The sequence below is a fragment of the Oerskovia jenensis genome (assembly GCF_016907235.1).
Lineage (GTDB): Bacteria > Actinomycetota > Actinomycetes > Actinomycetales > Cellulomonadaceae > Oerskovia > Oerskovia jenensis.
Genome location: NZ_JAFBBO010000001.1, coordinates 2,180,611 through 2,235,925, shown reverse-complemented (window position 1 = coordinate 2,235,925; position 55,315 = coordinate 2,180,611). Strand labels below are relative to the sequence as shown.

The window sequence follows — 55,315 nt, the reverse complement described above, 5'->3', positions numbered from 1 at the left end:
GCCCGCGGGGAGCGTGACGGCGGCGACCACGATCGCCTTCGCACCGAGCAGCCGTCCGCGCAGCGGCACCGCCTGGAAGGTGGGGTGGATCGTTCCGGCGGAGTACTCGTCGGTGATGGCAAGGATGGCGAGGATGGCCACCACGAACTGGACCACGGTCGCGCCCAGTCCGACGACCTCACCCACCGGGATCGCCGGCGGTCCGCCAGGTTGCGACGTGTTGTTCGCCAGGGTGAAGCCGACGACGGGCACCATCACTGCTGCAAGTGCGGCGGCGCCGACGAGCGCCCACCAGGTGGAGCGAACCGAGCGGAGCTTCGTCCATTCGGAGGCGACGGCGCCGGCGAGCCGACCACCACCTGAGGGGGCCTGCATCGCCGCGGGGACGGTGGTGCTCACGCGGGGGTCTCCGTTCGATCGTTGTGTCGGCCGGGCGTGGGACCACCCGCGTCGTACTCGGAGCTCGACGCCGTGAGTCGCAGGTAGGCGTCCTCGAGCGATCCGTCGGTCCGGCTGAGCTCGTGGATTCGGAGCCGACCCGCGTAGGTGAGATCTGCGACCAGCTCGATGGGCGCGGCGATGATCTCGAGGTGGTGCGCGCTCATGCGGGTGGTTTCGAACCGGCGCCCTTCAAGATCGCCCTGGAGGGAGCTGAGGCCTGCTTCGTCGGGGCTGCGCACCGTCACGACGCCGCCCGCGGCGCCGATGAGGTCGTCTGCCGGGCCGTCAGCGACGAGCCGGCCGCGTCCGATCACGATGAGGTGATCGGCGGTCAGCTGCATCTCGCTGACCACGTGGCTCGAGAAGAAGACCGTCCGTCCTTCGTCCGCGAGCGTTCGCACCAGGCCGCGCAGCCATCGGATCCCGTCCGGGTCGAGGCCGTTGATGGGCTCGTCGAAGATGAGGATGGGCGGGTCTCCGAGCAGCGCGGCGGCGATGCCCAACCGTTGGCCCATGCCGAGCGAGAAGGTGCCGGCCTTCTTGCCCGCGACCGTGGTCAGACCGACGATGCTCAGCACCTCATCGACCCTCCGGGCGGGGATGCCGTTGGTGCGCGCCAGCGCGAGCAAGTGGTTGCGGGCGCTTCGTGCGGGGTGGACCGCCTTCGCGTTCAGCATCGCGCCGACCTCGCGCAGGGGGTGCGGCAGAGCCGCGTACGGGCGGCCCTGGATGAGCGCTCTTCCGACGTCGGGTCTGTCGAGTCCGACGATGGCGCGCAACGTCGTCGACTTGCCTGCGCCGTTGGGTCCCAGAAATCCTGTCACCTGCCCGGGGACCACCTGGAAGGTCAGGTTGTCGACGGCTGGCTTTCCGTCGTATCTCTTGGTGAGTTCTTGCACCGTGATCATCGCGCCTCCATCGATCCGAATGACCAGACCCTATGAAGCGGCTCGGGTCGGCCGGACCCATCGAAGGTCAGCAACCTGGCCCCTCTTTAGTGCCGTCTTCCGCTGAGAAGTCCCACGTGGGTATCTCGCCGTAGCCCGGGAGGTCGGTGCCAGGTTCGTGGCGCGCGGGGCGAGGAGTCGGGCCGTGGGCAGGAGGTACGAGAGGGAGATCGTGGACGATCGGCTCGGCGCCCAGGCCGTCGTCGCTGCGACGGTAGAACACGGAGCGCCCCTCGACCTCCACGGTGCTCTCGGTCCGACCGGCGATGTTCGCGGCCATGGAACCGGTCGTCGGCGAGCGGAGCGGGTGGGCTCCCCTTCCTGACCCGTTGACACCCGCCCCCTCGCGGGTGTGCGCTGGAATCTCGCGCCAGGGAGCACCGGGAGTCTCGGGGAGAACCCATGTCTCGCATCGCCGGCTGGATCACGCACCGCTACGCCAAGTGGGTCGTCATCGCCTTCTGGGCGGTCGTCCTGGCCCTGACCGCGCCGCTGGCCGGCAAGCTCACGGGCGCGCAGGACAACGACGCCACGTCGTGGCTCCCGGCCGACGCCGAGTCGACGCAGGTGCTCGACGTCGCGAGCAGCTTCACGTCGCCCAACACGATCCCCGCGGTCCTGGTCTACGTCCGCGAGTCGGGCCTGACCCCCGAGGACCTCGCCAAGGTCTCCCAGGACGTCGCGACCTTCGGTGAGCTCGACACCCTGGACGGGGACGTCGTCGGGCCGATCCCGTCCGAGGACGGGCAGGCCGCCCAGGTGATCGTGCCGCTCGACCTGGGCAGCGAGGGGTGGAACCTCGCGGCCGACGCGGTCTCGGACCTGCGCGCCACGGCCGAGGACGGCGCGAACGGCATGGACGTCTACGTGACGGGCCCGGCGGGCGCGGCCGCGGACTCGTCCAAGGCGTTCGAGGGCATCGACTCGACGCTTCTCTACGCAGCGGCGGGCGTCGTGATCGTGATCCTGCTGCTGACCTACCGCAGCCCCACGCTGTGGCTCCTGCCCGTGGTCTCGGCAGGCGTCGCGCTGACCGTGTCGCAGGCCGTGGTCTACGTCCTGGCGGACACCACCGGCCTGACCGTGAACGCGCAGAGCGCGGGCATCCTCACGGTCCTGGTCTTCGGCGCGGGGACGGACTACGCCCTGCTGCTCGTCGCGCGCTACCGGGAAGAGCTCCGCCGCCACGAGGACCGGCACGAGGCCATGTCGCTCGCGCTGCACCGCGCGGGCCCGGCGATCGTCGCGAGCGGCGCGACGGTCGCGATCGGCATGCTGTGCCTGCTGTTCGCGCAGATGAGCTCGACGGCCGGGCTGGGGCCGGTCGCGGCGGTCGGGATCGTGGTCGCGCTGCTCGTCATGCTGACGTTGCTGCCCGCGCTGCTCGTCGCGACGGGCCGGTGGGTCTTCTGGCCGCGCGTGCCGCACCTGGGCGACGACGAGCCCACCGAGCACGGCGTGTGGGCGCAGTTGGGCGGCCGGATCGCGAAGCGGCCACGGCGCGTGTGGGTCGTGACCTCGATCGTCCTGGCCGTGCTGGGACTGGGCATCACGCAGCTCGACGCGAACGGGCTCTCGAGCGCCGAGTCGTTCCGTGGCGAGCAGCCCTCGATCGTGGGCGAGCAGGTCCTCTCCGAGCACTTCCCGGCGGGGTCGGGGTCGCCCGTGGTGGTCGTCGCGGACGACTCGTCGCCCGCCGCGGTCGCCGCGGTGCACGACGCGTTCGCGGGCACCGAGGGGATCGACGCCTCGACCGTGACCGAGCCCGTGTCCGCGGGCGGGTACGCCTACATGGAGGGCACGCTCACGTCCGAGCCGGACTCTCAGGCGGCCTACGACACGGTCGACCGGGTCCGGGACGCGGTCCACGCCGTCCCGGACGCCGACGCCCAGGTGGGCGGGGCGAGCGCCGTCACGCTCGACGTCCAGCGCGCCTCGGCCGCGGACAACATGCTCATCATCCCGATCATCCTGCTGACCGTGCTCGTCATCCTGGCACTGCTCCTGCGCGCGATCACGGCCCCGCTCATCCTCGTCGCGACGGTCGTGCTGTCGTTCACGGCGGCCCTCGGCGTGAGCGCGCTCGTGTTCAGGTACGTGTTCGGGTTCGAGGGCGCCGACACGTCGCTGCCCCTGTTCGTGTTCGTGTTCCTCGTCGCGCTCGGGATCGACTACAACATCTTCCTCATGACCCGGGTGCGCGAGGAGTCGCTGCGCGTCGGGACGCGGCGCGGCGCGCTGATCGGGCTGGCCGCGACGGGGGCGGTCATCACGTCGGCCGGGCTCGTGCTCGCGGGGACGTTCGCGGTGCTGGGCACGCTGCCCGTGGTCGCGTTCGCGGAGATCGGGTTCGCGGTCGCGTTCGGCGTCCTGCTCGACACGCTCGTCGTCCGGTCGGTGCTCGTCACGGCCCTCAACCTCGACGTGGGACGGCACATGTGGTGGCCGAGCGCCCTGGGCCGCAAGGAGGACGTGCCGGTCGAGGCGAACCCGGTGGTCCCGACGGGCGCACCGGTCCGCGAGTAGCGCGTCGCCCGGAAGGCCCACGCCCGACGGCGGAACGCGCCTCCCGGGGGGCAGCGCCGTCGGGCAGGGGTCAGACCACGTCCTCGCGCTGCAGCCGGCGCAGGGTGATCCAGCCCAGCAGGACCGGGATCCAGCACGAGATCAGGCGGTAGAGCAGGACCGCCGGCAGGGCGATCGCGGACGCGATCCCGAAGCTCACGAGCCCGCCCGTGAGCGCGGCCTCGACCACGCCCACGCCGCCCGGCGTCGGGGCTGCGGACGCGAGCGTCTGTCCGACCATGGTCGAGAAGGCCGCGGCGATCGGGTCGCTGCCGCCGCCGAGCGCCAGGAGGCAGGCCCACAGGGTCGCGGCCGAGGACACCGTGGTGCCCATCGCGCCCAGGACCGCGAAGGAGAGCCGGCGCGGGTCCTTCGCGAGACCGCCGAGCTGGCGGAAGGCGGGCAGCACGTCGTCGCGCGCGTACGTGCGGACGGCGTGCCGGAACCGTGGCACCGCGAGCACCACGACCCCGGTGACGACGACCGCGACCGCCGCGGCGAGCAGCGCCCACCTGGCCCAACCCGGCACGTGGTGGTCGATGCTGCGCCCCGCGACGAGCGCGAGCACCGTCAGGAGCACGAGATGGACCAGGACCTGCACGATGCTCTGGAGCGCGACCGTGCCCGTCGCGAGCGCCGTGCTCATCCCGGACTTCGACAGGTAGCGGACGTTGAGCGCGAGCGACCCGACGCTCGCCGGGGTCGCGGTGCCCGCGAACGCGTTCGCGAGCTGGACGCGGGTGGTCCGCAGGAACGGCAGGTGCCTCGGGGAGCACGCGGCGAGCGACGCCGCGGCGGCGAAGAACCCCGTCGCGGCGAAGAACACGGCCAGGAGCGCCCACGCCGGCTGGGCGTCGCGCAGGGCCTCGCCCATGCGCGGGATCTCGCTGATCTCCGGGATGACGACGTACGTGAGGCCGCCGATGAGCACGAACCACACGAGCACGCGCAGGGCGTGGCTCGTGGGGGACCGGGTGGGCTTCGGGGGCGGGCCCGGGGCCTGGGGCTCGGGGTCGGGTGCGTGCGTGATGACGTGCTCCTTGCCGAGATGTGCGGGCCGTCCCGTGACCCTACCGACGCGCAGGGTCCGGCGCACCGGACCGTCCGTCGAGTGTGCAGTTCGGGTCGTCCCGGGCGTTCGGAGGCGACCCGAACTGCACGCTCGGCGTCAGGTGACAGTGGCTCAGTCGTTCGGCGTGACCTCGGGCAGCGGCGCGGGGCCGTCCGCGGGCACCCAGCCCTTGGGGGGCCGGACCGTCGGGACGTCGCCCACGATCGGCACCGGGCGGCGGTGGAACGGGAAGCCGTAGCGGGTCACGAGCCCCGCCAGTGTCGTCAGGCGGTTGCGGGGTCCGATGAGGCTCATGATGTGCACGAAGAGCCACGCGAGCCATGCGGTCCCCCGCGTGAGCCGGAGCTTCCCGGCGATGTCCGCGACGGCCGCGCGGCGTCCGATGACGGCCATGGTGCCCTTGTCGAGGTACCTGAGCGACGTCGTCGGGCGTCCTTGGACGAGCGCGCGGATGTTGCGTCCCACGACCTTGCCCGACTGGATCGCGGGCTGGGCGAGCTGCGGCAGGCCCGCGGGCGATACCGCGACGTCTCCCGCCGCGAAGTGGTCCGGGAACCCCTCGACCTGCAGGTCGTCGCCCACGCGGATGCGCCCGCCGTCGCCCAGGGGCAGGTTCCAGCGCGAGACCTCCTCGTGCGGGGCGACGCCCGCTGCCCAGATCGTGAGGTCCGAGCGGATGAAGTCGCCGTCGGTGAGCTCGACGCCGTCGGGCAGGACCTTGGCGACGCCCGCGCCCAGGTGCAGGTCGACCCCGCGACGCTGGAGCTCGCGCGCCGCGTACGTGCGGAGCTTGGCGGGGAAGGGCTTGATGAGCTCGGTGCCGCGCTGGACGATCTTGACGCTGAACGCGTCGCCGTGGATCTCCGGGTACGCGGGCGCCAGGCCCTGCGTGCGGAGCTCGGCGAGGGCGCCCGCGACCTCGACGCCCGTCGAGCCGCCGCCCACGACGACGACGCGCAGGCCGTCGTCGGTCCCCGGTGAGGCCGCGGACTTCTCGAGGCGGACGAACAGGGTGTCGCGGATCTTCAGGGCCTGCGAGCGCGAGTACATCGCGAACGCGTGCTCCTTGGCGCCGGGCGTGCCGAAGAAGTTGGTCGTGACGCCGTTGGCGAGGACGAGGTAGTCGTAGCGGATCTCCTCGTCGTTGAGGAGCCGGAGCGTCTTGGCGTGCGGGTCGAGGCCCACGAGGTGCTCGTGGACCACGCGCACGTTGCGCTGCCCCAGCCGCAGCGCGCGCAGGAAGTACGTGACGTCGCCCGGGTTCAGGCCGCCCGTGGCCACCTGGTAGAGCAGCGGCTGGAAGGTGTTGTAGACGCGACGGTCGATCAGCGTGACGCGCACGGGCGCGCCCGCGAGCGCCTTGACGGTCGCGAGCCCGGCGAACCCGCCGCCCACGACGACGACGTGGGGGAGCGGCGCCCCGGTGGGTGCGGGGTGCGCGGCGGTGCCGTCGTTCACTGTGTGCCTCTCGATACGTCTCGTGTGCGACACGACGATGTGCCGGGTGGTCCGGGGCACGAGCGTATGTCGCGCGCGGGACGGGTGCGAGACGGGTGCTCCGGCCCGAGACGGGTGCTCCCGCCCCTGACGCGAGCACCCGTCTGGGGCGGGAGCACCCGTCTCGTGGCGGTCGCGTGACGGGGATCACGGGGCCGGGTATCTGACGTCGTGTGGACAACGAGGGTTCCCGGCGCGTAACTTCGAACTGACCGGTCAGTCTAAAAGAGTGACCGGACCCGGAACTCTCGGAGGAACCCCCATGAACCAGCCCGTCGCACGGCACGGCAGCGACGAGGCCACGTACCTCGTGCAGGCCCCGAACACCGCGCCCGTCCCCGGATCCGCGGCGAACGTCACCAGGCCCGACGCCGTCGCGCACCTCCCGCAGGGCGAGCTCGCCGCCGCGGACATCGCCGACGACCTGACCCTGCGCGGCCCGCTCGGCGGCGAGATCGTCGAGCCCGACACCCCGCACCTCGGCGACGGCACGCCCCAGCACGCCGTCAGCGCCTACGACCTCCAGCTCCACGGCCCGCGCGGCCTGGTCTACGGCCCCGTCGACCTCGAGATCCCGGCCGGCGAGGTCGTCGTCCTCCAAGGTCCGCAGGGTGCCGGTCGGTCGAGCCTGCTCCTGACCCTCGCGGGCCGCATGGCCCCCGACCACACCCCCGACGGCTGGCTCGTCGTGCTCGGCGAGAACCTCACGGGCCGCCGCGCGCGCCGCACCGCGGTCCAGCGCCGCGCCGCGATCGCCGGCTTCCACGGGATCGACGAGCTCGACGACGCGGTCACGGTCGGGGACTCGGTGCGCGAACGCCTCACGTGGCTCGCGCCCTGGTACCGCCGGACCCCCAAGGTCACCCAGGAGGTCTACGAGCGCGTGGCCCGCCCCGTGTTCGGGCGCCGCGAGCTACCCGCGCTCGACGCCATGGTCTGGGACCTCGACGAGGTCGACGCCATGCTCCTGCGCATCGCGATCGCCCTGGCCCAGGACCCCGAGCTGCTCGTCGTCGACGACCTCGACCAGGTCCACGACTCGGCCCGCCGCCAGATCGTCTGGGGACGCCTCGAAGCCCTCGCGGCCACGGGCGTGACCGTGATCGGCTCGGTCGCCTCCGCGGGCGAGGTCGACGCGATGCGCTGGGGCCGTGCCCCGCACGTCGTGCGCCTCGCGACCGGCCCGCAGCTCGTCGCGGCCTGACCCTCCGGCGACTCGCACCTCCCCGCCCACGCTCCGCCGTCGGGCCTCATCCTTCGCACGAACAGAACGGAAAACACCTCTCGTGATGTCCTGGACCTCCACCGGTACGGAGCTGCGGCGCTTCCGCCGCGGCCTCCTGCCCAAGCTCGCCGTGGGCGCGATGATCTTCGTGCCCCTGCTCTACGGGGCCATGTACCTCTGGGCCTTCTGGGACCCGACCGGCAACCTCGACAAGCTGCCCGTGGCGATCGTCAACGCCGACACCGGCACCGAGGTCGACGGTGAACGCCTGGACGCAGGGGAGGAGGTCACGTCCACGCTCGTCGACTCGGGCGACCTCGAGTGGGCGCGCGTCGACGCGGCCGAGGCCGAGAAGGGCGTCAGGGACGGCACCTACTACTTCGCGCTGATCATCCCCGAGGGCTTCTCCGAGGGCATCGCGAGCGCCGCGGGCGACGACCCGCAGTCCGCGCAGCTCATGGTCACGTACAACGACGCGAACTCGTTCCTCGCGACGACCCTGGGCCGCAGCGCCATGACGCAGGTCCAGGGGGCGGTGCGCGAGGAGATCGGTGCGCAGGCCGTCGACAAGGTCCTCGTGGGCCTCGGCAGCGCACGCGACGGGTTCGCGCAGGCCTCCGACGGCGCGCTCACGCTCACCGCCGCGAGCGGTCAGCTCACCGACGGCGCGACGCAGGTCGCCGACGGCGCGACGTCCGCCGCCGACGGCGCGGGCACGCTCGCGTCGGGGATCGACCGGCTCGCCGACGGTGCGGGATCCGCCGTGACCGGTGCCGGGCAGCTCGCGACCGGTGCGGGTGCGCTGTCGGACGGCGCGTCCTCCGCGAGCGCGGGCGCCTCGAAGCTCGCCGCGGGCGCCTCGTCCGCGGCCGACGGCGCCTCGGCCCTCGCGGCCGGTGCGGCCACGACGCAGTCGGGCCTGGTCCAGCTCGCCGACGGCTCGCAGAAGCTCGTCGCGGGCTTCACGGCCCCAGACGGCCTCGTGGCAGGGGCCGACAAGGCCGCCGCGGGCGCCCAGCAGGTGTCCGACGGCGTCGCGCAGGTCCAAGGACAGGTCACCTCGCTCACCGGCAGTGTCCCCACGCTCCGCGCGCTGCTCCAGCAGAACGCCGCGACGCTCGGCGCCTCGGCCGACCCCCGGGCGCAGGCGCTCGCGGCCGCGAACCAGCAGGCCCTCGGCCAGCTCCCCTCGGACGCCGAGCTCGCCCAGAGCGCGGCCGGGCTCCAGGCCCTCGCCGACGGCTCGAAGCAGGTCGCGGCCGGGCTGCCCGCCCTCTCGACCGGCCTCAAGACGGCCTCTGCCGGGGCCGCGCAGATCGACGCGCAGCTCCACCCGGGCTCGGGCACGCAGACCGTCCGCGACGGCGTCGACGGCGTGGCCGCCGGGGCCGCGAACCTGAGCGACGGCCTCACGACCCTGCGCGGCGGTGCCTCCGACCTCGCGGCCGGGAACGCCTCGCTCGCGTCGGGAGCGGGCACGCTCGCCGCCGGCACCTCGTCCCTCTACTCGGGCGCCCAGCAGCTCGCGACGGGTGCGCAGTCCGCCGCGGCCGGCGCCGGGGCGCTCGCCGACGGCACCAGCACGCTGGCCGACGGCGCCACCCAGGTCGCCGACGGCGGGGCGCAGCTCACCGACGGTGCGCAGACCCTGACCGACAAGCTCGCCGAAGGGTCCGAGGCCATCCCCGACGACGGCACCGCCCTGCGCGAGCAGCGCGCCGACGTCATCGCGGCCCCCGTGACCGTCGCCGACCACGACCTCGCCGAGGCCGAGGGCTTCGGCGAGGGGTTCGCGCCGTTCTTCATCCCGCTCGCCCTGTTCGTGGGCGCGCTCATCACCTGGCTGCTCATGCGCCCGCTGCCCTCGCGGGCCCTCGCGACGCCCGCCTCGGGCCTGCGGACCACGCTCGCCGGGTTCCTGCCCGCGCTGTGCATCGGGTTCGCGCAGGTCGCCGTGATGCTCGCGGTCATCCACTGGGGCGTGGGCCTCGACATGACCCACGCGCTCGGGACGCTCGCGTTCACGACGCTCGTCGCCGCGACGTTCCTCGCGCTCCAGCAGGCCCTCATGGCGCTGCTCGGCCCGGCCGCGGGCAAGGTCGCGATCCTGGCGCTGCTCATGCTCCAGCTCGCGTCCTCGGGCGGCACCTACCCCGTGCAGACCACGCCCGCGTTCTTCCAGGCCATCCACCCGCTGCTGCCCATGAGCTACGCGGTCGACGGGCTGCGCCAGACCATCACGGGAGGTGTCGACGGACGGCTCTGGTTCGCGGTGGTCTACCTCGGCGTGCTGCTGCTAGCGTCGCTGGCGATCAGCGCCTGGCGGGCGGGTCGCATGCGCACCTGGACCCTCGACCGCCTGCACCCCGCGCTCGAGATCTGACGCCGGCCCCGCAGGAGCCCACGGCGACCGCACGACCACGCACCACGCACCACGACGAAGAGGCTGGACGAACGATGACGACGACCAAGGTGGACCCGACGGCGGACGGACCGGGCGCCGTCGGGCCCCTTGAGCCGGGTGTCACCGGTGAGCCCGCGACCCCGGGCGAACCGGCCGGGACCCGGCGCGAGCAGGCCTTCGCGGCCCGCCGTGCCGGGACCCGGCAGCAGATCATCGACGCGGCCGTGAGCCTCATCGCCGACCAGGGCTTCACGGCCACGTCCGTCGAGGACATCGCGGCCGCCGCGGGCGTGGCCAAGGGCAGCGTCTACTACAACTTCGGGTCCAAGTCGGACGTGTTCGAGGCCGCGCTCACGGGCGGGCTCGAACGCCTCACCCTCACGCTCTCCGAGGCCCGCGGGGGCCTGCAGGGCAAGGAGGCGCTCGCCGCGCTCATCGCGTCGCTCCTCGAGCAGATCCGCGCCCACCCCGACTTCGCCAAGCTCCTCGCGGCCGAGGTCTTCCGGGTCGGGCGCGAGTGGCAGGAGACGGTCGGGCACATCCGTGCGCGCGTCATCGAGTTCTACGCGGCCGCGCTGCGCGAGGAACGGCCCGGGGACGACGTGTCGCTCCTCGCGGCGTCGGTGTTCGGGGCCACGCTCGTCGCGGGCCTCGAATGGCTCGTGTTCCAGCCCGAGCGCGGGTTCGGCGAGGTGCTGGCCGCGGTGCTGGAGCTGGTCGCGGGCCTCTGAGCGCGGCCCCGCCGGCCGCGGGCGACGTACGCGCCCGCCGAGGGTCACGCGACAGCGGGACGCTCGTTCCGCCGTCGGGCCGCTGCACGGCTCAGCCCAGCAGCAGCTTCCAGCAGCCCACCCCGATGAGCCCCGCGAGCAGCGGCGCGACGACGGGCACCCACGCGTAGCCCCAGTCGGAGGGGCCCTTGTGCTTGAGGGGCAGGAGTGCGTGCACGATGCGCGGTCCGAGGTCACGGGCCGGGTTGAGCGCCGGGCCGGTCGGTCCGCCGAGCCCCGCGACGAGCGCCCACACGAGGAAGCCGAGGGCCATGTGCGCGAGCCCGGGCTCGGTCGTGGTCAGGGGCGAGTTGACGATCGCCAGGGCGCACGAGAACAGGATGACCGAGCCCAGCAGCTCGTTCGCGAACCCGTTCACGCGGCTGTGCGCGGCGTTGACGGTCGAGAAGGTCGCGAGGACGTCGTCGGTGTTCGTGGTGCGGTCGTAGTACGGCTTGTGGGTCGCGACGATCGCGAGCTGCCCCGCGATGGCGCCCAGCATCTGCGCGACGACGTACGGCGCGACGTCGGCCCACGGGAACAGGCCCCACGTCGCGAGCCCGATCGTGAACGCCGGGTTGATGTGGTTGCCGCTGATCCCGCCGAACATCAGGGCCGGGATCATGACGCCGAACCCGTAGCCCATCGCGATGAGGCTCCAGCCGCCGCCGTACCCCTTGGACCCCTTGAGGTGCACGTTCGCGACCGTGCCGTTGCCGATGATGATGAGAATCGCCGTGCCGATGAACTCGCACGCGGCACGCACCGCCAGGGAGTAGTCCGGATCCATGCGCACACCCTGCCAGGGGTGGGGTGCGGGCGGGCGGCGCGACACCCCGCGAGACGGGGCCTCGCGCGATCCCCGGGGATCGGGGACACTGCCGGTCATGGAGCATGAGGCTCAGGCAGGTCCCGGGGTACGGCAGGCCCGACGGCGTCGCTCGCCGCGGTCTGTCGTCGCACCACCGGTCGTGGTGGCCGCGGCGGGGGTGCTGACCCTGCTGCTCGCTGCCTGCGTGGCCGGGACCGGGAGCGAGACGTGCGTGAGCTGGGCGTCCTTCCCGGACGACGCGGCCCGGACCGAGCAGGCTGAGCTCGTGGTCGACGCGACCGTCGTCGAGCAGGCCGGGACCCGCTCGATGTTCGGTGCCGAGGCGAACGTGTGGTCGGTCGACGTCGGGTCGGTCGCGAAGGGAGATGCGGAGCCGGGCGAACGTCTGGAGGTCGTCTCGACGCCCCCGACGTGCTCGGGCGAGGGGTACCCCGAGGGCGACCCGCTCGACGTCGACGGCGAGGTGCGCCTGTACCTCAAGGACGCCGAGTCGTTCCAGCTCCCCGGGTCCGGCGAGGGGTGGGCGCTCATCACCCCGCTGGACGGGGTCGGGACGGTCCCGTAGTCCTGGGCGGGTGTCGCCGTCGCCCTCGACGGGTTCCCGTTCCTGTGTCGCGTCTCGCACCTTGCCCGTACGCTCGCGACAACCGAACTCCCCGCAGCGTCGCGTCGAGTGTGCGGTCTGCTGCTGGGAGACCAGTGGAGGAGAACGAGTGTGAGAACACGTCCGATCGTCCCGTCCGTCGCCGCGCTGAGCCTGGGGCTCGCCGCGGTGTTCGTCCCGCCGGCCGCCGCCGCGCCGCCGGCACCACCTGCCCCGCTCGAGGACCACGTCTCGGGCGCGGCCGTCATGGAGCACCTCGAGCAGTTCCAGGCCATCGCGGACGCCAACGGCGGCAACCGCGCGCTGGAGACCCCGGGGTACGAGGCCAGCGCCGCGTACGTCGAGCAGGTCCTGACCGACGCCGGGTACACGCCCGTGCGCCAGTACTTCACCTTCGAGGACCAGAACACCGACGAGCTGTCGCTCACGGCCGGCGGGGTCGCGGTCACGCAGAGCGTCTTCCCCGCGGAGTTCGCGCCCGACACCCCGCCGGAAGGTGTCACGGGACCGGTCGTCCAGCCGGCCGACGCCCTCAAGCAGGGCTGCACGGCCGACGCGTGGGCCGGGGTCGCGGCCACGGGCGGTGTCGCCCTGGTCAGCCGAGGGTCCTGCAACTTCTCGCTCAAGGTCGAGCACGCTGCCGCCGCGGGGGCTGCGGCCGTCATCATCTACAACAACACGGCGGGCCCCATCAGCCCGACGCTCGGTGGGCCCAGCGACGCGTGGGTGCCCACGGTCGGCATCACGCAGGCCGACGGGCAGGCCATCATCGCGGGGGTCGCGGGCGGGCAGACGAGCGCGACCTACGTGCTCCAGACCTCGATCGTCCAGCACGAGACGTTCAACGTCATCGCGGAGACGAGCACGGGCCGGTCGGACAACGTCGTCATGATCGGTGCGCACCTCGACGGGGTGCCCGAGGGGCCGGGCATCAACGACAACGGGTCGGGCTCGGCCGCGATCCTCGAGACCGCGGTCCAGCTCGCCGAGCACGGCGGCCCGCTCGACAACCAGGTGCGCTTCGCCTGGTGGGGGGCCGAGGAGGTGGGGCTGCTGGGGTCGACGCACTACGTCGACGACCTCGTCGCGAACGACCCGGCCGCGCTCGACCAGATCGCGACGTACCTGAACTTCGACATGGTGGGCTCACCCAACTACGTGATCGGGGTCTACGACGCCGACGAGTCGACGTACCCGGCTCCGGTCGAGGTGCCGCCGGGCTCGCCCGAGACCGAGGACGTCTTCACGGACTACTTCGACTCGATCGGGCAGGCGTGGGTCGACTCGGAGTTCTCGGGCCGCTCGGACTACCAGGCGTTCATCGCGAACGGCGTCCCGGCGTCGGGTCTGTTCACGGGCGCCGACGACGTCAAGACCGAGGCCGAGGTCGCGCTGTTCGGCGGCACCGCGGGGATCTGGCAGGACCCCAACTACCACTCGGTGAACGACGACATCGCCAACATCGACCCCGTCGCGCTCGACATCACGTCCAAGGCGATCGCACACGCCACGGCGTCGCTCGCGGCGGACACGTCGGCGATCAACGGCGTGGTCTCGCCCGTCGATCCGGAGCTGACCGACCTCGCCGCGACGGCGCGGTGCACGGGCGACGTCGTCCAGCTCTCGGTCGTCACGACCAACGGCGAGGACCGCCCGCTCGACGTGCGCATCACGACGCCGTTCGGGGAGAAGACGTTCAACCACGTCAACCCGGGCAAGATCGCGCAGCAGAAGTTCAACACCCGGTCCGGTGCGCTCGCCGCGGGCAGCGTGACCGTCAGGGCGTGGGACGACACGGGGTCGCAGGAGTCGTACACGCTCGACTACGCGGCGCTCACCTGCTGACCCGCCCGTGAGACCGAGGTCGCCGAGGTAGAGGCCGACCGTCGAGGTAGAGGGTTCGGGCCCTCTACCTCGACGGGAACCCTCTACCTCGGCGGCTGCGCCCGGCGGCGAGGTCAGGCCGGTGGGGCCGGGGCGTCCGGGGAACCCGGCGAACCCGGTGGGCCGGCCGCTGCGGCCGCCTCCGCCTCGCGCGCCGCCACGTTGCGCTTCGAGAGCAGGCTGTGCCGGTACCCGAACGACGCGTAGATCACGAGCCCGATCACGACCCACACGAGGAACCGCAGCCAGGTGAGCGTCGTCAGGTTCGTCATGAGCCACAGGCACGCGACGCCCGAGAAGATGGGCAGCACGGGCGACCAGGGGACGCGGAACCCGCGCTCGATGTCGGGGCGCGAGCGGCGCAGGATCGGGATGCCGAAGCTCACGAGCACGAACGCCGACAGCGTCCCGATGTTGATCATCTCCTCGAGCAGCTCGACCTGCGCGAGCCCCGCGATGAGCGCGACCACGATGCCCGCGCCCACCTGGAGGCGGACCGGGGTGTGGAAGCGGTGCGAGGTCTTGGAGACGCCGCGCGGCAGCAGTCCGTCGCGGCTCATCGAGAACATGACGCGCGTGAGGCCCAGGAGGAGCACCATGATGACGGTCGTCAGCCCGATGAGGATGCCGACCGAGATGACGCGCCCGGCCCAGTCCGCGCCCACCAGGATGAAGGCCGTGGTGAGCGACGGGTCGTCGGAGGCCGCGAGGTCGGTGTAGGAGACCATGCCCGTGACGACGAGCGTCACCAGGATGTAGAGGACCGTGACGACCGCGAGGCCGCTCAGGATGCCCTTGGGGATGGTCTTCTGCGGGTCCTTGGCCTCCTCGGCGGTGGTCGCGACCACGTCGAACCCGATGAACGCGAAGAACACGAGCGCCGCTCCCGCGAGCAGGCCCATGACGCCGTACGTCGTGGGCTCGAGGCCCGTGAGGAAGCCGAACAGGGGCTGCTCGAGCGCCGACTTCTCGGGCGCTGGCTGCGACGGCGGGATGAACGGCGTGTAGTTCTCGGCCTTGACGTAGAAGAAGCCGACGACGATCACGAACAGCGTGATCGCGACCTTGATGATCGTGAACACGCTGTTGATGCGGCTGCTGAGCTTGGTCCCGATCGCGAGGAGCGTCGTGAAGACCGCGACGATGAACACGGGCCCCCACTCGAGGTCCACGGGACCGATCGGGATGGTCAGCGGCAGGTCCACCCCGAACAGCGAGAACGCGTCCGCGAGGTAGATGCCCCAGAACTTCGCGATCACCGACGCCGCGAGCAGCATCTCCAGGATGAGGTCCCAGCCGATGATCCACGCGACGAGCTCGCCCATGGTCGCGTAGGAGAACGTGTAGGCCGAGCCCGCGATGGGCAGCGCCGAGGCGAACTCGGCGTAGCACATGACCGCGAGCGCGCACACGATCGAGGCGATGACGAACGAGATGATGACCGACGGCCCGGCGAAGTTCGCGGCGGCCGTCGCGCCGACCGAGAAGATGCCCGCCCCGACCGCGACCGCGACCCCCATGACCGCGAGGTCCCAGGCGTTGAGGTCCCGCTTGAGCGACCGTTCGGGGTCCTCGAAGGCTGCGAGGGACTCCTCGACGGACTTGAGTCGTAGAACACCTGTGGCCATCGCTCCAGTCTATCCGGCGGGTCGCCATCACGCGCGGTGGAGTGCCCGACGGCGCAGCCCGCCTCCGCACGTCGTGGTCACCCCGGGGGCCGTCCCGGGGAGGGCGACGCCCATGCCGACCGAGGACGGCCGAGCCGGGGCGACCCTCCCCCCGCGCAGGCCGACGGGACGGACGTGCCGGTGCGCCGCCGTCGGGCCGGAGCGGCGGCACGACCTGGGAGAATCCTCCGATGACCTTCTCGACCCCGGCCCCTGCCCGTCCCGGTGCGCCGCTCGGCGCGACCGGTGAGCTCCTCGCGGTGTGCCGCGTGCACGTCCTGCTGCCCGACGCGGGCGCCGTCGGCGTGACCGCGATCGACAAGCGGCCCGTCGAGGGACCCGTCAAGGTCCGCCCGCTGGGGTTGTACGCCGACGTGCAGGCCGACCGCGCGCACCACGGCGGCGAGGAGCAGGCCGTGTACGCGTACTCGCAGGAGGACGCCGACCACTGGGCGGCCGAGCTCGGCTACGAGGTCACGCCCGGGCTGTTCGGGGAGAACTTCCGCACGCGCGGCGTCGCGGCGAGCGGGGCTCTGATCGGCGAGCGCTGGCAGGTGGGGTCCGCGGTCCTGGAGGTCACGCACCCGCGCACGCCGTGCTCGACGTTCGCGCGGCGGCTCGGCGAGGACCGCTGGGTCAAGCGGTTCACCGACGCGAACCGCACGGGCGCGTACCTGCGGGTCGTGACCCCGGGCGAGGTGCGGGCCGGGGACGCGGTCGAGGTCGCGTACCGGCCCTCGCACGGCGTGAGCGTCGCGGACTGGTTCGGGGCGCGCGTCGCGGGCACGACGGTCGAGGTCTCGCAGCGCCTGCTCGCGGCCGAGGCCGAGGGTGAGGTCCGGCTGTCGGCCGAGGTGCGGGAGCGCGCCGAGCGGGCGGTCCGCTGATCCGTCGCTGAGTGCGGAGTACTTGTCGCCGGATCGCCCGTTCGACGACAAGTACTCCGCACTCAGCGCGCATCAGGCGCGCCGCGGCTCGGCCGGGGGCCACTCGCCGTCGTCCGAGCCGTCGTCGGCCGCGAACAGCAGCTCGTGCAGCCGGACCTGGACCTCCTCGACGTGCGGGACGTCGGGCAGGGTCATGCCGGGCTTGGCCGTCGCGTCCGAGATGATGAGCGTCCCGCAGCCGAACAGGCGGTCGACCAGGTCCTTCTCGTACGTGACGTCGTTGATGCGGTAGAGCGGGATGTCGCGTCCCGTGCGCGTGAGGATGCCCGTGCGCGTCGACAGGCGCTTGGTCGTCACCGTGTACTTGGTCGTCAGCCAGCGCAGGTGCGGCACGACGACCCACACGAACGCCGCGACCGCCGCCACGCCCAGCGTGCCCCACAGGATCACGGGGTGCTCGGGGGAGAACCAGAGGATCGCCGTCGCGGCGGCCACGATCAGGACCAGGACCAGGATCGGGAGGAACAGGGCCTTGGGGTGGGTCCGCAGCTCCAGGACGACGGTCTCGCCCTCGGCGAGGTTCTTGTTGACGCTCATGGGGAGCATCGTGCCATCTCGGGCGGGCGGTGCGGCACGGTGTCCCGGTCAGGCCGTCGGCAGGTTCCACCCCTCGACCGTGCGCAGCCCGTGCCCGTGGCCGAGCAGGCTGACGCTCGCGGTCCCGAGCTCGAACCGGGCGGCGGTCGCGGGCCCCAGCTCGAGCCACACCGCGGCGAGCACGCGCAGCAGGTGGCCGTGCGCGACGAGCAGGACGTCGCCGCCGTCGCGCAGCACGGGGTCGACGCGCCGTACGACGGTCCGTGCCCGGTCGGCGACGTCGTCGAGCGTCTCGCCGTGGCGGGTCCCCGGCTCGCCCGGGGGCCCGGCGGTGCGGGGCACGACGTGCACGCCGTCGCGGAAGATCAGCCAGTCGCGCCCGATCTCCCGGCTCACGTCGTCGGCCGTGCGCCCCTCGACGGGGCCGTAGTCCCACTCGGCGAGGTTCGGGTCGGCGACCGCGTCGCCGAACCCGGCGAGCTCGGCGGTCCGCCGGGCGCGCAGCAGCGGGCTGCGCAGGATGAGCGCGAACGACCGTCCCGCGAGGAACGCCCCGGCCGCCCGGGCCTGGTCCTCGCCGAGCGGGGTCAGGGGGATGTCGCTCGTGCCGGTGTGCTGGCCGGAGCGGCTCCACTCGGTCTCACCGTGCCGCAGGAGCACGAGCTGGGGGTCGGGCATGGGGTCCTCCGGGGTCGGGGTGCTGTTCCGAGCATCCCCCAGGCCCGACGGCGGAGCACCCGCAGGGCGTCCGGCGCGCCCGGGTGCGGCACGTCCGGGGCGACCCGGGAGCGTCGCGGGAGGCGTCGCCGCCGGGCGTCGGAGGAGGGGCGGGCGTGCACTGTGACCGAGTCGGGGGTCGTCCTGGAACCCTTCGTGGCCCTAGGCTCGTCCGTCATGACCACCTACTCGATCCTGACGTCGACCGCTGCGCTGCGAGGCGAGCCGTTCGAGGCCGAGACCGACGAGGCGGCGCTCGACGTCGTCCGGTCACGCAAGCGGAGCGGGAACCTGCCGCTCACCTCGTTCTCGTTGCAGACCTCCGACGACCGCACGGTGGCGTCGTGGACCGGTGCGCACGAGGTGGTCTGACCGCGTCGACTACCCGGCGCGCACAGCACCGGACGGGACGTCCTCCGGCCGGGCCACGGCCTGGGTACCGAGCCTCGTCCCCAGGGTGAGCCCGCCGTCGTCGGGAGCGGAGAGGGGCTCGAAGCCCAGCCGCGTGTAGAACGCGATCGCGCCGTGGTTCTCGCCGCCCACGCCGAGGTGCAGGCCAGGGACGCCGAGGTCCACGAGCCGGCCCTGGAGGTGCTCGATCATGCGTCGTCCCCAGCCGGTGCCCTGCGCCTCGGGCAGCAGGTCGATGTGCAGGTGCGCGGGGTGTGTCGCGGGCTCAACGAGCCAGGGACGCGACGGTCCTGCGGAGCGGTCGTGGATCTGACGGACCAGGCGCGCGTCGGGGGACCGGTCGGCAGGGTCCGGCAGCGGGTACCGATCGCGCAGGGGTGGCCACCACTCGCGCTCGCGCCACTCCTCGAAGGCCACCGTGTCGCGGCAGCCGATCACGTAGCCGACGACGCGGTCGTCGTCGGTGACGAGGACGGTCACGAGCGACGGGTCGTGGATGGCGTAGGGCGCGGCGTAGACCTCGCCGAGCAGGCGCGGGTCGGCGTAGAGGCCGGTCGCGTCGCGGCCGTTGTCGCCCGTGCGCAGGCAGATGTCGTACAGCGCGTCCAGGTCCTGGGGCGCGGAGGGCCGGATTCTCACGGTGGTGCTGTTCCTCGGGGGCGGGGGTCGCCGGGCGCTCCCGGTCGCGTCGTCTGGGCGCGGCCACGTGCGGTCGACGGAGGATGTGCTGGCAGTCAAGTTTACAGACGATCACCGTGTCGTCGGCCTCGACGGCTACTGCGCAGCCTCGGGTTTCGGGCACTCTTGAGCCCGAGCACCGCGCACGCCGGGGCCGGAGGAGGAGAACGACGCCGTGAGCACGGACAGCCCCAAGAGGGTCGGCAACGCGACGGCCCTGCGCGCCCTCAACGACGGAGCCGCGCTCGAGGCGCTGTTCCGGCACGGGCCCATGACGTCCGCAGGTCTCCAGGAGCGGCTGGGGCTGTCCAAGCCCGCGACCGCGACCCTCGTCGCGCGGCTCGAGGCCGCGGGCCTCGTCGAGCGCTCGGGGCACCGCGACGGTCGGCCCGGACCGCGAGCCGTCGTCTGGACGTTGCGGGGCGCCGCGGGGTACGCGGCCGGGGTCGACGTCACGGTCGGCAAGGTCTCCGTCCTGGTCGCCGATCTCGGCGACCAGGTGCTCGGCAGGTCGGAGCGCGCGGTCACGTGGACCGCCGACGAGCACTCCCCGGGCGCGCACCTCGACCTCGTCCGGGCCGTCGTCGACGAGACCTGTGAGCGGGCCGGGATCGCCCGCACCGACCTGCTCCAGGTCGTCGTCGGCTTCCCGGGGTCGGTCGACCCCGCGACCGGCCGTCTCGCCTACGCCCCGCACCTCGCGGTCTGGAACGACCACGACGTCGAGGCGCAGCTCACCGAGACGCTCGACGTGCGGGTCACGGTCGAGAACGACGTCAATCTCGTGGCGCTCGCCGAGCTCGCGCGCGAGGACCTGGCCGACGTCCGGGACCTGTTCGTCCTGTGGGTCGACCAGGGCGTCGGTGCCGCGACGTTGCTCGACCGCCGCATCCGCCGCGGCCGTCACGGCGGGGCGGGCGAGATCGACCGCGTCCCCGTCCTCGACCCGGCTCGCCGTGGACGCGCACCTCGAGGCCGGAGCACCGTCGCCGACCTCGTCCAGCTCGACGGCGTCGCGCGTCTCGCGCAGGCCCACGGCCTGGCTCCGTTCGACTCCGCGCCCCTCGACACGCTGCGCATCGCGCCCGCCTCGGCGCGCCGGGCGGACGACGTCGCGCGCCTCTCCGAGGTCCGTGAGGCCGCGTCGAGCGCGCTCGTGTCGGCGGCCCTCGACCCGACGGGCCGTGCCGGGGACTTCCTCGACGACCTCGCCCGCCGCCTCGCGGTCGTGCTGCGCATGGCGGTCGGAGTCCTCGACCCGGACGCCGTGGTGCTCGGAGGTGGGGTGGCCGCCGCCGGTGGTGAGGCCCTGCGGGACCGCGTCGCCGCGGCGCTGCGCACGGGGCACGGGGCGCCGGCACCGGTGCTCCTGTCCACCGCGCAGGGCGACGGCGTCGTCGAGGGGGCGCTCGCGGCAGCTCTCGACGAGGCCAGGCGCCGCGTCTTCGGGGCGGGGAGCGTCACCGCGCCCTGATCCGGGCCACGCCAGGGAGCGCCGCGGTGTCTGCGCCCGACGGGTCAGGCGACGCCGTCGAGCCCCACGATCGACAGGAAGACCACGAGGGACCCGAGCAGCACGACGGCGACCCCCACCGAGATCAGCAGGACGGTGCGGGGACGGACGGGCATGGGGCTCCTGCCGGGTCGAGGTCCCGCGCACGGACGTCCGCGCGCGGTGAAGGGAACCGGACCATCGTAGGCAGGGTTCGCGGCCTGCCGGCGCGGACCGTCAGGCGTCGTGGGCCGAACGATCGGCGAGCTCGGGCGGCCAGACCACCTGGAAGCGTTCGAGCACGATCTCCTCGTCCTCGGACCACTGCGCACCCCGGGCCGCGCACGTGCGGATCCAGTACTTCCTGTGCTCGCGTCGCCAGCTCTCGAGCGACCGGTCGTCCTCGCCCTCGTCCCACGCGAAGGCCGCGTCCACGGAGCCGAAGGTCCCGAGCCGCAGCTCGATGCTGCGCAGGATCACGCGAGGGCGCCCTGCGCCGTCGCACGCGACCCAGTGCGACCCGACGCGCGGGAGGGCGTCGCCGCGGGCGGCGAACTCGGAGGCGAGCTCCGCCGTCGCGCGCTTGGCGCCGTGCGTGACCTCGCGCAGCAGGGCGTCGGAGAGCGTCGGGGAGTCGCCGAACCGCTCGACCGTGTACTCACCGCACAGGGCGACCGCGTCCGGGTGCGCGGCGGCGTAGTCGGCCCAGAACGCGTCGCCGGCGAGGGTGTCGACGGGCGGGAGCTCGGTGGGCGGGTGGGGAGCGAGGGCGTCGGTCATGCCCGATGGTCCCATCGGGCGCCGTGCCCGGCCGAGGCATTTTCGACCGGGCGAGGAGGGTGCGGGGGTGCCCGCACCCTCCTCCCGGTCAGGCTCCGGACGCGGCGAGCTCCTCGGTGCGGGCTGCGCGCCGGGCGAGCGTCCCGTCGCGCCACGTGAGGTATCCGCCGTCGAGGTTGCGCACGTCGTACCCGAGCTGGGTGAGCAGCCGCGCGGCGGTGTGCCCGCGCTGCCCCACCTGGCAGTGCACGACGACGGGTGCCCCGGCCGGGATCTCGGCTGCGGCCCGGTCGCGCAGCTCGTCGAGCGGGACGTTGAGCGCGGGCAGCGAGCCAGGCCCGTCAGAGCCGTCAGCCGCGTCCGCGACGGCCGCTACCTCGACCGTGCCGCGCGCGTGCTCTCCCGCCGTGCGGACGTCGACGACGGTCGCACCCCGGGCGACGAGCGCGTCGAGCTCGTGCCACTGGACCGCGCGGGTCTCGCCCGTGCGGAGGTTGTCGGCCACGTAGCCCAGCATGTTGACGGGGTCCTTGGCCGAGCCGTACGCGGGCGCGTAGGCGAGCTCGAGGTCGGCGAGGTCGGAGGCCGTGAGCCCGCCCGCGACGGCGGTGGCGATGACGTCGATGCGCTTGTCGACGCCGTCGCGGCCGACTCCTTGCGCGCCGAGGATCAGGTCGGTCTCGGGGTCGACGAGCAGCTTGAGGGCCATCTGGGTCGCACCGGGGTAGTAGCCCGCGTGCTGGACGGGGTGGGTGTGGATCGCGCGGTAGGGGCGCCCCTCGGCCTGCAGGCGCTTCTCGGAGCGTCCGACGCTCGCTGCCGTGAGCCCGAACACCCCGACGACGGCCGTCCCCATCGAGGGGCGCAGGCCGCTGCGGCGCCCGAGGATCACGTCGGCGACGTGGCGCCCGTGCCGGTTGGCGAGGTTGGCGAGAGGGATGAGGATGGTCGGCTCGTCGCCCGAGGTCGAGCCGCCCGGGTCCGTCGCGGCGAGGGCGTCGCGCTTGGTCGCGGCGTCGCCCACGGCGTAGACGTCGGGCACCGAGGTGCGCAGGTCCTGGTCGACGAGGATGCCGCCGCGGGGCCCGACCTGCGCCCCGGCGAGGACCGCGAGCTCGACGTCGGGACGGACGCCGATCGCGGCGACCACGAGGTCCGCGGGGACCGTGCCGCGGGGCGAGCCGTCGGTCGAGGACAGCTCGGCGGTGTCGGGGCCGAGCGCGGCGACCTGCGTCGAGGTGCGCACGCGGACGCCGTGGGCCTCGAGCTCCTGCTGGACGCGGATCGCCATCTCGGGGTCGAGCGGGGCGAGGACCTGGTCGGCGAGCTCGACGAGCGTGACGTCGAGGCCGCGGTGGACGAGGTTCTCCGCGACCTCGACCCCGACGAACCCGCCGCCGATCACGACGGCCGAGCGGGCGGGTGTCCGGCCAGGTGACCCGACGGAGCCGGGCGTCGTCGGGGCGAGCGCGCCGTCCGACCCCGTGCCGTCCGACCCCGTGCCGTCGATCGCGGCGACGATCCGGTCGACGTCGGCCACGTCGCGCAGCACGAGGGCGCGCTCCATGCCGAGGGCGGGCGGGACGATCGGACGGGCCCCGGGGCTCAGCACGAGCCGGTCGTAGGTCTCGACGGTCTCCTCGCCCGTGGCGAGGTCGCGGACCGTGACCGTGTGCGCGGCGGCGTCGACGCCCGTGACGCGGTGGCGGACACGGACGTCGATCCGGAAGCGGGCGGCGAGCGACTCGGGGGTCTGGAGGAGGAGCGCGTCGCGGTCCTCGATGACTCCTCCGGCGTAGTAGGGCAGGCCGCAGTTGGCGAACGAGACGTGGTCGCCCGCCTCGAGGACGACGATCCGGGCGTCCTCCGACAGACGGCGAAGACGGGTCGCCGCGGACATGCCTGCCGCGACGCCTCCGACGATGACGATCTTCATGCTTTCCTCCTGGGGGTCGAGAAGCACTATACCCCTGGGGGTATATTGATCCTCAACCCGATCAGGAGGATCACCATGTGCAGAGCTGTGACCTGCAAGAAGTGCGGCAAGACGACGTGGGCCGGCTGCGGCCAGCACGTCGACCAGGTCCTGCGGGGCGTACCCCGCGCCGACCGCTGCGAGGGCCACGCCGCCGAGGCCAAGGCACCCGCCCAAGGGTCCTTCCTCTCGCGCCTCTTCAAGCGCTGACCCGCCCCCACCCCGCCACCACGACCACGAGGAGAACCACCATGTGCAGCCCCGCCCGCTGCGGAACCTGCCGCAAGATCACCTGGACCGGCTGCGGCCTGCACGCCGACGAGGTCCTCGCCGAGTTCGAGCCCTCCGAACGCTGCACCTGCCCATGAGCCCGGCGCCCCGGCACGCCGCGCCAGACGTGGCGTCGACGGTGCTGGAACCGTTGGCGGTCCCGCTGACCGTGCCCGAGCACGAGGCCGCTCCGCTGCCCGTCCAGTTGCGGCGACCGGCATGGGGCAGGCGACGGCTCGTCGTCGGCGCGCTGCTCGCTCCCGGGCTGCTGGCGCTGCTCGTGGCGGCGGGCGGGGGCTGGGCCCACGGCATCCCGCCCCTGTGGGTGGGGCTGCTCGCGGCCGTGGCCGTCGTCGGCGGCCTCACGCTCGCGAGCTACGTCCCGGCCCGGGGCGAGTCCTGGCGGGATACCCTCGGGTGCTCGCCGTGCGCCGTCGTCTCGGGCGGCACGGTGCTCGCCGCCGTGTTCCTGGTCGGTCAGGCGCCGCACCAGGTCGGGATGGCGCTGCCCGCACTGGCTGTTGTCCTGTTCGGGCTGGCGCAGCGCACGAGCAGCACGCGCGACGCGTGCGCGCGATGAGAGGAAGAGTCATGGAGCTCGACAAGGACGAGATGAAGAAGGTCTCGAACCGGCTCAAGCGCGCCCAGGGGCAGCTTGCCGCAGTCGTGCGGATGGTCGACGAGGGCGGCGACTGCGCCGACGTCGTGACGCAGCTCTCCGCGGTGTCCAAGGCGCTCGACCGCGCCGGGTTCGCGATCATCGCCTCGGGCCTCAAGCAGTGCCTCACGGACGAGGAGAACGGCCCGGCGGACGTGCAGAAGCTCGAGAAGCTCTTCCTGTCGCTGACCTAGCCTGCCCGCCCGGCGGCCCCCGCGGCCCGACGGCGCAGCGCCCGCCGCGCTCTCGCCCGCACCGGGACGGTGGCAGCCGTGCGGGCCGTCCCCTGTCGCGCGACGTGCGGTTCCCCTACTGTGACGACGAGCCGACGCGACCGCTCGGCACGACCGAGGGGGAGCCATGGCGCGGACGGAGAGCGGTGCGGAAGCTGAGCGGGCCGGTACGGGCACCGGTGCCGGGGCGCTCCACGGGCGGGTCGCGCTCGTCACGGGCGGCGCCCGCGGGATCGGCGAAGGGGCCGTCCGCGCGCTGCACGCCGCAGGAGCCGACGTCGTGGTCGCCGACATCGCGGACAAGCAGGGGGCGGCGCTCGCGGCCGAGCTCGGCGACCGGGCCCGGTTCGTCCACCTCGACGTGAGCGACGAGACCGCATGGGTTCGGGTGGTCGAGGGCGTCGTCGCGGACCTCGGCACCGTCGACGTGCTGGTCAACAACGCGGGCATCGCCAGCACGGCACCGATCGAGAAGTTCACCACCGCCAGGTGGGACGCGGTCCTGGCCGTGAACCTCACGGGCGTGTTCCTCGGCTGCCGCACGGTCGTCCCCGTCATGAAGGCGCAGGGCCGTGGCTCGATCGTCAACATCTCGTCGGTCGACGGCCTGCGGGGCAGCCCCGCGGTGCACGCCTACACGGCCGCGAAGTTCGGCGTGCGGGGACTCTCGCAGTCGCTCGCGGTCGAGCTCGGCGAGTTCGGCATCCGGGTCAACTCGGTGCACCCCGGCTACGTGCGCACCCGCATGACCTCGCGCATCGACCCCGAGCGCCTCGACATCCCCCTGGGGCGCCCGGGCCGTGCGACGGAGATCGCGCAGACCATCGTGTTCCTCGCGAGCGACGCCTCGTCGTACACGACGGGCGCCGAGCTCGTGGTCGACGGCGGCCTGATCACCGGTATCCCGCGCCGCTGACGGTCGGCCCGCCCGCGCGCGGTGCCCGCCCCGGCCCGGCACCTCCGCCGTCGCTGCCCGGGAGGCGACCGCGCACACCCCGGGGGATGATCGCGAAGGTGAGCAGGACGCCCGGGCGAGCGACGCCGTCGGGCAGGAGCGACCCCCAGGAGCCACCCATGAGCGACGACGCGACCTACGGCAGCCCCGTCTTCGACTGGTCCGTGCTGACCGTCCCGACCCCGCTCGCGATGGTGCGCGGGCAGCTCGGGTTCTCCTGGCTCGAGGTGCTGGGACGTCTCGTGACGCTCGACCAGGACGAGTTCGAGTGGGAGCCCGGACCCGACGCGCTGCGCGTCGTGCGGCGTGGGGAGGAGCGCTCGCCCCGCACGCTCGGGGTCGGTGAGTGGGTCATGGAGTGGCCCGAGGGCTCGGACTCGCCGCAGCCACGGACCATCGCGTGGCTCGTCGCGCACCTGACCGAGGCGTTCTTCGAGCGGTGGGAGTGGACGTTCGGCGACCGCATCGCCCGGCGCGACGCCGTCGCGTTCTCGGGCGAGGTGGACCCCGCGATCGAAGGGCTCACGCGCTGGGTCGACCTGTGGCGTGACGGCGTGGACGGGCTGCCCGACGACGAGGTGTTCACGGTCGGGCTCAGCCAGGCGACCGAGATCGACGCCCAGGCGCCGTTCGGGCACCTCGTGCTCCACATGAACCGCGAGCTCATCCACCACGGCGCCGAGATCATGGTGCTGCAGGACCTGTACCGGGCGCGGCACGCGGGCTGAGTCGACCCGACGACGGCGCGCCACCCCCCACGGGGCGGCGCGCCGTCGTGCTCTGCGGACGGGACCGTAGCAGTCCTCTCGGCGACGTCGCCGAGGTCGTCGGTCAGCGCCGGGCGGTGAAGCGGTACTCGCCGCCCGCGTACGTGCAGGAGCCGACGATGTACCCGCGGTTGCGCCACTCGGCGCGTCCGGCGTTGCAGCTCGCCAGCGTCGTGAAGCCACCGACGACCTGTGAGCTGAGGAGTGCGACCTGCCCGCTGAGAGGTGCGGCCTGGCCGCTGTGGGGCGCCGCGCTCGCCGGAGCCGCAGCTCCGACCAGAGCGGTGACGCCGAGTGCTGCAGAGACGAGGGCTCCGATGACCTTGTTTCGCATGTTTTCCCCTGATTCATCCGAATGCCCCGTAGTGGGCACGCCGCAATCCTCGTCACAGGGCTGGTCGGCCCGCAACCGGAGAGCCGTCGCCAGGATCACACCGCTGCGGGGAATCCACGGCCCGTCGCGGCGGTTGAGAACGGTCATGAGCGAAAAGGTGAAGGTCGACATCTGGTCCGACGTGGCGTGCCCCTGGTGCTACGTCGGCAAGCGCCGCTTCGAGACGGCGCTGGCCGGGTTCGCGGGCCGCGACGACGCCCCCGAGGTGGAGATCGAGTACCACTCGTTCGAGCTCGCGCCGGACACCCCGGTCGACTTCGAGGGGACCGAGGTCGACTTCCTGGCCAAGCACAAGGGCATGCCCGCGGGTCAGGTCGAGCAGATGCTCGGACAGATGACGACGGTCGCCGCAGCCGAGGGGCTCGCGTACGACTTCGACGCCCTCCAGCACACCAAGACCCTCAAGGCGCACGAGCTGCTGCACCTCGCGAAGTCCCGCGGCAAGCAGGTCGAGATGAAGGAGCGCCTCCTCAAGGCGTACTTCGAGCAGGGTCGTCACGTCGGCCGCATCGAGGAGCTCGCGGCGCTCGCGGCCGAGGTCGGCCTCGACGCCGACGAGGTCCGCACGGCCCTCGAGAACGGTGACTTCGAGGACGCCGTCGAGCAGGACATCGCGCAGGCCCGCGCCTACGGCATCAGCGGCGTCCCGTTCTTCGTGTTCAACGGCAAGTACGGGGTGTCGGGCGCGCAGGACCCGGCCGTCTTCACGCAGGTCCTCGACCAGGTCGTCGCGGACGCCGCGGAGTCCGTGGCCTGACACCCCGGCTCGTCCCGCTCCCGCGCTGCCTCCACCTACCGGGTGGAATGCGACCGAGATCACAGCAGGAGCGGTAGCGAATGCGACCGAGTATCAGCCAGACTGTCGGAAACCCGCAGCGTCGCTGGTCCCGGTGGCCCCGCAGGCGTCCGCCCGTCGAGACGGCCGGCCATCCCACCACCCACGAGCATCGCAGCACGTGACCTCAGGAGATCCCATGACTGACACCATGCAGGACAACCCTTTCCACTCGATCGCGAACCCGCGTCGCACGACCCTCATGACGGTCTCGGCCGCCGAGGCCGCTGCCCCGTTCACGATGATGGGCAACGACGACGCCGCAGTGTGCGTCGACGGGGTGTGCGCTCTCCCCGAGTGACCCTCCCGTGCTGACCCTCCCGTGCGCTCGAGCACGGGGTTGAGGCCGCTCTGCCCCTCGGAACGGCCCCAACCCCGTTCTGGGCAGCGCGCGCGACTCAGCCTCGGTGGTGACGGCCCATCGGCACCAGCGTCGGGGTCCCCGTGATCGGGTCGGGCACGACGAGCGAGTCCAGGCCGAACACCTCGCGCACCATCTGCGCGTCCACGACGTCGCCCGGTGCGCCCTCGGCGTGGACCCGGCCGTCGCGCATCGCGACGAGGCGGTCGGAGTAGCGGCACGCCATGTCGAGGTCGTGCAGCACCATGACGACCGTGGTCCCGCGCGACTCGTTGAGGTCCACGAGCAGGTCGAGCACGTCGATCTGGTGCGCGATGTCGAGGAACGTCGTCGGCTCGTCGAGCAGCAGCAGGTCGGTGCGCTGCGCGAGCGCCATCGCGATCCACACGCGCTGCCGCTGCCCGCCCGACAGCTCGTCCACGGACCGCTCGGCGAGGTCGAGCGTCCCGGTCGAGGCGAGCGCGTCGGCCACGGCCTCGTCGTCGTCCGCGGTCCAGCGCCGGAACCAGCCCTGGTGGGGGTAGCGGCCGCGGCCCACGAGGTCGGCGACCGTGATGCCGTCGGGGGCCACGGGGCTCTGCGGCAGCAGGCCGAGCGTGGTCGCGACCTGCTTGGTGGGCAGCGTGCGGATGTCCTCGCCGTCGAGCAGGACGGCCCCGCCCACGGGCTTGAGCAGGCGCGCGAGGCCGCGCAGCAGCGTCGACTTGCCGCACCCGTTGGAGCCGACGATCGACGTGATCCTCCCGGCCGCGACCGTGAGGCTCAGGTCCTCGACGACGCGGCGCTCGTCGTACGCGAGCGAGACGTGCTCGGCGGCGAGCGTGTGCGTCCCGGCGGTGCGCGCGGCAGCAGGTCCAGCGGCGGTCCGTGCGTCGGCAGGAGGCCCGACGGCGTCGCGCGCCTCGGGCGCGCCCCCGGCGGTCTCGGGGTGGTCGGTCATTCTCAGCCTCCGCGTCCGGAACGGTTGGTGCGCACGAGCAGCCACAGCAGGTAGGGGGCGCCGACGATGCCCGTGACGACGCCCACGGGCAGCGTCACGTCGGGGATCGCGAACTGTGCGACGAGGTCGGAGCCGAGCACGAGCAGGGCACCCACGAGCGCGGCGGGCACGAGCGCGAGCCGCCCGTCGCCCAGGGTGCGGCGAGCGATGGGGGCCGCGACGAGCGCGACGAACGCGACGGGACCCACGACCGCGACGGCCGAGCCCGCGAGGCCCACGGCCACGAGGATCAGCAGGAGCCGGGAGCGCTCGACGCGGATGCCGAGCGCGGCCGCGGCGTCGTCGCCCAGCTCGAGCGAGCGCAGCCGCGGCGCCAGGAAGGCCGTGAGCGGCACGAGCACCGCGAAGCAGACGAGCAGCGGGTTGAGCGTCGACCAGTCGGAGCGCGCGAGCGAGCCCGTGATCCACACGAGCGCGGCCTGCGCGTCGCGGACGTCGCTCGTCGTGAGGACCCACGAGACCACGCTCATGCACAGGGCCGCGACGCCGATCCCGATCAGGACGAGCCGGTACCCGGCCACGCCGCCGCGCCACGCGAGCAGGTAGATCGCGACGGCCGCGGCGAGCGACCCGGCGAGCACCAGGCCCGTGAGCGCGAGCCCGCTGATCCCCAGCACCACGACGCCCAGGACGCCGGCGGCGCTCGCGCTCTGCGTGATCCCGATGATGTCGGGACTCGCGAGCGGGTTGCGCACGATCGACTGGAAGAGCGCGCCCGACAGGCCCAGCGCGGCCCCGACGACCAGGGCCGTGAGGAGGCGCGGCAGGCGCAGCTCGACGATCACGAACTGCGTGAGGACGTCGGCTCGTCCCAGGACCGTGTCGAGGATCCCGGACAACGGCACGGACGCGTCGCCCAGCGTCATCCCGACCGCGGCGAGCACCACGAGCGCGACCGACAGGCCCGTGACCAGTCGCGCCTCGCGCACCCGCCCGCGGTGACGCGAGGCCCGGGCGACGTCGACGCCCGGGGGAGAGGCGCCGTCGGGCAGGCCGTGCGGGACGGTGGTCGGGGCGCTCACAGCGACACCGTCTTCCCACGCCGCACGAGCGCGATGAACAGGGGAGCCCCCACGACGGCCGTGACCACGCCCACCTGGAGCTCGCCCGGACGGGCCACGACGCGCCCGATCACGTCGCACCCGATGAGCAGCACGGGCGCTGCGACGGCCGCGTACGGCAGCACCCACCGGTAGTCCAGCCCGACGACGTAGCGCGCCACGTGCGGGACGACGAGCCCCACGAAGGCCACAGGTCCGACGGCCGCGGTCGCGGCCCCGCACAGCAGCACGATCGCGACGCCCGCGACCACGCGCGTGCGGGTCACGTCCTGCCCGAGACCGCGCGCGACGTCGTCGCCCAGGGCCAGGCCGTTGAGCGAGCGGCCGAGCGCGAGGGCCAGGACCAGGCCCACGACGACGAACGGCAGCACCTGCCACACCACGGTCGAGCCGCGCGCCGCGAGCGAGCCGACCTGCCAGAAGCGCATGAGGTCGAGCGCGGCACGGTCGACCAGGAGGACGGCCGTCACGACCGACGTCAGCGCGGCCGTGACGGCCGCACCGGCGAGGGCGAGCTTGACCGGGGTCGCGCCCTCGCGCCCCACGCTCGCGACGCCGTAGACGACGGCGGCCGCGACCGCGGCGCCCGCGAACGCGAACCACACGTAGCCGCCGACCTGCGAGACGCCGAAGAACGAGATCGCGCCGACCACGAAGAGCGACGCGCCCGCGCTGATGCCGAGCAGGCCCGGGTCGGCGAGCGGGTTGCGCGTCAGGCCCTGCATGAGGGTGCCCGCGGCGCCGAGCGCGGCGCCCGCGACCAGGCCCACGAGCGTGCGGGGCACGCGCTTCTCGATCACCACGAGGTGGTCGGGGTTGGTCGGGTCGTAGCTCGTGAGGGCGTCCATGACGACGCTCAGCGGCAGGGCGTTGGCCCCGACCGCGAGGCTCAGCGCGCACACCGCGGCCAGCGCGACGACCAGGACCGCGAGCCCCACGACGAGACGCCGAGCACGGGCCGGGCGACGAGAGGTCGCCCGGCCCGTGCCGGCATCCGTGCTGTGGGTCGTGCTCATGAGTGGTGTGAGACTACGACACCTTCTCGGCGGCGGCCGCGAGCTGCGGCACGTACTGGTCCAGCATCCACGGGATGGACAGGACCGTGGGCGCGCTCGACGCCATGACGAAGGACTCGCCCACGATCGGGGCGAAGCGGCCCTCGGCCACGGTGGGCATCGCGGCGATGACCGGGTCGGCCACGAACGTGTCGACGTCGGCCTGCGTCGCGAAGTACATGATGAGGACGTCGGTCTCGATCTTGGAGACGTTCTCGTAGCTCAGCGGGTACCAGAACGTCCCGGACGACGGGTCTGCGTCGAGCTCCTTCACGCTCGGGGAGAGCGTCATGCCCAGGTCCTCGACGACCTGCACGCGCGGGTCCTCGGCGCGGTAGACGTTGAGCTGGTCGGCCGTGTTGGCCGCGGCGTACAGGAAGGTCTTGTCCTTGATGACCGGGTGGGCGTCCGACTGCGCGGCGATGCCCGCGTCGGTCTCCTCGAGCAGCGCGTCGGCCTCCTCCGACAGGCCCAGGGCCTTGCCGACGATGTCGAGCTGGTCCTGCCAGGACAGCGCCCACGGCTGGTCCGGGTACGCGACGACGGGAGCGATCTTGGAGAGCTTGTCGAACTCCTCCTGCGTGACGCCCGAGTAGGGGGCCAGGATGACGTCGGGCTTGGCGGCCACGACCTCCTCGAACGGCACCTCGCTCGTGTCGCCGCCCGAGAGCAGCGTCGGCGTCTCGGCGCCCATCTCGTCGAGCTTCTCGGCGACCCAGGGGAGCACGCCGTCGGCGTTGCCGCCGTACTTGTAGGCGGGCATCGCGACGGGCACGACGTCGAGCGCGAGGACGGCGTCCTGCGTCGACCAGCCCCACGTCACGACGCGCTCGGGCTTCTCCTCGATGACGGCCTCGCCGAGCGCGCTCTCGATCGTCACGGGGAAGGCGCCCTCGGCTGCGGCGCTGCCGCCCGCGGGCGACGAGGCGTCGTCGGTGGACCCGCCGGAGCAGGCTCCCAGGGCGAACGCGGTGGCGACGGTCGCGGCGACCAGCGCTGCGGGCCGGAGCCGTCGAGAGACGGTGCGAGACATGATGCTCCTCGGTCGGTGCTGCACGGGGGTGGTGGTGCTAGAGGTAAGGCTAACCTCATGACCTGGGAGCCCTCGACGGAGGGAGCCCGTGCGACCCAGTGGGATGGTTCACAACGCGCTGTCATCTCCCGGCCGAGTCGTGTCGGAGACTGGCCGGTGGCCTTGCGGTGCCGAGCACGGGGTTGAGGCCGTTCTGACGACTCTGGCGACCTCGACCCCGTGCTCGACCGCGCGGAACCTCGTGCTCAGTTCCCTCGGTGGTCCTGGATCGAGAGCCTCGGGCCTCGCCGCGGCGCGTGCCCCAGGCCCGACAGCTCGAGCAGACGCACGACCCGGTACCGGTGCGGGGCGTAGGGCGCGAGCAGCGCCAGCATCCCGGCGTCGTCGGTCCGTTCGCCGGTCAGCGCCCACCCGACGGCCTTGGCCAGGTGGAAGTCCCCGACCGACAGCGCGTCCGCGTCGCCGAGCGCCCGTTGCGCGACCTCCGCGGCCGTCCACACCCCGACCCCGGGCACGAGCTGCAACCGCGCCTGCGCCGCGGCCGGGTCCATCGCGGCGCACTCCTCGAGCCGGCGTGCGACGCGCGCGCACTCGACGACGGTCCGCGCCCTCCGCGGGTCGACGCCCGCCCGGTGCCAGTCCCACGTGGGGATCGTGGCCCAGGTCCGGGCGTCGGGGACCACGCGCATGCCCTCGGGCGCGGGCCCCGGCGCGGGCGTCCCGTACCGCGCGAGCAGCCAGCGCCACGCGTGGTGCGCCGTCACGGTCTGCACCTTCTGCTCCAGGACTGCGGGCACCAGGGCCTCGAGCACCCGCCCGGTGCGGGGGACGCGCAGCCCGGGGTGCCTGCGGTGCGCGTCCGCGAGGCGGGCGGGAGGGGCGAAGGAGGCTGCGTCGTCGGGCTCGCCGAGGAGCGACGGGAGGGACGCGGCGAGCTCGTCCGCCCCGGGCCCCCACGCCTGCCCGACGACGTCACGCACCCCCGCCTGCACCAGCCGGTAGGTCACGGGGCCGGTGGGGAAGAGGCTCGTGCGCCAGGTCCCGGCGTGCGGGCCGCCCGGCACCACGCGGAACGTGGGGTCGTAGGGGCCGCGGGCGAGCTTCGCGAGCGTCGCGCGCAGGTCGAGCGGGCGCTCGGAGCGCAGGGCGAGGGGGAGCGGGTCGGCCGGTCCCGACCGGACGAGCGCCGGTGCGGGGAGCGGGGACGCGGTCATCGCCCCAGTGTCGCACCGCCACCTGGGCCCTCGGCCTGGCCGCCAAGCAGGTTCGCCGAGAACGGGATCGAGGTCGCCGTGATCCCCGGAACGACCGCAACCTCGTTCTCGGCGCACCGGGCGGCACGGGCGCACCGGGCGCACCGGGCGGCCCGGTCGGCTCAGCCGGCGGTCAGCTGCGCGGCCAGGCCCGCCCGGTCGATCTGCATCCAGTACTCGACGATCCGTCCGTCCTCGACCCGGTACACGCAGCTCGCGACCTGGACCACGGGTCGCCCCGTCGGGGCGTGGCCGTCGATCTCTCCCAGGTGGTTCCCCTCCTGGGTCCAGCGCACGTAGACCTTGTCGCCCGCGACGAGGACCTCGTCGATCGTGAGCCGGAACGGGCCGTAGGCCGCGATCATCTCCTCGACGTGCTCGGCGTACTGCTCGGGCGTGCGTTCGACCGTGGTGGGGTCCTCGGCCTGGACCTGGTGCGCGCGCACGAGGGGGCCATGAAGTCGCCCGCCCGGTGCGGGGCCGTGCCCGAGCGGACGACGGCGAAGAACTCACGGACCAGGGCCTCGGGTGGGGGAGTGCTCATGGGGACATCCTGCCGAGCCGCCGCCCGGTGCGGCGGTGTTCGTCCAGAACGGGTTCGAGGTCGCCACCGACGCGGTGGCGACCTCGAACCCGTTCTCGGCAGCTCGCGAGGGTCAGTCGAAGAGCGTCGACTCGGTCCAGGCGTCCGCGGCGGCCTTGGACGCGGCGCTCGCCCCGACCTTGGCGGCCGGACGGCCCGCAGCGACCGGCCGCTTGGCCGCCGGTGCAGCCACGAGGTCGTCGGTCCCCGCGAGCGTGGCCCGCTCCTCGCCGCGTCCTGCGGCCCAGTCCTGCGCCGCGAGCCCGGCGAGCTGGTCGGCCCGCTCGTTGAAGTGGTTGCCGACGTGCCCGCGCACCCACCGGAACCGTACGGGCCCGGGGCGCGCCTGGATCGCGGCCTCGATGCCCTGCACGAGCTCGAGATTCTTCACGGGGCTGCCGCCGGCTGTCCGCCAGCCCTTGCGCTTCCAGCCCTCGAGCCACTCCGACGCGCACTTGATGGCGTACTGGGAGTCGGACTCGATGAGGAGCGGTTCGGCGCTGGGGTGGGCGCGTACCGCTTCGAGCAGAGCCTGGAGCTCCGCGATCTGGTTCGTCCCGGAGGCTGCGCCACCGGAGTCGAAGGTTCCGTCGTGGTTGATCCACGCCCAACCGATCGCTCCACCCGGGTTGACCAGGCACGAGCCGTCGGTGCTGACAGTGATCACTTGTGCGTCCTCGCTCATCGGAGTCGGAAGTCCGTCGCGCCCATTGTCCCCGACTTTCCGGGGCGTCGGGACCGCGGCTCGCACACCCGCGGGTGATGTCAGAGCGAGCGTGACCCAGACCTCACGCTGGTTCTGACAACGAGCCGTGCCCGAGGCCGTCGCGCACCCGGGCGCGCGAGGCGGGCTCCGTCGTCGGGCCCTCGCGGGCGGTGTCAGAACGAGCGTGACCCAGAGCTCACGCTGGTTCTGACAGCTCGGGCCGGTACACGCACAGCGCCCCCGCCCCCACCGGTGACCGGGGGAGCGGGGGCGCCACGTGACCAGGGGTCAGCTGACGCCGAGCAGGTCGATCACGAAGACGAGCGTCTTGCCGGACAGGCGGTGGCCGCCACCGGCCGGACCGTAGGCGAGCTCCGGGGGGCAGACGAGCTTGCGGCGCCCGCCGACCTTCATCCCCGGGATGCCCTGCTGCCAGCCGGCGATGAGGCTGCGCAGCGGGAAGTTGATGGACTGGCCGCGGCTCCAGGACGAGTCGAACTCCTCGCCGGAGTCGTACTCGACGCCCAGGTAGTGGACGTTGACGGTCGAGCCGGGCTGCGCCTCGGCGCCGTCGCCGACGATCAGGTCGGTGACCTCGAGCTCGGTGGGGGCCGGGCCCTCGGGGGCGTCGACCTCAGGACGGGTGCGTTCGGTGTTCTCGGACATGTTCCGATCCAACCACGCCGCACCCCCGCGCGGGCTGTCGCAACTCCCGAGAACCGCAGAACCGTGCGGAAAAGTTGGGGATCCCGAAACCCACGGAGGGCCTTTTCTTGCCATGATGAACGCATGACTCCCCCCGCCACCCCGACCTCCGGCGTGCCCGCAGACGCAGGTGCGGACCGCCGTCGGACCCCCCAGGACATCCGCCGCTGGCGCCGCTACCTGGCCGACGAGCGTGCCGAGGCCGCGACCTACCGTGACCTGGCCTCGCGCCGCACGGGCGAGGAGAAGCAGATCCTCCTGGCGCTCGCCGACGCCGAGAAGCGGCACGAGAACCACTGGCTCGCGCTGCTCGGCGACGACGTCGGCAAGCCGCTGCGCGGCGACTGGCGCACACGGTCGCTCGGACTGTTCGCCCGGCGCTTCGGCGGGGTGTTCGTGCTCGCGCTCGCGCAACGGGCCGAGGCGCGGTCGACGTACGAGACCGACGCCGACGCGACCGCGACGATGGCCGCCGACGAGCGCATCCACGAGGAGGTCGTGCGAGGTCTCGCGACGCGGGGGCGCATGCGCATGTCGGGGACGTTCCGCGCCGCGGTGTTCGGTGCGAACGACGGCCTCGTGTCGAACCTCGCGCTGATCCTCGGGATCGGGGCGTCGGGCGCGTCGAACGCGACCGTGCTGCTGTCGGGCCTCGCGGGGCTGCTCGCGGGCGCCCTGTCGATGGGAGCGGGCGAGTACGTGTCCGTCCGCTCGCAGCGCGAACTGCTCGACGCGTCGACGCCCAGCCCCCTGGCCTCGGCCGCGCTGCCGCACCTCGACGTCGACGCGAACGAGCTCGCGCTCGTCTACCGGGCCCGGGGACTGGCGCCCGACGAGGCCGAGAAGCACGCGGGCGAGGTCCTGGCGACGTACACCGCGGCGACCGTGATCGCGCCCCCGGCCGAGGACGACGAGTTCGAGACGCACGGCTCCGCGATGGGCGCCGCGGTGTCCTCGTTCCTGTTCTTCGCGTCGGGCGCGCTCATCCCCGTGCTGCCGTACCTGTTCGGCCTCCAGGGCGGGGTCGCGATCCTCGTCGGGAGCGCGCTCGTGGGGATCGCGCTGCTCGGGACGGGCGCCACGGTCGGGCTGCTGTCGGGCGCGTCGCCCGTCAAGCGGGCGCTGCGGCAGCTCGCGATCGGGTTCGGGGCCGCAGCGGCGACGTACGCGCTGGGCCTCGTCTTCGGGGCGACGGTCGCGTAGCCGGGTCGCAGGACGAAGGCCCGACGGCGGAGGCGCGCTCCGCCGTCGGGCCCGAGGCTCGCGTGAGCTGCGCTAGACGACCAGGCCCAGCAGCAGGATCACGACCAGCGCCACGACCGAGAGCACGCACTCCATGACGGACCACGTCTTGAAGGTCTGCCCCACGGTCATGCCGAAGTACTCCTTGATGAGCCAGAACCCGGCGTCGTTCACGTGGGACAGGAAGACCGATCCCGCGCCGATCGCGAGGACCAGGAGCGCGGCGTGCGTCGGGGAGAGGCCGACCGCGAGCGGGGCCATGATCCCGGCGGCCGTGATGGTCGCGACCGTGGCGGACCCCGTCGCGACCCGGATGAGCGCCGCGACGAGCCAGCCCGCGAGGAGCGGCGAGAGGTTCGCGTCGGAGATGCCGCTCGCGATGACCTCGCCCACGCCCGAGTCGACGAGCGTCTGCTTGAAGCCGCCGCCCGCGCCGACGATGAGCAGGATGCCCGCGATCGGGGCGAAGGACTTGTCGACGAGCGTGCTGATCTCGTCGCGCGTGCGGCCCATCGCGCTGCCGAACGCGACGAGCGACACGAGCGCCGTGATGAGCAGCGCGACGAGCGGTGTCCCGATGAACTCGAGGCCCTTGCCGACGGGCGACTCGATCGTCCCCGTCATCTCGACGACGGTCCGGGCCAGCATGAGGATCACGGGCAGCAGGACCACGGTGACGGCGACCGCGAAGCTCGGACGGGGTGCGCTCTCGTCGCGCTCGCTCACGCCCAGGACGGTCGTGGGCGGGGGCAGCTTGACCCACACCGCGAGCGGCTTGGCGAGCAACGGTCCGGCGACGATCACGGTCGGCACGGCGACGAGCAGGCCGAGACCGAGCGTCAGGCCCAGGTTGGCGCCGAGCGCGTCGATCGCGAGCAGGGGGCCGGGGTGCGGGGGGACGAGACCGTGCAGGGCGGACAGGCCTGCGAGGGCCGGGATGCCGACGAGGATCGGGGAGATCTTCGAGCGGCGGGCCACCATCATGACCACGGGGATGAGCAGGACCACGCCGACCTCGAAGAACAGCGGGATGCCGATGACGAACGCGACGAGGGCCATGGCCCACGGCAGTCGCTGCACGGGGGTGCGCGCCAGGATCGTGTCGACGATCTGGTCGGCGCCGCCCGAGTCGATGAGCATCTTGCCGATGATCGCGCCGAGCGCGATGAGGACGCCGACCCCCGCGACGGTCGAGCCGAGCCCCGCCGAGAAGCTCACGAACGCGCTCACGAAGTCGATGCCCGCGACGATCGCGAGGACCGCCGAGCCGATCATGAGGGACAGGAACGGGTGGAGCTTGAGCCACACGATCAGGACGATGATGGTCGCGATCCCGACGACGGCCGCGAGGATCAGCTGGGTCGTCCCGGCGTCGGTCGTGGGGGTCTCGGTGGCTGCGCGCAGGGCGCCCGCGGTGAGCGGGTGCGAGGCGAGGGTGAGCATCATCGCTCCTCGGTGTCGGTGTCGGTGCGGGGGTCGCCCGCCAGGTGGCGGGGCGAGCGGGGGATCGTGGGGTGGGGCTGGGCGCTGCTCGCGAGGATCTGCTCGACGAGTTCCTCGGGCGGGGTGCCGACGTCGAGCGTGATCCCGTCCTCGTCGTCCGCGAGGGGTTCGAGCGTCGCGAGCTGGGACGGCAGCAGGGACGCGGGCATGAAGTGCCCGCTGCGGTGGGTCATGCGCTCCTCGAGGAGCTCGGGGCTCCCGGTGAGGTGCACGAACCGCACGCGGCCGTGGGCCGTGCGGAGCAGGTCGCGGTAGGTGCGCTTGAGCGCCGAGCAGGTCACGACCGCGGAGTCGCCCTCGGCGGCCTGCTGGTCGAGCCAGTCGCGCATGGCGCGGAGCCAGGGCCAGCGGTCCTCGTCCGTGAGCGGGGTGCCCGCGCTCATCTTGGCGATGTTGGCCTGCGGGTGGAACTCGTCGGCCTCGGCGTAGGGGCGGTGCGTGCGCTCGGCGAGCAGGGTCGCGACCGTGGTCTTGCCCGAGCCCGCGACGCCCATGATGACGAGGTGGACCTGCGGATCGAGGTCCCCCGGGCGCGGGGTGGGTGTGACGTCTGTGTCCATGAGGGGTTCCTTGGCCTGTCGACTGCTGCGTCGTGCGCGGACCTCTGCGGCCGCTGTTCGAGCATGCATGATTGGTATCACCTTTGGCAAACAATGGTGTGACCAATGATGGAAGCCGTAGGCTCGACCCATGTCCGCGACGGTGCTCCACAGCTCGGTGACCGACGTCCTCGGCCAGCGCATCACCGCAGGTCACCTCCCTGCGGGAAGCACGCTGACCCTCGACGGGATCGGGACCGAGTTCGGCGTCTCGCGCACCGTGACCCGCGAGACCATGCGTCAGCTCGAAGCCCTCGGCCTCGTGCGCTCGGGCCGGCGCATCGGCCTCGTCGTCCTCCCCGAGCAGGACTGGAACGTCTACGACCCACGCATCATCCGTTGGCGCCTCGCCGGACCCGGCCGTGACGCCCAGCTCAGGTCGCTCACGGAGCTGCGCTGCGCCGTCGAACCCCTCGCCGCCGCCGGGGCCGCGCGCCACGCGACCCCCGAGGCCCGCACCGAGCTCGTCGAGCTCGCCGCACGCATGCGAGAGCTCGGCGAGGCCGGGCGGCTCGAGGAGTTCCTCGTGCTCGACGTCCGCCTGCACGCCCTGCTCCTGACGTCGTGCGGCAACGAGATGTTCGCCGCGCTGCACGAGGTCGTCAGCGAGGTCCTCGCGGGCCGCACGCACCTGGGCCTCATGCCCCAGGCCCCGGTCGCCGAGGCCCTCGACGAGCACGAGGCCGTCGCCCGCGCCGTCGCGGCGGGCGACCCCGTCGAGGCCGAGCGCGCCATGGCCGCCCTCGTCGGAGAGGTCCGGGCCGCGCTCAGGGCGTGAGGCCCGGCCCGCCCGCAGGAGGCCCGACGGCGGCGCGCGCCACGGGTGAGCGGGCGTCGCGTCGTGAGACGGTCGCCCCGGGAGACGGTTTTCCGGCCGGTGCGAGGTAGCCTCGTCGGTCGTGCCCCGCCTCGACGGCATCCTTGCCGACACGACCCCGCTCCGCGTCTCCCCGCCGTTCCGCCGGCTGTGGTGGGGGCTCGGGATCTCCAACCTCGGCTCCCAGCTCACGGTCGTGGCCGTGGGCCTCCAGGTGTACGCGCTCACGGGCTCGACGCTCGCGGTCGGCGTGCTCGGGATCTTCGCGCTCGTGCCCCTCGTGGCGCTCGGCCTGTACGGCGGCGCGCTCGTCGACGCCTACGACCGCCGCAAGGTCGCGCTCCTCGCGTCGTGGGCGCTGTGGATCGTCACGGGGTTGCTCGCGCTCCAGGCGTGGCTCGACGTCGGCTCGGTGGGGGTCCTGTACGGGCTCGTCGCGCTCCAGTCCGCGGCGTTCGCGATCAACAACCCCGCACGCTCGGCGATCATCCCGCGACTGGTCGAGCCCCGGCTGCTGCCCGCCGCGAACGCGCTCCAGACCATCTCGTGGAGCATCGCGCTGACCGTCGGACCCCTGCTCGGTGCGTTCCTCGTGGCGCTGTGGGGGTACGGGATCGCGTACTCGATCGACGTGGTGCTGTTCGCGGCCGCGCTGTGGGCCGTGTGGCGGCTGCCGTCGATCCCACCCGTCCTTACCGGTGACGTGTCAGAACCAGCGAGCACTCCAGGTCACGCTGGTTCTGACAGCTCGGTGGTCACGATCGACGACGCACCCCGCCGCAAGGTCGTCGGCATCAGCTCCGTGATCGACGGGCTGCGCTACCTCGCGACCCGGCCCAACGTCCGCACGACCTTCCTGGTCGACCTCGCCGCGATGATCCTCGCCTTCCCGCGCGTGCTGCTGCCCGCCGTCGGCGTCCTGTTCATCGGCGGCGGCGAGACCACGACGGGCATCCTGAGCGCGGCGTTCGCGGTCGGCGCGGTGCTCGCCGGGGTGTTCTCCGGGGCGCTGTCGCGCGTGCGCTGGCAGGGGCTGGTGATCGCGTGGGCCATCACGGCGTGGGGGCTGTCGATCGCGGCGTTCGGTGCCGTGCTGCTCCTGGTCGGCTCGACGAACCCGCCCCAGATGCTCGTGGGCGGGCTCGTCGCGGCGTGCGTCGCGCTCGCCCTCGCGGGGGCCTCCGACGCCGTGAGCGCGGTCTTCCGCCAGACGATCCTGCAGACCGCGACCCCCGACGACATGCGCGGCCGCCTCCAGGGCGTCTTCATCGTGGTCGTCGCGGGCGGCCCGCGGCTGGGCGAGGTCGTGCTCGGTGCGCAGGCGAGCTGGTTCGGCGAGGCGTGGGCCGCGGTCGCGGGCGGCCTGGCCTGCATCGTCGTGGTGTGGCTCATCCTGCGGGCGCAGCCGCGCTTCCTCAAGTACGACGCGCTGCACCCCGAGCCGTAGGGCGGACCGGGCCGGGCGGGAACGCGGTCGGGAGATGTCGAAGCCGGTGGGGTGAACATCCTCAGGGGCTCGGTCGTCGGCTCTGGAGAACATGTCGCCGAAGCGGGTGCCCTCTACCAGGCCGATCCGTGGAGCATCGAGGACCTCGATGATCTCGTGGTAGGGGGCGAGGCCGCCGGGTCGAGCACAGATCGTCAGGGGCGTCTCGCATCCTCGCCGACCGCGCGCTTCCGCGCCTGCGCGATCGGTGCGGGCGCGGCGTGCACGTTGCGCGCCTGACACGTCTGTGCAGGAGGGATCTCGCCCATCGCTTGGATGTCCACGCGATGGCCATCGGCCTGGATCGTCACACGGCCGAACTCGCACCTGGGAGCGCCATGTTGCCGCTCCTGCGGCCTCGCGACCGCAGTCGCCCTCCCCACTGCGCAACCCCTCGCGAGCCGACACAAACTCTGGTTAGATGATGTTGTACATCAGTACCATCTACCTTCCCGACGACGGAGTCGCAGTTGGCCGTACGACACGCACCCCACGCCCTGACGCCTTCCATCGGCCTAGCCTTACGCCGAGCTCAGATGGAGCACTCCCTGCCTGTCCCTCCTCTGCGGCGCTAGGCGCAACAGATCGCGCGGCGGCCCCTTCCGCCGACCCGCGCCAGGAGGACAGTCCTGCAGAGACGAGATCATCGCCAGAGTCGTTCTCCGACACCGATGTCTCCCGTAGGTCAACCGTCACGCTGCACAACGTGCAAACCACCGCCCATCATTTGTCATGCCCAAAACTCTTCAAGCAAATCCGCAAACAAATCTGCAACGAAATGCTCTCCAAAAGAAAGTGATGCGGGACCTCGCGGCAGAGCCCCAAGCTCCCAAAGAATCTGTTAGATTCCAGACACGTCACCTGACGCAACGTCGCTATCAGCAGGAGGAATCTTGAAGCGCACAAGCAGGGCCCTGGCGGTCCTTTTCGTCGCAGCAGCAACCATGTTCGCCACGGCGGCCCCTTCGAGCGCCGCCGAAGGCTGCACCGCAGCGCCGGGCGGGTGGGGTGCACAGAACTGCATCTCCGTGGTCGGCAGTGGTCTCAATGTCGCGCAGGCAGAGAGCTCTTACCTTCCGGGGGTGGGATGGAATGCGAACATCTGTTCCCGTTCGCATGAGTTCAAGTACAAGAAGATTAACACCGTCAGCTACGCCTACCGACTCAGCAACCCGAGCGGATGCGTCCTGAACCCGCTGCAGGTGGACGTCATCTGGAAGGCCCCGGGCAACATGGCGAACGGCAGCGACTTCTGCGGGCGTTCGAAGAACGACGCCAGCAGCAACACCTTCTCCAACTACGCGTGCGTTCGGATCTCGGCGTAACGCAATGCTCCAAACCTCGCTCCCGACCTGCCATGTGCATCAGGTCGGGAGCGAGGCTCTGCCCGACCAGCCACGCGTGCTTACCGCGCGGTCGACAACCCCACTTGCACAGCCCAGCAAGAGACGATACTCTCTCCGAGAGAGTTCAACCCTATGGATGTTTTCAAAGATGGCGTTAAACGCGATACAGAGCCAGACTCGGGCTACCTCGATCCCGCTCCTTACGGCAGCGGCTGCAATCACCATCGGGATGCTCGTCGGGGCTGCGGTCGACCCCCCAAAGCTCACCACTTGGGTCCCCCTTCTCGCGCTAACTCCGCTTGTTATCGCCAGCCTTCTGGGTGCGAGAGGATGGAGAGTCGGAGCGATCCGGGGCCTCCGTCAGACGCTTCTGGTGCTCGCGCTGGTCGCAATTGTCCTGTTCCTCGGCGGGCGCATCCTGATGTACTTCATTCGGCCAGAACTAGCGTTCGCATTGCTGCTTGTGCTTCTCGCGATCGTTTCGAGCAATAGGCGACTGTTCGCCAGCTCTTTGATCTTGCTCGGATACGGAGCAGTGACGACAGTCCTTTCCTACATCTCAGCGATTGATGACAGCCGTCTCGTCATGCTGGCCCTCGATCTAGGATCTATTGCGCTCTTCTGGTACCTGGGTGCCAAGGAACTGAAGCGAGAACGATCCAATGACAAGTGATGGCGCACATCAGGTCGTGAAGAGCCTCGACGAGCTCGCATACCAACGAACTCGCCTATCGATACTCGCACTTCTTACCGAAGCTGAGTATGCGACGTTCCAGTACATGAAGGCTGAGCTCGGACTCACGGACGGGAACCTGGGGCGCCACCTTCGCGCACTCGAAGAAGCCGGGTACGTAAATCGGCGAAACACTCTTGGCCGTAAGAATTGGTACCAGCTCACCAAGCAGGGCGGAAAGATGATCGATCAGGAGCTGGTAAAGCTCGAAGACCTGGTGACCCGGCTAAAGCTGGCAAGAAACCAGTAGTCGAATCGCCCCACAAATTCTGGAAGGCCACAATGTTGCACCAACGGAACGCCGCCATCGGTCTCGGGGCAATCGCCATTCTGCTGATCGGGACCGCCTGCTCGTCTGCTCAAGGAGCGCCCGAGATCGATGCTCGCGCGATTGAGCTGCTATCCAGCCTCAGTTCCATCGAGCAAGATGCTCTGTCTGACAAAGTGGTGAGCCAGGACGAACTGGAGCATGGCACGCGATCATACATCGAGTGCTTGGAGTCGCAGGGCTTTGCTACCGAATCGACTGGTCTTGCGTCCGGCATCAGCGGCGTGGTAGTCGAATTTGAAGCGGGCTCAGATGAGGAAGCTGATTCGAAGTCGAAACTCGCAGAGGACTGCCGGGCGGAGGTCGACGCTATTGATGCTGTCTGGCTTCTTCAGAAGCAGCCCAGCGCTTCCGAGCTCGAGGCAGCCAAAAGCGGGTTTGTCTCGTGCGCACACGACGCAGGCTATGAGGAGATCGCCCCAGAGGATTCGTATGAACAGGCGACAAAAGTCCTCCAGGAAGCCGTCAAGGCAGACCGTACTGAACCAGATCCGCCCTTGCGGCTCGAGCTCGTCGAACAGTGCTCACTCGAACTTCAGACTGCGACCGTGACCGCCGTCCCGGGACTCAGCGATGCCCTAGAGCAGCTTGAGGCGGGCTGAACCTTGTCGTTGAGGAACTCGATCCCCCCACCAGCAGGAGTGCGTACCGCCGGTGTCCTGATGGTGACGTTTCTAGCGATCGTCGCCGCAGCCACCGTCTATCTGTATCAGACAGCGAAGAACCTGGATGTCGAGCTCGCGGCCGCCGAGGCGCCGATCTACGTAGTAGCGTCTGCCAGCGGCGAGACGCGCAGCGTCGCCACCCAGCTGGCCGTGTCTAGGACTCCCTCCGAGGTGCTGCTTGCTCCTGCTTGGGACGGAGTGGTGACAGATGTAGTGGCAGTCGCCGGATCAACGTTCGAGACCGGAACAGTCGTCTTGGAGGTGCAAGGTGTCAAGCGAATCGCGGCACATTCCGGTCCGTTCTTCCGGGAACTAGTAGAAGGCGATACAGGCGAGGACGTGCGAGCCCTGAATCGCCTGCTTCTCGACTTGGGCTACATGCGGTCGCTGCCGAAGCAACCTGAAAAGTTCGACTCCCGCACGGCATCCGCCCTGAAAAAGTTCCGGGAGTACATCGGCGTACCTCCACTCAAACCAGAGGAGGTGTCGACATTCTCTCCTAGTTGGACCATCTGGATACCGCACCCGTCTGGCGTACTCGGAAGCATCGACGTTGCAGTGGGGGAGCCAGCGCCGGGCGCAGGCGAATCGATAGCGACCCTCCAGTCGACGATAAGCAGCGCACACATTGTCTCACTAGCGAGTAGCCCAGAGGGCTCGGTGCTGACCGCTGCACTGGGCGACGCCCGAGCCGAGGTGGGTCCAACGGGCGAGATCGCTATCAATCCAGTCACGCTGCCTTTTCTTTCCAGCGTTTTCCAAGGGTCTGAGCCGGCGCAACTCACGGTCGAGGTGCCCGTACAGTTGTCGATCGTCTACCCGGAGTCTCTAGTGAAGGTCTCGTCGCACGCGATTGTCAGCACGACAGCGGGCGAGTGTCTTGTCGTGAAGGACAAGCAGGGGCACGCGGCCCAACGTGTGGATGTCCTCTCGAGCGACACCGCTTCAGGGGTTGGCCTCTTTGAACTGTCGCAGCAGTCCACCGTCGAGTATGTTGCGAATCCCGTTTCGTCGAAGCTGGACACGATCTGCTTGGGAGACTCTTGAGCCCGCATGCGGCGGTCAAGCTTGATCGGGTCGAGAAGAAGTTGGGGAACCTGACAGTCTTGCACCCCACTTCGTTCGAGGTCCCGGCAGGGTCGTCCGTCGCCATTTCGGGCCCATCGGGAAGCGGCAAGTCAACGCTGATGGCAATAGTCGGTCTACAGACGAACTGGTCGTCTGGAGAGCTCTCGTTCTACGGCGAGACGTACTCACGACTGTCGGCGCGTATGCGTACGCGCCTACGCTCGGAGGTCGGCATCGCGTGGATTCCCCAGACGCCGACGATCCTGCCTGGTAGATCCGTTCTTGACAATGTCCTGCTAGCTTCCCGTTTTGCGCCTACCAACAGCGTGAGTGCGGTGGATCTGGCGCTCCATCTCCTGGCCGAGATGGGGCTGTCGTCTGCGGTGCAGAAGAATGTTTCGGTTCTTTCCGGGGGAGAGGTGCAGCGCGTCGCCCTCGTTCGCGCTCTGGTCCGAGGTGCAAAACTCATTCTCGCCGATGAGCCGACCGCATCGCTGGATGGTGAGAACACGGCATCCGTGATTGCCGCCCTATCCTCCGTTGCGCCATCTGTGACGCTCTTGCTCGCCACGCACGATCTAGTCGTGGCTGGCGCGTGCCGGCTCCATGTAGTTCTTGGCGCAGACCGATGAGGTTGATATTCCTGTGCATTCAAGAGGCGTTCGCGAACATCCTTGCCACTCCTTGGCGATTCTTTGTGCTGGCGATAATAGCCGTCTTGTCGTTTGGTTTCTTGGGTGCACGGGAAGCCCAGTTCTACGAGAGCATGCTGCGCGAGCATCGCGAGGCGGTTGACGCGGGCGGTCGCGCCTATCTTGTGAGCGCAGCCGACGCCGGAGTCGGAGAAAGTGGTGGCGTCTCGGGGCAGGAGTGTGGCGCTCTGCGTTCTATCGGTGAGATAGTCAAGCAATCGGGAGGCATCGCGGCATCAGATTCTGTCGTCGTCGACGAGCAGCCTGCAGGAGTCTTCGCTTCATTCTTGGCAACTAGTGGCGCGTTGGAAATTCTAGGTTTCAGGCCAGTGTATGATTCGTCGCTCTATGTCGGCGCGGGCGCAGCGGATGAGTTAGGTCTTGGCCCCGACCACCGGGTGAACATCGCGGGGAGAAGCTCGAGCGTGAGCTTAGGTTCGGCAAGCCCCCGTGCCGAGTCGGCCTCGAGGGCCATTGTGTTTGTTGAAGTCGGCTCTGCCGTGCAAGGCCAGTGTCTCGTGGAGTTCTCTAGGGACATCGATCGAGCGTTGGCTTCAGTGATCCTGTCGACTGAGTTTACGGGTCCCGTGATCGTGGCGCCTCTGACCGACGTCGCGGTACCTGATCTTGAGTCCGTTCAAGCAGGACGGCCGGACCGCTTGCTGTGGCTTGCTCCAGCCGTGTTCTTTTCGCTCGTCACGGCGCTCATGCTTCGCATGCGTTCGCGCGAGTTAGCTCTTTATTCAACCTGCGGTGCGCCTCGGGTCGGCCTTGTGGTGATCGGTGCGGCCGAGGCTGCTTTGACGATTCTACCGAGCCTCGCCTCCACGCTGCTCACTATTCATCATGTGGCAGATGGATCTCTTGTCGCTCTTCAGCAAGCCCTTCTCCGTGGAGGTGCGAGCTATTTGGCGTGTCTCGCCCTGGTGGTGCTGGTGGCAAGCCTTACGGTCCCGCGAAACGGCAGGGAATTTGATCTTCTGCGAAGGAGCGAGTAACTCCGATGGATGGCCGGCGCTCGTCGCATCCAGACTACGCGCCAGCCATCCGGCAGGGGGCATGGAGGGGTCTCCCTTGGGGGGCGCCGGTTTCTGGGGCGTCAGCATGACCTCCGAGGTCATCGACAGGGTGCACGCGTCCGCCCGAGAGTGGGACCCACAACGCCCGCCCACCGGAGGTAACGATGCATCCCGCTCCCCGTCCCGCTCCCGCCCGCACCGCCGCGTCCCACCCCGGGCCCGAGGCCCCCGAGGCCGACCTCCGGCGGGCGATCCGTACCGACGCGGTCGCCGGGCTCGTGAGCGCACCGCTGCTGCTGGTCGCGGCGGTCCCGCTCGCCGGCCCCCTCGGCCTGCCCGTCCCGCTCCTGGTCGGGGCGGGCGTCGTGCTCGTGGTCCTCGCGACCTTCCTGTGGTTCACCGCGCACGCCGTTCCCCTCCATCGGGGCGCCGCGCGGGCCGTCGTCGTCGCCAACTGCGCGTGGATGGCCGCGAGCGTCGCCGTCCTGCTGGTCTGGTCGCCCACGCTCTGGGGAGTCCTCTTCGTGGCCGCCCAGGCCGTCGCCGTCCTGTGGATCACGATCACCGAAGCGGTCGCCCTGCGCCGCCTGGGCGGCCCTCGGTGACCGGGGTCCCGGCCGTTGCGGGCCCTGCGCCCCGGACGGCGATCCGCACGCCCGCCACCCCGCCGGCGCAGACCTCCGTGGGCGCGCTGCTCCGCGGGTGGCGCGAGCGCCGGCGCGTGAGCCAGCTCGCGCTCTCGATCGAGGCCGACGTCTCGACCCGGCACCTGAGCTACGTGGAGACCGGGAGGTCCCGGCCGAGCCCGGGGCTCGTGGCCCGGCTGGGAGAGGTCCTGGACGTCCCGCTGCGCGAGCGGAACCGCCTGATGCTGGCCGCCGGGTACGCGCCCGCCCACCCCGAGACCCCGGTCGACGGTGCGGCGCTGGAGTCCCTGCGGCTGTCGCTGCGGGCCGTCCTGGACGCGCACGACCCGTTCCCGGCGTTCGTCGTGGACCGGACGTGGACGCTGATCGAGGCCAACGCGTCGGTCGAGGTGCTGCTCGACGGGGTCGACGAGGACCTCCTGACCGAGCCCGTGAACGTGCTCCGCGTCGGTCTGCACCCGCGGGGCATGGCGCCGCACGTCGTCGACCTCGCCCGCTGGCGCGGGGAGCTGCTGGGCCGGTTGCGTCGCCAGGTCGAGTGGAGCGCCGACGTCGACCTCGCGGAGCTCCACCGCGAGGTCGACGCGTACCCGGTCCCGGCCGTGCCCGCAGCGGGCGCAGGGCCGGCCGACCCCGAGCGGAGCGGTCTCGCGATCCCGTTCCGGCTGCGCCACGGCGCCGACGAGCTCGCCTTCCTGGGGATGGTCACGACCTTCGGGACGCCCGTCGACGTCACGCTGTCCGAGCTCACGATCGAGACGTTCCTCCCGGCCGACGACCGCACGGCCGAAGTCCTGCGGGCGGCGGCCGACGCGCGTCGGGAGGCGGCGCGGTCCGTGGCCGGGTAGCGGTGCGGGACGGCGAGTCCTCCGGTCGAGATGGCCCGACGACGTCGCGCCGGTTCCCGAGGCCGCTCGCCGAGTGTGCAGTTCGGGTCGTCCTACGCGCCGGACGACAGCCCGAACTGCACTCTCGGCGACGGGACGCCGCGGTACCGTCCCCTGGTGGAGACCGACGAGGAGCCGCCCGCCGTCTGGTGGGGGCACGAGGTCCGGGTGCTCGCGCCCTCGGGTGCGGAGGCGGGCGTCGGCGTGGTGCGTGGGGTCGTCCGCCCGTGGCGGGGTCGCCCCTGGTCGTTCGCGGTCGAGCTCGACGGCGAGGGAGACCTCGTCGGCGTCCCTGCGGACCGGATCGTGCCGACGGGCTGGTTCCGGGCCGACGACGGGAGGCGGCTCGCTGTCGAGGAGCACGCGCCCGAGACGGCTGGACGCACCTGGCCGGGCGACCGCCTGCGCCACCGTCACGTGACGCTGCGGTCCCACGTCGAGGCGCGCGACGCGGACGAGGCCGCAGCCCGGACGCGCGAGCTCGTCGCAGCGCTCGGCCTGGAGGGCGTCGACGCCGACGAACCCGTCGAGTACTGGAAGGTCCCGGGCACGTGGGTCGTCGTGACCGGGCTCTCGTGGCCGGCGGTCGCGGGCGACGACGCCGCGGTCGCGATCGCGTACGTCACGGGAGCGACAGGTCTCGACTGGGGCGCTGTCTCGGGCGGCCCGGACGGGTGCGACGCCGTCTGGGACCCGGGCGGCGCCGTCGGCCCGACGCCGCACGTCACCTGGATGGTCCTCGACGCGGTGCCGTGAGCGGCCACGAGCAACCGTGACCTGCCGCGTGACCCTCACCACGGTCGCTCACCGCGCGACCACGCCCTCTCCTCACTATCGTCAAAGGACAACCTGACACGGAGGGGGTCGTCATGACCAGCAACGACGCGGGAGCGGCTGGGGACGCACAGGCCCAGGCCAGGGCCAAGCGGCTGAACAAGAAGGTCGTCGGGATCAGCCTGGCCGCCGCACTGGGTGGCTTCCTGTTCGGGTTCGACACGGCCGTGATCAACGGGGCCGTCGACTCGCTGTCCGAGACGTTCGAGCTGAACGCGGCGATCACCGGTTTCGCGGTGTCGTCGGCGCTCATCGGCTGTGCGGTGGGTGCCTGGTTCGCGGGGCCGGTCGCGAACAAGATCGGCCGCATCAAGGTCATGCTCATCGCGTCGGCACTGTTCTTCGTGTCGGCGTTCGGTTCGGGTCTCGCGTTCTCGGTGGTCGACCTGATCATCTGGCGCGTGGTCGGGGGTCTGGGTATCGGTGCGGCGTCGGTCATCGCGCCCGCGTACATCGCCGAGGTCTCCCCGGCGCGCATCCGCGGCCGGCTCGGCTCTCTGCAGCAGCTCGCGATCGTGACCGGTATCTTCGCCTCGCTCCTCACGGACGCTGCGCTGGCGGGGGCCGCGGGCGGCGCGTCGAACGTGCTGTGGCTGGGCCAGGAGGCGCGGCGCTGGATGTTCATGGCGGCCGCGGTCCCGGCGGTCGCGTACGGCCTGTTCGCGCTCCGCATCCCGGAGTCGCCGCGCTACCTGGTGGCGAAGGGCGAGACGAAGAAGGCGGCCGAGGTCCTGCGTGAGTTCACGGGGGTCCAGGACGTCGACCACAAGATCGCGGACATCGAGAACTCTCTCAAGTCGGACACGAAGGCGTCGATCAAGGACCTGAGGGGCAAGCGCCTGGGTCTCAAGCCGATCGTCTGGGTCGGCATCCTGCTCTCGGTCTTCCAGCAGTTCGTCGGCATCAACGTGATCTTCTACTACTCGACGACGCTGTGGCGGTCGGTCGGGTTCTCGGAGGACGACGCGCTCCTGACCTCTGTCATCACGTCGGTCACGAACATCGTCGTGACGATCGTGGCGATCCTCCTGATCGACCGGATCGGCCGCCGCATCCTGCTCCTCGCGGGGTCTGCGGGCATGTTCGTCTCGCTCGGCATGATGGCCATCGCGTTCACGCAGGCCACGATGACCACGGCCTCCGACGGCACGTCCACGGCCTCGCTCGACGGTGCCTGGGCCACGGTCGCGCTCATCGCGGCCAACGCGTTCGTGGTGTTCTTCGGGGCGTCGTGGGGGCCGGTCGTCTGGGTGCTGCTGGGGGAGATGTTCCCCAACCGCATCCGGGCGAGCGCGCTCGCGGTCGCTGCCGCCGCGCAGTGGGTCGCGAACTTCGCGATCTCGACGACGTTCCCCGTGCTGGCCGACATCGGCCTGAGCTTCGCGTACGCGTTCTACGCGTTCTTCGCGCTGCTGTCGCTGTTCTTCGTCTTCTACAAGATCCCGGAGACGCGCGGCAAGGAGCTCGAGGACATGCGCGACGACTTCGTCATCAAGCGCGGCCACATCGTCGAGTCGGCCTGACGCGCCGTCCCACCCCTGCCGAGAAGTGAGTAATTGCCCCTGAATCCCGCGATTCAGGGGCAATTACTCACTTCTCGGCGCGGGCAGAGGGCGCGCGTTACGCGAGTCCCGTGTCCCGCGCCACGATGGCCGCCTGCATGCGGGTCGTGACCTGGAGCTTGGCGAGCACGCGCGACACGTGCGTCTTGGCCGTGGCCTCGCTGATGACGAGCTCGTCGGCGATGCCCTGGTTGGACAGCCCGCGACCCAGGGCCGCGAGGACGTCCGTCTCGCGCGGGGTCAGGTCGGACAGTCGCGGGTCGCCCGGCATCCCCTGGCCCGACGGCGCAGCGCGCCCCGGGAGGTGAGCGGCGCCGTCGGGCCGGGGGGCGGACGCGAACGCCGCGAGGAGGCGGCGCGTGACCTCGGGGGCGAGGACGCCGTCGCCGGCCGCGACGCGGCGGACCGCGTCGATGAGCGCCGCGGGCTCCGCGGTCTTGAGCAGGAACCCCGCGGCCCCCGCGCGCAGGGCCTCGTCGACGTACTCGTCGAGGTCGAACGTCGTCAGGACGAGGACCTCGGCCAGTCGCTCGGTGACGATCGTGCGGGTGGCCTCGATGCCGTCGACGCCGGGCATGCGCAGGTCCATGAGGACGACCGCGGGGCGCAGGGCGCGGGCGTTCGTGATCGCCGCCGCGCCGTCGGCGGCCTCGCCCACGACCTCGATGTCCGGGGCCGCGTCCAGCAGGAACCGGAGCCCGGCCCGGATCGCGGCGTGGTCGTCGGCGAGCAGGACACGGATCATGCGGGGGCTCCAGGGGTGTCGGCGGGGTCGAGGGCGGGCGGGGTGCGTCCGGACGCCTCCGCGCAGGACCGCCCCAGCGGCAGGTCGGCCCGGACGGTCCACGCGTCGCCCGCCTCGGTCGAGCCCGCCCGGAACGTGCCACCGAGCGCCTCGGCGCGTTCGCGCATCGTGAGGAGACCGGTGCGGGCGCTCAGGCTCGGGGGCAGCGGCCCGGGGGAGGCGGTCAGCGTGCTCGTGACCTCGACCGTGAGGACCTGCTCGGGGAGGTCGCCCAGCCCGAGCACGACCCGCACCCGGCCCCCCGGGGCGTGCTTGGACGCGTTCGTCAGCGCCTCCTGCACGATCCGGTGCGCGGCCTGGTCGAGAGCCGACGGGAGGCGCGCCGCCCGGGCGTCGTCGGGGTCGTCGACCTCGACCGTGAGGCCCTGGGCGCGCGCGGACGAGATCACGTCGTCGAGCCCGGCGAGGCGCGCGGGGGCTGCGACGGCCTCGCCCGCGAGCACCGTGGACCGGTGGTCGGGACGGAGCCGGTCCCCGTCCCGGTCACGTTCCGACGGCCCGGCCGAGGGGGCCGGGTCGCGGGGAAGGTCCGAGCGCAGCAGCAGGATCATGGCGCGCATCTCCTCGAGCGACGTGATGCTGCTCGACCGCACGAGCTCGAGGGCCGCCCGGTCCTTGGCCGCGTCGGGCGGCGACGCGAGCGCGGCCCCCGAGTGGATCGCGATGGCCGACAGGTGCGACGCGATGACGTCGTGCAGGTCGCGCGCCATCGCCGCGCGCTCGGCCCGCACGGCCTCGTGCTGGCCGAGCTCGGCGATCCGCTCCAGGTCGGTGGCCCGTTGCGCCTCGAGGTCGGCGCGCTGTGCCTCGAGGTCGGCTCGTTGCGCCGCGAGGTCCGCGAGGTCGGTCTTCTGCCGCACGTTCGCGGCCCACCACAGGGGGGTCGCGATGATCGCGGCCGCCTGGATCCCTCCCAGGACGAACCCCTGCACGTCCCGGAAGTACTCGGCCGTGGCGACGGCGGCCGCGGCGACGAGCACCGTCACGACGATGTTGACGACACGTCGCAGCCGCCTGCTCCCGTAGAGCCCGCTCGCGAAGAGCAGCTCCCACAGGACGAGGAGGACGCTCAGGCTGCCCCCGATCGCGATGTCCGCGAGGAGGACGAGCAGCCCGCCGACCAGCGCGAGGGCGGTGTGTCGGCGCTTGACGAGGAGCAGGAGGCAGCCGACCGCGAGGGGCAGGACGTGCCACCACCGGTTGGCCGGCTCGACGAACGGCGGGAAGGACCACACCGCGACGACCCCGACCGCGAGCAGCGCGACCCCGAGCACGAACGTCCCGGCCGCGTCGTACGGGTCCCCGCCGGGCCCGTCGTCGCGGAACCCGGCGTCGACCCGGCGCAGGAACCGCCGCACGCGCGAGGCGTCGGCCACCGGGGCGTCGGCCGCGGCGGTGTCGGCGGGCGCAGGCAGGGGGTCGGGCACGTTCCCATCTCAGCACAGGGGCCCCGCGTGCGGATCGCTCGAACGATGTACGGCGCGGCGTCCGCCGTCCCGAGGATCACTCGTCCGCCCGACGACGCCCCTCTTCTCCCGCGCAAGGGTGGCGGCATGGAACTTCTCCCGCTCCTCGGCGCGCTCGTGGTCCTGGCCCTCGTCGACTCGACGAGCTTCGGGACGCTGCTCATCCCGGTCTGGCTGCTCATGACCCCGGGCCGGGTACGGGTCGCGCGGCTGCTCGTCTACCTGGGCACGATCGTCGGGTTCTACCTCGTGGTCGGGATCGTGATCGCGCTGGGGGCTGGGGCCTTCGCCGAAGGGTTCGGCCGGCTGTTCGAGACGCGGCCCGCCCGGATCGTCGAGCTCCTCGTGGGGGCCGCGCTCGTCGCGTACAGCTTCCGCCTCGACCGGCGGTCCAAGGGTTCGTCGGACGGTGGGGGCCGCGTCCTGCGGTGGCGGGCCCGCGCGATGGGTGCGTCGAGCGAGACCGGAGCGGCGCCGTCGGGCCTCACGCCCCTGCCCGACGGCGGAGCGCACCCGGGCGTCGTGACCGCGCCGCGCACCGGCTCGGTCACGGCCCTCATGGGGCTGGCGCTCGCGGCCGCGGCGATCGAGCTCGCGTCGATGCTGCCGTACCTCGCGGCGATCGGGATGATGACGCGCTCGGACCTCGGATGGCCTGCGACCGCGGTCGTGCTGGCCGGGTACTGCGTCGTCATGGTGCTGCCCGCGCTGGTGCTCCTGGCAGGGCGCGTCCTCGCGGCCCGCCAGGTGGGGCCGCTCCTCGACCGGCTCAACGCGTGGATGACGAAGAACGCGGCGTCGACCACGGCGTGGGTCGTGGGGATCGTCGGGTTCCTGCTCGCGCGTGACGCCGTGGTGTGGCTCGGCTGGATCGGGTGACCCGTGCGAGCGTCGCCCGGGCCGGATCCGCGTTTGCCGGAACGGCAAGGCCGCTTGCACCCGGGCCCGCCGAGGCGTCAAGGTCGGGGAAGACGACCGACCCACGGCCGGTCCCGACCCGAGGAGCCCGCGTGGCGCACGACCACCAGAACCACGAGCACGGCCACCAGCAGCACCACTTCGACCAGGCGTTCTGGGACGAGCGCTACGGCTCGACCGAGGCGGTGTGGAGCGGCAACCCGAACCCACAGCTCGTCGCGCAGGCCGCGGACCTGACGCCGGGTCGCGCGCTCGACGTGGGTGCGGGCGAGGGGGCCGACTCGGTGTGGCTCGCACGCCAGGGGTGGGACGTCGTGGGGCTCGACATCTCCCCGGTCGCGCTCGGGAAGGCCGCGGCCCACGCGGTCGTCACCGGCGTGGCCGAGAAGATCGAGTGGCGCCAGGCGGACCTCGTCGAGTGGGAGCCGGGGGACGAGCGCTTCGACCTCGTCACGGCCCACTTCATGCACCTGCCCGCAGACCTTCGCCGGCAGGTCTTCCCGCGTCTCGCGCAGGCCGTGGCACCGGGCGGGCGTCTGCTCCTCGTCGGGCACCACCCCGAGGACCACGAGACCGTGCGCCGCGAGTTCGACGAGCACTTCTTCTACACGGGCGACGACCTGCTGGCCGAGCTCGACCTCGACGGGTGGGTCGTCGAGACCAACGAGGCGCCCGCGCGCGAGATGGCGGACTCCGAGGGGCGGCCTGTCGCGATCCGCGACACGGTGCTGCGGGTGCGGCGCCCGTAGGCCGCCCCGCCCTGCGCTATGCCTGGGGTGCGGTGCGGAGCGTGATCCCGTGCGGGCCCGCGTCGAGCGCGGTCACGGAGGCCGTCGTGCCGTCGGGGAGCAGCACGACGAGCCGGTCGCTGCCGTTCGCGCGGATACGCGCGTACTGGAGCTGGGTGGTCAGGTCGTGGATGCCGAGTGGCTTGCCGCCGGCGCCGGTGCCGGCGGTCGGCTCCGGTGCGCCGGGAGAGTCCTGCTGCCCGACGGCGACGTTCGCCGCCCCGGTCGGTGGCGGGGTGCTCGGCGCCTGCGCAGGACCGGCCTCGTAGGAAGCGAGCGTGCCGACGATGCCGTCGATGAGGTCGTCGACCTCGGTGACGTCGTAGCCCTCGCGCCACTTGGTGGCCGAGAACCGGACGCTTCGGGCCTCGGCCGAGGTCAGCAGCCCCGTGCCCGGGCGGTCGCCCGCCTCGTACGCCGTGAGCGTCGCCGTGACGCGGTCGAGGTAGTCGTCGACCTGCTCGACGTCGTAGCCCTCGCGGAACTTCGTCGCGGAGAACGTCGTGTTCAGGACCTGCTGGGCGGTCAGCATGCGGGGCGCTCCGAGGTGTGAGGTGTGAGGCGGGACGGCGTGCGGCGCCGGGGTGGACCGAGCG

Annotated in this window: 58 protein-coding genes (1 of these 58 cut by a window edge); 33 read left to right on the top strand and 25 right to left on the bottom strand. The window is 71.9% G+C overall.

The genetic code is table 11. The annotated features are described in order from the left end of the window. On the bottom strand, positions 1-399 hold the 5' portion of the coding sequence (locus JOD49_RS10035) for an ABC transporter permease (protein WP_205307058.1). 390 nt of this gene lie to the left of the window's left edge; only the first 399 of its 789 coding nucleotides appear in the window; it begins with the start codon at positions 397-399; its stop codon lies beyond the left edge, outside the window. Beyond that, on the bottom strand, positions 396-1,349 hold the full coding sequence (locus JOD49_RS10030) for an ATP-binding cassette domain-containing protein (RefSeq protein WP_205307057.1): 954 nt from the start codon (positions 1,347-1,349) through the stop codon (positions 396-398). The genes JOD49_RS10035 and JOD49_RS10030 overlap by 4 nt, the downstream gene beginning before the upstream one ends. A gap of 441 nt (positions 1,350-1,790) precedes the next feature. On the opposite strand from JOD49_RS10030, the gene JOD49_RS10025 reads away from it, so the two are divergent. Beyond that, positions 1,791-3,914 carry an MMPL family transporter gene (locus JOD49_RS10025; protein WP_205307056.1) on the top strand — a complete coding sequence of 708 codons (2,124 nt, stop codon included), beginning with the start codon at positions 1,791-1,793 and terminating at the stop codon, positions 3,912-3,914. A 70-nt stretch (positions 3,915-3,984) separates the two neighbouring features. Here JOD49_RS10025 and JOD49_RS10020 read toward each other — a convergent pair whose 3' ends face one another. Both JOD49_RS10020 and JOD49_RS10015 read right to left on the bottom strand, forming a co-directional pair. Next, positions 3,985-5,049, bottom strand: coding sequence for a lysylphosphatidylglycerol synthase transmembrane domain-containing protein (locus tag JOD49_RS10020; RefSeq protein WP_205307055.1), 1,065 nt, complete (start codon positions 5,047-5,049; stop codon positions 3,985-3,987). An 87-nt stretch (positions 5,050-5,136) separates the two neighbouring features. Then, positions 5,137-6,483 carry an NAD(P)/FAD-dependent oxidoreductase gene (locus tag JOD49_RS10015; protein WP_205307054.1) on the bottom strand — a complete coding sequence of 449 codons (1,347 nt, stop codon included), beginning with the start codon at positions 6,481-6,483 and terminating at the stop codon, positions 5,137-5,139. A gap of 301 nt (positions 6,484-6,784) precedes the next feature. Between JOD49_RS10015 and JOD49_RS10010 the strand changes: the two genes are divergently transcribed. From JOD49_RS10010 to JOD49_RS10000, 3 genes are all read left to right on the top strand, one after another. After that, a complete protein-coding gene (locus JOD49_RS10010) occupies positions 6,785-7,726 on the top strand; it encodes an ATP-binding cassette domain-containing protein (RefSeq protein WP_205307053.1) in 942 nt (313 codons plus the stop codon). An 85-nt stretch (positions 7,727-7,811) separates the two neighbouring features. Continuing rightward, positions 7,812-10,130 carry a YhgE/Pip family protein gene (locus tag JOD49_RS10005; protein WP_205307052.1) on the top strand — a complete coding sequence of 773 codons (2,319 nt, stop codon included), beginning with the start codon at positions 7,812-7,814 and terminating at the stop codon, positions 10,128-10,130. 74 nt (positions 10,131-10,204) lie between these two features. Further along, entirely contained in the window at positions 10,205-10,882 is a 678-nt protein-coding gene (locus JOD49_RS10000) for a TetR/AcrR family transcriptional regulator (protein ID WP_205307051.1), read from the top strand. Between the two features lie 91 nt (positions 10,883-10,973). On the opposite strand, the gene JOD49_RS09995 is transcribed toward JOD49_RS10000, so the two are convergent. Beyond that, the gene (locus JOD49_RS09995; RefSeq protein ID WP_205307050.1) at positions 10,974-11,711 is read right to left on the bottom strand and encodes an MIP/aquaporin family protein; all 738 of its coding nucleotides are present in this window, start codon (positions 11,709-11,711) and stop codon (positions 10,974-10,976) included. 97 nt (positions 11,712-11,808) lie between these two features. Here JOD49_RS09995 and JOD49_RS09990 point away from each other — a divergent pair, with 97 nt between their 5' ends. Next, positions 11,809-12,318: a hypothetical protein gene (locus JOD49_RS09990; protein WP_205307049.1), complete on the top strand. Its 510-nt coding sequence runs from the start codon at positions 11,809-11,811 to the stop codon at positions 12,316-12,318. Between the two features lie 150 nt (positions 12,319-12,468). Continuing rightward, complete coding sequence (locus JOD49_RS09985) at positions 12,469-14,202, top strand: M20/M25/M40 family metallo-hydrolase (RefSeq protein WP_307822481.1); 1,734 nt, start codon at positions 12,469-12,471, stop codon at positions 14,200-14,202. Between the two features lie 113 nt (positions 14,203-14,315). Here JOD49_RS09985 and JOD49_RS09980 read toward each other — a convergent pair whose 3' ends face one another. Continuing rightward, positions 14,316-15,869: an APC family permease gene (locus JOD49_RS09980; RefSeq protein ID WP_205307048.1), complete on the bottom strand. Its 1,554-nt coding sequence runs from the start codon at positions 15,867-15,869 to the stop codon at positions 14,316-14,318. Between the two features lie 230 nt (positions 15,870-16,099). On the opposite strand from JOD49_RS09980, the gene JOD49_RS09975 reads away from it, so the two are divergent. Then, a complete protein-coding gene (locus JOD49_RS09975; protein ID WP_205307047.1) occupies positions 16,100-16,795 on the top strand; it encodes an MOSC domain-containing protein in 696 nt (231 codons plus the stop codon). Positions 16,796-16,867: 72 nt separating this feature from the next. Here the strand turns inward: JOD49_RS09975 and JOD49_RS09970 are convergent, their stop codons facing one another. Together JOD49_RS09970 and JOD49_RS09965 are read right to left on the bottom strand one after the other, a co-directional pair. Next, entirely contained in the window at positions 16,868-17,392 is a 525-nt protein-coding gene (locus JOD49_RS09970) for a PH domain-containing protein (RefSeq protein WP_205307046.1), read from the bottom strand. A gap of 48 nt (positions 17,393-17,440) precedes the next feature. Then, positions 17,441-18,070, bottom strand: coding sequence for a histidine phosphatase family protein (locus JOD49_RS09965; RefSeq protein ID WP_205307045.1), 630 nt, complete (start codon positions 18,068-18,070; stop codon positions 17,441-17,443). Between the two features lie 216 nt (positions 18,071-18,286). On the opposite strand from JOD49_RS09965, the gene JOD49_RS09960 reads away from it, so the two are divergent. Next, a complete protein-coding gene (locus JOD49_RS09960) occupies positions 18,287-18,481 on the top strand; it encodes a hypothetical protein (protein ID WP_205307044.1) in 195 nt (64 codons plus the stop codon). A 9-nt stretch (positions 18,482-18,490) separates the two neighbouring features. Here the strand turns inward: JOD49_RS09960 and JOD49_RS09955 are convergent, their stop codons facing one another. Further along, positions 18,491-19,159 carry a GNAT family N-acetyltransferase gene (locus tag JOD49_RS09955; RefSeq protein ID WP_205307043.1) on the bottom strand — a complete coding sequence of 223 codons (669 nt, stop codon included), beginning with the start codon at positions 19,157-19,159 and terminating at the stop codon, positions 18,491-18,493. Positions 19,160-19,373: 214 nt separating this feature from the next. Here JOD49_RS09955 and JOD49_RS09950 point away from each other — a divergent pair, with 214 nt between their 5' ends. After that, entirely contained in the window at positions 19,374-20,672 is a 1,299-nt protein-coding gene (locus JOD49_RS09950; protein WP_205307042.1) for an ROK family transcriptional regulator, read from the top strand. Between the two features lie 255 nt (positions 20,673-20,927). Here JOD49_RS09950 and JOD49_RS09945 read toward each other — a convergent pair whose 3' ends face one another. Together JOD49_RS09945 and JOD49_RS09940 are read right to left on the bottom strand one after the other, a co-directional pair. Continuing rightward, positions 20,928-21,470, bottom strand: a complete 543-nt coding sequence (locus JOD49_RS09945; RefSeq protein ID WP_205307041.1) for an ASCH domain-containing protein — start codon at positions 21,468-21,470, stop codon at positions 20,928-20,930. An 88-nt stretch (positions 21,471-21,558) separates the two neighbouring features. Then, a complete protein-coding gene (locus JOD49_RS09940) occupies positions 21,559-23,406 on the bottom strand; it encodes an FAD-dependent oxidoreductase (protein WP_205307040.1) in 1,848 nt (615 codons plus the stop codon). Positions 23,407-23,481: 75 nt separating this feature from the next. Here JOD49_RS09940 and JOD49_RS09935 point away from each other — a divergent pair, with 75 nt between their 5' ends. The 6 genes from JOD49_RS09935 to JOD49_RS09915 all read left to right on the top strand — a co-directional run bounded on the left by JOD49_RS09935 (position 23,482) and on the right by JOD49_RS09915 (position 26,289). Further along, entirely contained in the window at positions 23,482-23,655 is a 174-nt protein-coding gene (locus tag JOD49_RS09935) for a DUF8730 family Cys-rich protein (protein ID WP_504739221.1), read from the top strand. A 41-nt stretch (positions 23,656-23,696) separates the two neighbouring features. Beyond that, complete coding sequence (locus JOD49_RS20940) at positions 23,697-23,813, top strand: DUF8730 family Cys-rich protein (RefSeq protein WP_504739220.1); 117 nt, start codon at positions 23,697-23,699, stop codon at positions 23,811-23,813. Between the two features lie 41 nt (positions 23,814-23,854). Beyond that, positions 23,855-24,295, top strand: a complete 441-nt coding sequence (locus JOD49_RS09930) for a hypothetical protein (RefSeq protein ID WP_205307039.1) — start codon at positions 23,855-23,857, stop codon at positions 24,293-24,295. A gap of 11 nt (positions 24,296-24,306) precedes the next feature. Next, complete coding sequence (locus JOD49_RS09925) at positions 24,307-24,567, top strand: metal-sensitive transcriptional regulator (RefSeq protein WP_205307038.1); 261 nt, start codon at positions 24,307-24,309, stop codon at positions 24,565-24,567. Positions 24,568-24,733: 166 nt separating this feature from the next. Continuing rightward, on the top strand, positions 24,734-25,522 hold the full coding sequence (locus tag JOD49_RS09920; protein WP_205307037.1) for an SDR family oxidoreductase: 789 nt from the start codon (positions 24,734-24,736) through the stop codon (positions 25,520-25,522). Positions 25,523-25,680: 158 nt separating this feature from the next. Then, positions 25,681-26,289: a DinB family protein gene (locus JOD49_RS09915; protein WP_205307036.1), complete on the top strand. Its 609-nt coding sequence runs from the start codon at positions 25,681-25,683 to the stop codon at positions 26,287-26,289. A 103-nt stretch (positions 26,290-26,392) separates the two neighbouring features. Here the strand turns inward: JOD49_RS09915 and JOD49_RS09910 are convergent, their stop codons facing one another. Beyond that, positions 26,393-26,662: a hypothetical protein gene (locus JOD49_RS09910; RefSeq protein ID WP_205307035.1), complete on the bottom strand. Its 270-nt coding sequence runs from the start codon at positions 26,660-26,662 to the stop codon at positions 26,393-26,395. Positions 26,663-26,807: 145 nt separating this feature from the next. Here JOD49_RS09910 and JOD49_RS09905 point away from each other — a divergent pair, with 145 nt between their 5' ends. Then, positions 26,808-27,479, top strand: coding sequence for a DsbA family oxidoreductase (locus JOD49_RS09905; protein ID WP_205307034.1), 672 nt, complete (start codon positions 26,808-26,810; stop codon positions 27,477-27,479). Positions 27,480-27,696: 217 nt separating this feature from the next. Further along, a complete protein-coding gene (locus JOD49_RS09900; RefSeq protein WP_205307033.1) occupies positions 27,697-27,858 on the top strand; it encodes a hypothetical protein in 162 nt (53 codons plus the stop codon). A gap of 97 nt (positions 27,859-27,955) precedes the next feature. Here JOD49_RS09900 and JOD49_RS09895 read toward each other — a convergent pair whose 3' ends face one another. The 8 genes from JOD49_RS09895 to JOD49_RS09860 form a co-directional block, all read right to left on the bottom strand. Next, positions 27,956-28,858 (bottom strand): ABC transporter ATP-binding protein, encoded by a 903-nt coding sequence (locus tag JOD49_RS09895; protein WP_205307032.1) that lies wholly within the window; start codon positions 28,856-28,858, stop codon positions 27,956-27,958. 2 nt (positions 28,859-28,860) lie between these two features. Beyond that, complete coding sequence (locus JOD49_RS09890) at positions 28,861-29,940, bottom strand: FecCD family ABC transporter permease (RefSeq protein WP_205307031.1); 1,080 nt, start codon at positions 29,938-29,940, stop codon at positions 28,861-28,863. After that, entirely contained in the window at positions 29,937-30,995 is a 1,059-nt protein-coding gene (locus JOD49_RS09885; RefSeq protein WP_205307030.1) for a FecCD family ABC transporter permease, read from the bottom strand. The genes JOD49_RS09890 and JOD49_RS09885 overlap by 4 nt, the downstream gene beginning before the upstream one ends. A gap of 13 nt (positions 30,996-31,008) precedes the next feature. Next, the gene (locus JOD49_RS09880; RefSeq protein WP_205307029.1) at positions 31,009-32,067 is read right to left on the bottom strand and encodes an iron-siderophore ABC transporter substrate-binding protein; all 1,059 of its coding nucleotides are present in this window, start codon (positions 32,065-32,067) and stop codon (positions 31,009-31,011) included. Between the two features lie 245 nt (positions 32,068-32,312). Beyond that, positions 32,313-33,281: a DNA-3-methyladenine glycosylase family protein gene (locus JOD49_RS09875; protein ID WP_239525188.1), complete on the bottom strand. Its 969-nt coding sequence runs from the start codon at positions 33,279-33,281 to the stop codon at positions 32,313-32,315. A gap of 161 nt (positions 33,282-33,442) precedes the next feature. After that, positions 33,443-33,766, bottom strand: a complete 324-nt coding sequence (locus JOD49_RS09870) for an ester cyclase (protein WP_205307028.1) — start codon at positions 33,764-33,766, stop codon at positions 33,443-33,445. Positions 33,767-33,976: 210 nt separating this feature from the next. Then, positions 33,977-34,570 (bottom strand): ribonuclease H family protein, encoded by a 594-nt coding sequence (locus JOD49_RS09865; RefSeq protein ID WP_191789880.1) that lies wholly within the window; start codon positions 34,568-34,570, stop codon positions 33,977-33,979. Positions 34,571-34,897: 327 nt separating this feature from the next. Further along, positions 34,898-35,275, bottom strand: a complete 378-nt coding sequence (locus JOD49_RS09860; protein WP_030151190.1) for an FKBP-type peptidyl-prolyl cis-trans isomerase — start codon at positions 35,273-35,275, stop codon at positions 34,898-34,900. 123 nt (positions 35,276-35,398) lie between these two features. Here JOD49_RS09860 and JOD49_RS09855 point away from each other — a divergent pair, with 123 nt between their 5' ends. Continuing rightward, positions 35,399-36,517 carry a VIT1/CCC1 transporter family protein gene (locus tag JOD49_RS09855; protein ID WP_205307027.1) on the top strand — a complete coding sequence of 373 codons (1,119 nt, stop codon included), beginning with the start codon at positions 35,399-35,401 and terminating at the stop codon, positions 36,515-36,517. A 72-nt stretch (positions 36,518-36,589) separates the two neighbouring features. Here the strand turns inward: JOD49_RS09855 and JOD49_RS09850 are convergent, their stop codons facing one another. Both JOD49_RS09850 and JOD49_RS09845 read right to left on the bottom strand, forming a co-directional pair. Continuing rightward, positions 36,590-37,999 (bottom strand): GntT/GntP/DsdX family permease, encoded by a 1,410-nt coding sequence (locus JOD49_RS09850; protein ID WP_205308913.1) that lies wholly within the window; start codon positions 37,997-37,999, stop codon positions 36,590-36,592. Continuing rightward, on the bottom strand, positions 37,999-38,619 hold the full coding sequence (locus JOD49_RS09845) for a gluconokinase (RefSeq protein ID WP_205307026.1): 621 nt from the start codon (positions 38,617-38,619) through the stop codon (positions 37,999-38,001). The genes JOD49_RS09850 and JOD49_RS09845 overlap by 1 nt, the downstream gene beginning before the upstream one ends. 130 nt (positions 38,620-38,749) lie before the next feature. On the opposite strand from JOD49_RS09845, the gene JOD49_RS09840 reads away from it, so the two are divergent. The 13 genes from JOD49_RS09840 to JOD49_RS09785 all read left to right on the top strand — a co-directional run bounded on the left by JOD49_RS09840 (position 38,750) and on the right by JOD49_RS09785 (position 50,703). Then, entirely contained in the window at positions 38,750-39,436 is a 687-nt protein-coding gene (locus JOD49_RS09840; protein WP_205307025.1) for a FadR/GntR family transcriptional regulator, read from the top strand. A gap of 121 nt (positions 39,437-39,557) precedes the next feature. Next, positions 39,558-40,922: an MFS transporter gene (locus JOD49_RS09835; RefSeq protein WP_205307024.1), complete on the top strand. Its 1,365-nt coding sequence runs from the start codon at positions 39,558-39,560 to the stop codon at positions 40,920-40,922. A gap of 932 nt (positions 40,923-41,854) precedes the next feature. Next, a complete protein-coding gene (locus JOD49_RS09830; protein WP_205307023.1) occupies positions 41,855-42,286 on the top strand; it encodes a hypothetical protein in 432 nt (143 codons plus the stop codon). Positions 42,287-42,443: 157 nt separating this feature from the next. Beyond that, complete coding sequence (locus tag JOD49_RS09825) at positions 42,444-42,980, top strand: hypothetical protein (RefSeq protein ID WP_205307022.1); 537 nt, start codon at positions 42,444-42,446, stop codon at positions 42,978-42,980. A 16-nt stretch (positions 42,981-42,996) separates the two neighbouring features. Further along, entirely contained in the window at positions 42,997-43,290 is a 294-nt protein-coding gene (locus tag JOD49_RS20530) for a transcriptional regulator (RefSeq protein WP_205307021.1), read from the top strand. A gap of 32 nt (positions 43,291-43,322) precedes the next feature. Beyond that, on the top strand, positions 43,323-43,970 hold the full coding sequence (locus tag JOD49_RS09815) for a hypothetical protein (protein ID WP_205307020.1): 648 nt from the start codon (positions 43,323-43,325) through the stop codon (positions 43,968-43,970). Between the two features lie 60 nt (positions 43,971-44,030). Next, positions 44,031-45,080 carry a peptidoglycan-binding domain-containing protein gene (locus JOD49_RS09810; RefSeq protein ID WP_205307019.1) on the top strand — a complete coding sequence of 350 codons (1,050 nt, stop codon included), beginning with the start codon at positions 44,031-44,033 and terminating at the stop codon, positions 45,078-45,080. Continuing rightward, positions 45,077-45,733 (top strand): ABC transporter ATP-binding protein, encoded by a 657-nt coding sequence (locus tag JOD49_RS09805; RefSeq protein WP_205307018.1) that lies wholly within the window; start codon positions 45,077-45,079, stop codon positions 45,731-45,733. Before JOD49_RS09810 ends, JOD49_RS09805 begins: the two co-directional genes overlap by 4 nt. Further along, entirely contained in the window at positions 45,730-46,791 is a 1,062-nt protein-coding gene (locus tag JOD49_RS09800) for a hypothetical protein (protein ID WP_205307017.1), read from the top strand. The genes JOD49_RS09805 and JOD49_RS09800 overlap by 4 nt, the downstream gene beginning before the upstream one ends. A gap of 185 nt (positions 46,792-46,976) precedes the next feature. Next, complete coding sequence (locus JOD49_RS20105; protein ID WP_239525187.1) at positions 46,977-47,417, top strand: hypothetical protein; 441 nt, start codon at positions 46,977-46,979, stop codon at positions 47,415-47,417. Between the two features lie 77 nt (positions 47,418-47,494). Continuing rightward, a complete protein-coding gene (locus JOD49_RS20100) occupies positions 47,495-48,307 on the top strand; it encodes a helix-turn-helix domain-containing protein (RefSeq protein ID WP_307822478.1) in 813 nt (270 codons plus the stop codon). A gap of 156 nt (positions 48,308-48,463) precedes the next feature. Continuing rightward, positions 48,464-49,102: a hypothetical protein gene (locus JOD49_RS09790; RefSeq protein ID WP_205307015.1), complete on the top strand. Its 639-nt coding sequence runs from the start codon at positions 48,464-48,466 to the stop codon at positions 49,100-49,102. A 113-nt stretch (positions 49,103-49,215) separates the two neighbouring features. Next, positions 49,216-50,703, top strand: coding sequence for a sugar porter family MFS transporter (locus JOD49_RS09785; protein ID WP_205307014.1), 1,488 nt, complete (start codon positions 49,216-49,218; stop codon positions 50,701-50,703). A 97-nt stretch (positions 50,704-50,800) separates the two neighbouring features. Here JOD49_RS09785 and JOD49_RS09780 read toward each other — a convergent pair whose 3' ends face one another. Further along, entirely contained in the window at positions 50,801-51,487 is a 687-nt protein-coding gene (locus JOD49_RS09780; RefSeq protein WP_205307013.1) for a response regulator, read from the bottom strand. Continuing rightward, complete coding sequence (locus tag JOD49_RS20735; RefSeq protein ID WP_205307012.1) at positions 51,484-52,974, bottom strand: sensor histidine kinase; 1,491 nt, start codon at positions 52,972-52,974, stop codon at positions 51,484-51,486. Before JOD49_RS20735 ends, JOD49_RS09780 begins: the two co-directional genes overlap by 4 nt. Before the next feature lie 126 nt (positions 52,975-53,100). Between JOD49_RS20735 and JOD49_RS09770 the strand changes: the two genes are divergently transcribed. Together JOD49_RS09770 and JOD49_RS09765 are read left to right on the top strand one after the other, a co-directional pair. Beyond that, a complete protein-coding gene (locus JOD49_RS09770; RefSeq protein ID WP_205307011.1) occupies positions 53,101-53,892 on the top strand; it encodes a GAP family protein in 792 nt (263 codons plus the stop codon). A gap of 131 nt (positions 53,893-54,023) precedes the next feature. Then, positions 54,024-54,680 carry a class I SAM-dependent methyltransferase gene (locus JOD49_RS09765; RefSeq protein ID WP_205307010.1) on the top strand — a complete coding sequence of 219 codons (657 nt, stop codon included), beginning with the start codon at positions 54,024-54,026 and terminating at the stop codon, positions 54,678-54,680. 16 nt (positions 54,681-54,696) lie between these two features. Here the strand turns inward: JOD49_RS09765 and JOD49_RS09760 are convergent, their stop codons facing one another. Next, positions 54,697-55,251 carry a DivIVA domain-containing protein gene (locus JOD49_RS09760; protein WP_205307009.1) on the bottom strand — a complete coding sequence of 185 codons (555 nt, stop codon included), beginning with the start codon at positions 55,249-55,251 and terminating at the stop codon, positions 54,697-54,699. Positions 55,252-55,315 lie beyond the last annotated feature (64 nt).

Excerpts from the sequence above, each read along its gene's own strand:
- JOD49_RS09900 (WP_205307033.1), top strand. The coding sequence starts at position 27,697 with ATGACTGACACCATGCAGGACAACCCTTTCCACTCGATCGCGAACCCG.
- JOD49_RS09915 (WP_205307036.1), top strand. The coding sequence starts at position 25,681 with ATGAGCGACGACGCGACCTACGGCAGCCCCGTCTTCGACTGGTCCGTG.
- JOD49_RS09990 (WP_205307049.1), top strand. The coding sequence starts at position 11,809 with ATGGAGCATGAGGCTCAGGCAGGTCCCGGGGTACGGCAGGCCCGACGG.
- JOD49_RS09910 (WP_205307035.1), bottom strand. The coding sequence starts at position 26,662 with ATGCGAAACAAGGTCATCGGAGCCCTCGTCTCTGCAGCACTCGGCGTC.
- JOD49_RS09970 (WP_205307046.1), bottom strand. The coding sequence starts at position 17,392 with ATGAGCGTCAACAAGAACCTCGCCGAGGGCGAGACCGTCGTCCTGGAG.
- JOD49_RS09800 (WP_205307017.1), top strand. The coding sequence starts at position 45,730 with ATGAGGTTGATATTCCTGTGCATTCAAGAGGCGTTCGCGAACATCCTT.
- JOD49_RS09845 (WP_205307026.1), bottom strand. The coding sequence starts at position 38,619 with ATGGACACAGACGTCACACCCACCCCGCGCCCGGGGGACCTCGATCCG.
- JOD49_RS09840 (WP_205307025.1), top strand. The coding sequence starts at position 38,750 with ATGTCCGCGACGGTGCTCCACAGCTCGGTGACCGACGTCCTCGGCCAG.
- JOD49_RS09880 (WP_205307029.1), bottom strand. The coding sequence starts at position 32,067 with ATGTCTCGCACCGTCTCTCGACGGCTCCGGCCCGCAGCGCTGGTCGCC.
- JOD49_RS09770 (WP_205307011.1), top strand. The coding sequence starts at position 53,101 with ATGGAACTTCTCCCGCTCCTCGGCGCGCTCGTGGTCCTGGCCCTCGTC.
- JOD49_RS09935 (WP_504739221.1), top strand. The coding sequence starts at position 23,482 with ATGTGCAGAGCTGTGACCTGCAAGAAGTGCGGCAAGACGACGTGGGCC.
- JOD49_RS09855 (WP_205307027.1), top strand. The coding sequence starts at position 35,399 with ATGACTCCCCCCGCCACCCCGACCTCCGGCGTGCCCGCAGACGCAGGT.
- JOD49_RS09825 (WP_205307022.1), top strand. The coding sequence starts at position 42,444 with ATGTTTTCAAAGATGGCGTTAAACGCGATACAGAGCCAGACTCGGGCT.
- JOD49_RS09780 (WP_205307013.1), bottom strand. The coding sequence starts at position 51,487 with ATGATCCGTGTCCTGCTCGCCGACGACCACGCCGCGATCCGGGCCGGG.
- JOD49_RS09875 (WP_239525188.1), bottom strand. The coding sequence starts at position 33,281 with ATGACCGCGTCCCCGCTCCCCGCACCGGCGCTCGTCCGGTCGGGACCG.
- JOD49_RS09785 (WP_205307014.1), top strand. The coding sequence starts at position 49,216 with ATGACCAGCAACGACGCGGGAGCGGCTGGGGACGCACAGGCCCAGGCC.
- JOD49_RS09925 (WP_205307038.1), top strand. The coding sequence starts at position 24,307 with ATGGAGCTCGACAAGGACGAGATGAAGAAGGTCTCGAACCGGCTCAAG.
- JOD49_RS09975 (WP_205307047.1), top strand. The coding sequence starts at position 16,100 with ATGACCTTCTCGACCCCGGCCCCTGCCCGTCCCGGTGCGCCGCTCGGC.
- JOD49_RS09980 (WP_205307048.1), bottom strand. The coding sequence starts at position 15,869 with ATGGCCACAGGTGTTCTACGACTCAAGTCCGTCGAGGAGTCCCTCGCA.
- JOD49_RS09760 (WP_205307009.1), bottom strand. The coding sequence starts at position 55,251 with ATGCTGACCGCCCAGCAGGTCCTGAACACGACGTTCTCCGCGACGAAG.
- JOD49_RS09905 (WP_205307034.1), top strand. The coding sequence starts at position 26,808 with ATGAGCGAAAAGGTGAAGGTCGACATCTGGTCCGACGTGGCGTGCCCC.
- JOD49_RS10005 (WP_205307052.1), top strand. The coding sequence starts at position 7,812 with ATGTCCTGGACCTCCACCGGTACGGAGCTGCGGCGCTTCCGCCGCGGC.
- JOD49_RS10000 (WP_205307051.1), top strand. The coding sequence starts at position 10,205 with ATGACGACGACCAAGGTGGACCCGACGGCGGACGGACCGGGCGCCGTC.
- JOD49_RS10030 (WP_205307057.1), bottom strand. The coding sequence starts at position 1,349 with ATGATCACGGTGCAAGAACTCACCAAGAGATACGACGGAAAGCCAGCC.
- JOD49_RS09885 (WP_205307030.1), bottom strand. The coding sequence starts at position 30,995 with ATGAGCACGACCCACAGCACGGATGCCGGCACGGGCCGGGCGACCTCT.
- JOD49_RS09995 (WP_205307050.1), bottom strand. The coding sequence starts at position 11,711 with ATGGATCCGGACTACTCCCTGGCGGTGCGTGCCGCGTGCGAGTTCATC.
- JOD49_RS10010 (WP_205307053.1), top strand. The coding sequence starts at position 6,785 with ATGAACCAGCCCGTCGCACGGCACGGCAGCGACGAGGCCACGTACCTC.
- JOD49_RS20940 (WP_504739220.1), top strand. The coding sequence starts at position 23,697 with ATGTGCAGCCCCGCCCGCTGCGGAACCTGCCGCAAGATCACCTGGACC.
- JOD49_RS09895 (WP_205307032.1), bottom strand. The coding sequence starts at position 28,858 with ATGACCGACCACCCCGAGACCGCCGGGGGCGCGCCCGAGGCGCGCGAC.
- JOD49_RS09945 (WP_205307041.1), bottom strand. The coding sequence starts at position 21,470 with ATGACCGACGCCCTCGCTCCCCACCCGCCCACCGAGCTCCCGCCCGTC.
- JOD49_RS09860 (WP_030151190.1), bottom strand. The coding sequence starts at position 35,275 with ATGTCCGAGAACACCGAACGCACCCGTCCTGAGGTCGACGCCCCCGAG.
- JOD49_RS09850 (WP_205308913.1), bottom strand. The coding sequence starts at position 37,999 with ATGCTCACCCTCGCCTCGCACCCGCTCACCGCGGGCGCCCTGCGCGCA.
- JOD49_RS09810 (WP_205307019.1), top strand. The coding sequence starts at position 44,031 with ATGGTGACGTTTCTAGCGATCGTCGCCGCAGCCACCGTCTATCTGTAT.
- JOD49_RS09960 (WP_205307044.1), top strand. The coding sequence starts at position 18,287 with ATGACCACCTACTCGATCCTGACGTCGACCGCTGCGCTGCGAGGCGAG.
- JOD49_RS09815 (WP_205307020.1), top strand. The coding sequence starts at position 43,323 with ATGTTGCACCAACGGAACGCCGCCATCGGTCTCGGGGCAATCGCCATT.
- JOD49_RS20105 (WP_239525187.1), top strand. The coding sequence starts at position 46,977 with ATGCATCCCGCTCCCCGTCCCGCTCCCGCCCGCACCGCCGCGTCCCAC.
- JOD49_RS09920 (WP_205307037.1), top strand. The coding sequence starts at position 24,734 with ATGGCGCGGACGGAGAGCGGTGCGGAAGCTGAGCGGGCCGGTACGGGC.
- JOD49_RS09940 (WP_205307040.1), bottom strand. The coding sequence starts at position 23,406 with ATGAAGATCGTCATCGTCGGAGGCGTCGCGGCAGGCATGTCCGCGGCG.
- JOD49_RS10025 (WP_205307056.1), top strand. The coding sequence starts at position 1,791 with ATGTCTCGCATCGCCGGCTGGATCACGCACCGCTACGCCAAGTGGGTC.
- JOD49_RS09965 (WP_205307045.1), bottom strand. The coding sequence starts at position 18,070 with ATGCCCGACCCCCAGCTCGTGCTCCTGCGGCACGGTGAGACCGAGTGG.